Source organism: Povalibacter uvarum (assembly GCF_014202975.1).
Taxonomy (GTDB): Bacteria; Pseudomonadota; Gammaproteobacteria; order Steroidobacterales; family Steroidobacteraceae; genus Steroidobacter; species Steroidobacter uvarum.
In genome coordinates this window covers 634,385-692,055 of record NZ_JACHHZ010000001.1, presented here as the reverse complement: position 1 = coordinate 692,055, position 57,671 = coordinate 634,385, and the positions used below count along the sequence as shown (strand labels likewise).

At 61.3% G+C, this 57,671-nt stretch carries 42 protein-coding genes and 1 pseudogene (1 of these 43 cut by a window edge); 14 read left to right on the top strand and 29 right to left on the bottom strand.

What is annotated here, in order from left to right; genetic code table 11:
- The 6 genes from HNQ60_RS02890 to HNQ60_RS02865 form a co-directional block, all read right to left on the bottom strand.
- A protein-coding gene (locus HNQ60_RS02890) for a putative porin (protein ID WP_246433428.1) crosses the window boundary here: on the bottom strand, positions 1 to 390 show its 5' end (the start). The gene continues 1,008 nt to the left of window position 1, outside the view; 390 of the gene's 1,398 nt are visible here — the first part of the coding sequence; the start codon lies at positions 388 to 390; its stop codon lies beyond the left edge, outside the window.
- Positions 391 to 737: 347 nt separating this feature from the next.
- The gene (phoR, locus tag HNQ60_RS02885; protein WP_184329502.1) at positions 738 to 2,090 is read right to left on the bottom strand and encodes a phosphate regulon sensor histidine kinase PhoR; all 1,353 of its coding nucleotides are present in this window, start codon (positions 2,088 to 2,090) and stop codon (positions 738 to 740) included.
- 3 nt (positions 2,091 to 2,093) lie between these two features.
- Entirely contained in the window at positions 2,094 to 2,789 is a 696-nt protein-coding gene (gene phoB, locus HNQ60_RS02880; protein WP_184329501.1) for a phosphate regulon transcriptional regulator PhoB, read from the bottom strand.
- 108 nt (positions 2,790 to 2,897) lie between these two features.
- Complete coding sequence (gene tsaB, locus HNQ60_RS02875; RefSeq protein ID WP_184329500.1) at positions 2,898 to 3,566, bottom strand: tRNA (adenosine(37)-N6)-threonylcarbamoyltransferase complex dimerization subunit type 1 TsaB; 669 nt, start codon at positions 3,564 to 3,566, stop codon at positions 2,898 to 2,900.
- On the bottom strand, positions 3,563 to 5,536 hold the full coding sequence (locus HNQ60_RS02870) for an ATP-dependent DNA helicase (protein WP_184329499.1): 1,974 nt from the start codon (positions 5,534 to 5,536) through the stop codon (positions 3,563 to 3,565). Before HNQ60_RS02870 ends, tsaB begins: the two co-directional genes overlap by 4 nt.
- A gap of 2 nt (positions 5,537 to 5,538) precedes the next feature.
- Entirely contained in the window at positions 5,539 to 6,108 is a 570-nt protein-coding gene (locus tag HNQ60_RS02865; RefSeq protein ID WP_184329498.1) for a DUF11 domain-containing protein, read from the bottom strand.
- Between the two features lie 156 nt (positions 6,109 to 6,264).
- Here HNQ60_RS02865 and HNQ60_RS02860 point away from each other — a divergent pair, with 156 nt between their 5' ends.
- On the top strand, positions 6,265 to 8,034 hold the full coding sequence (locus tag HNQ60_RS02860; protein WP_281382673.1) for a phosphoenolpyruvate carboxykinase (GTP): 1,770 nt from the start codon (positions 6,265 to 6,267) through the stop codon (positions 8,032 to 8,034).
- A gap of 86 nt (positions 8,035 to 8,120) precedes the next feature.
- Here the strand turns inward: HNQ60_RS02860 and HNQ60_RS02855 are convergent, their stop codons facing one another.
- The gene (locus tag HNQ60_RS02855; RefSeq protein WP_184329496.1) at positions 8,121 to 9,035 is read right to left on the bottom strand and encodes an adenylate/guanylate cyclase domain-containing protein; all 915 of its coding nucleotides are present in this window, start codon (positions 9,033 to 9,035) and stop codon (positions 8,121 to 8,123) included.
- Between the two features lie 209 nt (positions 9,036 to 9,244).
- On the opposite strand from HNQ60_RS02855, the gene HNQ60_RS02850 reads away from it, so the two are divergent.
- Positions 9,245 to 10,669, top strand: coding sequence for a M20/M25/M40 family metallo-hydrolase (locus tag HNQ60_RS02850; RefSeq protein ID WP_184329495.1), 1,425 nt, complete (start codon positions 9,245 to 9,247; stop codon positions 10,667 to 10,669).
- 7 nt (positions 10,670 to 10,676) lie between these two features.
- Here the strand turns inward: HNQ60_RS02850 and dusA are convergent, their stop codons facing one another.
- Complete coding sequence (gene dusA / locus HNQ60_RS02845) at positions 10,677 to 11,708, bottom strand: tRNA dihydrouridine(20/20a) synthase DusA (protein WP_184329494.1); 1,032 nt, start codon at positions 11,706 to 11,708, stop codon at positions 10,677 to 10,679.
- Positions 11,709 to 11,812: 104 nt separating this feature from the next.
- On the opposite strand from dusA, the gene HNQ60_RS02840 reads away from it, so the two are divergent.
- On the top strand, positions 11,813 to 13,003 hold the full coding sequence (locus HNQ60_RS02840) for a tyrosine-type recombinase/integrase (RefSeq protein ID WP_184329493.1): 1,191 nt from the start codon (positions 11,813 to 11,815) through the stop codon (positions 13,001 to 13,003).
- Here HNQ60_RS02840 and HNQ60_RS28240 read toward each other — a convergent pair.
- The 6 genes from HNQ60_RS28240 to HNQ60_RS02810 all read right to left on the bottom strand — a co-directional run bounded on the left by HNQ60_RS28240 (position 12,915) and on the right by HNQ60_RS02810 (position 19,668).
- Positions 12,915 to 13,145, bottom strand: a complete 231-nt coding sequence (locus tag HNQ60_RS28240; protein WP_221303981.1) for a pyocin activator PrtN family protein — start codon at positions 13,143 to 13,145, stop codon at positions 12,915 to 12,917. The two genes, HNQ60_RS02840 and HNQ60_RS28240, sit on opposite strands and share 89 nt — an antisense overlap.
- 219 nt (positions 13,146 to 13,364) lie before the next feature.
- A complete protein-coding gene (locus HNQ60_RS28235; RefSeq protein WP_184329491.1) occupies positions 13,365 to 13,625 on the bottom strand; it encodes a relaxase/mobilization nuclease domain-containing protein in 261 nt (86 codons plus the stop codon).
- 70 nt (positions 13,626 to 13,695) lie between these two features.
- Positions 13,696 to 16,161 carry a hypothetical protein gene (locus tag HNQ60_RS02825; RefSeq protein ID WP_184329490.1) on the bottom strand — a complete coding sequence of 822 codons (2,466 nt, stop codon included), beginning with the start codon at positions 16,159 to 16,161 and terminating at the stop codon, positions 13,696 to 13,698.
- A gap of 55 nt (positions 16,162 to 16,216) precedes the next feature.
- Positions 16,217 to 17,404 carry an IS481 family transposase gene (locus tag HNQ60_RS02820; protein WP_184329489.1) on the bottom strand — a complete coding sequence of 396 codons (1,188 nt, stop codon included), beginning with the start codon at positions 17,402 to 17,404 and terminating at the stop codon, positions 16,217 to 16,219.
- A gap of 763 nt (positions 17,405 to 18,167) precedes the next feature.
- Positions 18,168 to 19,136: a relaxase/mobilization nuclease domain-containing protein gene (locus tag HNQ60_RS02815; RefSeq protein WP_184329488.1), complete on the bottom strand. Its 969-nt coding sequence runs from the start codon at positions 19,134 to 19,136 to the stop codon at positions 18,168 to 18,170.
- Entirely contained in the window at positions 19,117 to 19,668 is a 552-nt protein-coding gene (locus HNQ60_RS02810; protein WP_184329487.1) for a hypothetical protein, read from the bottom strand. Before HNQ60_RS02810 ends, HNQ60_RS02815 begins: the two co-directional genes overlap by 20 nt.
- Before the next feature lie 249 nt (positions 19,669 to 19,917).
- Here HNQ60_RS02810 and HNQ60_RS02805 point away from each other — a divergent pair, with 249 nt between their 5' ends.
- Positions 19,918 to 20,262 carry a hypothetical protein gene (locus HNQ60_RS02805; RefSeq protein ID WP_184329486.1) on the top strand — a complete coding sequence of 115 codons (345 nt, stop codon included), beginning with the start codon at positions 19,918 to 19,920 and terminating at the stop codon, positions 20,260 to 20,262.
- Between the two features lie 182 nt (positions 20,263 to 20,444).
- Here HNQ60_RS02805 and HNQ60_RS02800 read toward each other — a convergent pair.
- From HNQ60_RS02800 to HNQ60_RS02785, 4 genes are all read right to left on the bottom strand, one after another.
- Positions 20,445 to 21,511 (bottom strand): IS3 family transposase gene (locus tag HNQ60_RS02800; protein WP_184329485.1). Its coding sequence is split into 2 segments (ribosomal slippage): positions 20,445 to 21,262 and positions 21,262 to 21,511, totalling 1,068 coding nucleotides; the frame shifts between segments, so codons are not numbered across the junction.
- 34 nt (positions 21,512 to 21,545) lie between these two features.
- Positions 21,546 to 22,079, bottom strand: a complete 534-nt coding sequence (locus HNQ60_RS27240) for a JAB domain-containing protein (RefSeq protein WP_246433359.1) — start codon at positions 22,077 to 22,079, stop codon at positions 21,546 to 21,548.
- Between the two features lie 981 nt (positions 22,080 to 23,060).
- Positions 23,061 to 24,152, bottom strand: coding sequence for a BamA/TamA family outer membrane protein (locus tag HNQ60_RS02790; protein WP_184329484.1), 1,092 nt, complete (start codon positions 24,150 to 24,152; stop codon positions 23,061 to 23,063).
- Between the two features lie 132 nt (positions 24,153 to 24,284).
- Positions 24,285 to 25,820: an arylsulfatase gene (locus tag HNQ60_RS02785; protein WP_407676429.1), complete on the bottom strand. Its 1,536-nt coding sequence runs from the start codon at positions 25,818 to 25,820 to the stop codon at positions 24,285 to 24,287.
- Between the two features lie 456 nt (positions 25,821 to 26,276).
- Here HNQ60_RS02785 and HNQ60_RS02780 point away from each other — a divergent pair, with 456 nt between their 5' ends.
- Positions 26,277 to 27,050: a bestrophin-like domain gene (locus HNQ60_RS02780; protein WP_184329482.1), complete on the top strand. Its 774-nt coding sequence runs from the start codon at positions 26,277 to 26,279 to the stop codon at positions 27,048 to 27,050.
- Between the two features lie 31 nt (positions 27,051 to 27,081).
- On the opposite strand, the gene HNQ60_RS02775 is transcribed toward HNQ60_RS02780, so the two are convergent.
- The 3 genes from HNQ60_RS02775 to HNQ60_RS02765 form a co-directional block, all read right to left on the bottom strand.
- Positions 27,082 to 31,278: an Ig-like domain-containing protein gene (locus HNQ60_RS02775; RefSeq protein ID WP_184329481.1), complete on the bottom strand. Its 4,197-nt coding sequence runs from the start codon at positions 31,276 to 31,278 to the stop codon at positions 27,082 to 27,084.
- A complete protein-coding gene (locus tag HNQ60_RS02770; RefSeq protein ID WP_184329480.1) occupies positions 31,275 to 32,324 on the bottom strand; it encodes an outer membrane beta-barrel protein in 1,050 nt (349 codons plus the stop codon). The genes HNQ60_RS02775 and HNQ60_RS02770 overlap by 4 nt, the downstream gene beginning before the upstream one ends.
- A 106-nt stretch (positions 32,325 to 32,430) precedes the next feature.
- Positions 32,431 to 33,534 (bottom strand): DUF481 domain-containing protein, encoded by a 1,104-nt coding sequence (locus HNQ60_RS02765; RefSeq protein ID WP_184329479.1) that lies wholly within the window; start codon positions 33,532 to 33,534, stop codon positions 32,431 to 32,433.
- Positions 33,535 to 33,717: 183 nt separating this feature from the next.
- On the opposite strand from HNQ60_RS02765, the gene HNQ60_RS02760 reads away from it, so the two are divergent.
- The 4 genes and pseudogenes from HNQ60_RS02760 to HNQ60_RS02745 all read left to right on the top strand — a co-directional run.
- Positions 33,718 to 35,790: a hypothetical protein gene (locus HNQ60_RS02760; RefSeq protein WP_184329478.1), complete on the top strand. Its 2,073-nt coding sequence runs from the start codon at positions 33,718 to 33,720 to the stop codon at positions 35,788 to 35,790.
- A gap of 66 nt (positions 35,791 to 35,856) precedes the next feature.
- Positions 35,857 to 36,282 (top strand): type II toxin-antitoxin system RelB/DinJ family antitoxin, encoded by a 426-nt coding sequence (locus HNQ60_RS02755; RefSeq protein WP_246433358.1) that lies wholly within the window; start codon positions 35,857 to 35,859, stop codon positions 36,280 to 36,282.
- Positions 36,283 to 36,449: 167 nt separating this feature from the next.
- A complete protein-coding gene (locus tag HNQ60_RS02750) occupies positions 36,450 to 37,103 on the top strand; it encodes a hypothetical protein (RefSeq protein WP_184329477.1) in 654 nt (217 codons plus the stop codon).
- A gap of 500 nt (positions 37,104 to 37,603) precedes the next feature.
- Positions 37,604 to 37,864, top strand: a pseudogene (locus HNQ60_RS02745) (polyphosphate kinase 2); the annotation flags it as partial.
- Positions 37,865 to 37,877: 13 nt separating this feature from the next.
- Here the strand turns inward: HNQ60_RS02745 and HNQ60_RS02740 are convergent.
- From HNQ60_RS02740 to HNQ60_RS02725, 4 genes are all read right to left on the bottom strand, one after another.
- Complete coding sequence (locus HNQ60_RS02740; protein WP_184329476.1) at positions 37,878 to 38,789, bottom strand: alpha/beta fold hydrolase; 912 nt, start codon at positions 38,787 to 38,789, stop codon at positions 37,878 to 37,880.
- Positions 38,790 to 38,873: 84 nt separating this feature from the next.
- Positions 38,874 to 39,824 carry a DUF5996 family protein gene (locus HNQ60_RS02735; RefSeq protein WP_184329475.1) on the bottom strand — a complete coding sequence of 317 codons (951 nt, stop codon included), beginning with the start codon at positions 39,822 to 39,824 and terminating at the stop codon, positions 38,874 to 38,876.
- A 98-nt stretch (positions 39,825 to 39,922) separates the two neighbouring features.
- Positions 39,923 to 42,277: an arylsulfatase gene (locus HNQ60_RS02730; RefSeq protein WP_184329474.1), complete on the bottom strand. Its 2,355-nt coding sequence runs from the start codon at positions 42,275 to 42,277 to the stop codon at positions 39,923 to 39,925.
- A 148-nt stretch (positions 42,278 to 42,425) separates the two neighbouring features.
- The gene (locus HNQ60_RS02725; protein ID WP_184329473.1) at positions 42,426 to 43,469 is read right to left on the bottom strand and encodes a lipase family protein; all 1,044 of its coding nucleotides are present in this window, start codon (positions 43,467 to 43,469) and stop codon (positions 42,426 to 42,428) included.
- Between the two features lie 350 nt (positions 43,470 to 43,819).
- Between HNQ60_RS02725 and HNQ60_RS02720 the strand changes: the two genes are divergently transcribed.
- The 4 genes from HNQ60_RS02720 (at position 43,820) to HNQ60_RS02705 (ending at position 47,188) form a co-directional block, all read left to right on the top strand.
- The gene (locus HNQ60_RS02720; protein ID WP_184329472.1) at positions 43,820 to 44,851 is read left to right on the top strand and encodes an aldose epimerase family protein; all 1,032 of its coding nucleotides are present in this window, start codon (positions 43,820 to 43,822) and stop codon (positions 44,849 to 44,851) included.
- Between the two features lie 278 nt (positions 44,852 to 45,129).
- Positions 45,130 to 45,762, top strand: coding sequence for an exopolysaccharide biosynthesis protein (locus HNQ60_RS02715; RefSeq protein ID WP_184329471.1), 633 nt, complete (start codon positions 45,130 to 45,132; stop codon positions 45,760 to 45,762).
- 133 nt (positions 45,763 to 45,895) lie between these two features.
- The gene (locus tag HNQ60_RS02710; protein WP_184329470.1) at positions 45,896 to 46,282 is read left to right on the top strand and encodes a GntR family transcriptional regulator; all 387 of its coding nucleotides are present in this window, start codon (positions 45,896 to 45,898) and stop codon (positions 46,280 to 46,282) included.
- A gap of 9 nt (positions 46,283 to 46,291) precedes the next feature.
- On the top strand, positions 46,292 to 47,188 hold the full coding sequence (locus HNQ60_RS02705; protein WP_184329469.1) for a hypothetical protein: 897 nt from the start codon (positions 46,292 to 46,294) through the stop codon (positions 47,186 to 47,188).
- A gap of 10 nt (positions 47,189 to 47,198) precedes the next feature.
- On the opposite strand, the gene HNQ60_RS02700 is transcribed toward HNQ60_RS02705, so the two are convergent.
- The 3 genes from HNQ60_RS02700 to HNQ60_RS02690 form a co-directional block, all read right to left on the bottom strand.
- Positions 47,199 to 49,439, bottom strand: a complete 2,241-nt coding sequence (locus tag HNQ60_RS02700; protein ID WP_184329468.1) for a TonB-dependent receptor — start codon at positions 49,437 to 49,439, stop codon at positions 47,199 to 47,201.
- A 107-nt stretch (positions 49,440 to 49,546) separates the two neighbouring features.
- On the bottom strand, positions 49,547 to 51,961 hold the full coding sequence (locus HNQ60_RS02695) for an HWE histidine kinase domain-containing protein (RefSeq protein ID WP_184329467.1): 2,415 nt from the start codon (positions 51,959 to 51,961) through the stop codon (positions 49,547 to 49,549).
- Positions 51,962 to 52,022: 61 nt separating this feature from the next.
- On the bottom strand, positions 52,023 to 52,415 hold the full coding sequence (locus tag HNQ60_RS02690) for a response regulator (protein ID WP_184329466.1): 393 nt from the start codon (positions 52,413 to 52,415) through the stop codon (positions 52,023 to 52,025).
- A gap of 490 nt (positions 52,416 to 52,905) precedes the next feature.
- Here HNQ60_RS02690 and HNQ60_RS27805 point away from each other — a divergent pair, with 490 nt between their 5' ends.
- Complete coding sequence (locus HNQ60_RS27805; RefSeq protein ID WP_221303978.1) at positions 52,906 to 53,721, top strand: response regulator; 816 nt, start codon at positions 52,906 to 52,908, stop codon at positions 53,719 to 53,721.
- A 93-nt stretch (positions 53,722 to 53,814) separates the two neighbouring features.
- Here the strand turns inward: HNQ60_RS27805 and HNQ60_RS02680 are convergent, their stop codons facing one another.
- Positions 53,815 to 57,375 (bottom strand): EAL domain-containing protein, encoded by a 3,561-nt coding sequence (locus HNQ60_RS02680; protein WP_184329465.1) that lies wholly within the window; start codon positions 57,373 to 57,375, stop codon positions 53,815 to 53,817.
- Between the last annotated feature and the right edge of the window lie 296 nt (positions 57,376 to 57,671).

Genomic DNA, 57,671 nt, shown 5'->3' with positions numbered 1-57,671 from the left:
GTGGCGCGACTGTTCCGTTTCATTCACACCCTGCAAGCCGCTCACGACACCCTGGCGGGTGGGATCTTCGATCCATTCATAGCGATAGCGCAGGTCGCCCTTCGCGGTGATGCGGCCGGCCCAGTCCGCGCCCTTCACCTTGCCTGCATCGGAAGCCAGCGTCGCGGCGTCCTTGCGCAGTCCCTTCGTTTCAGCTTTCAGATAGTCGTCCTGGGCCTTGAGATTCTCGTTCTCGGCCTTGAGCTCGGTGTTCTCCTGTTCGAGCTTGTCGACTCGCTGCATCAATCCCTGCAGCTGTTCACGAATCTGAGCCAGGTCGTCGGCGCTGGCCGCCATCGCACCTGCCGGACCGATCGACAGGACCGCCGCCACCGCAGACGCAATCAGCATGTTCTTCACTTGAGTGACTCCTCATGTCAGTAGATCGATGGAGTCGCGCAAGCTGTTCGGATCCGAACCGGATCATGCGCGCCGCATCGGGACGGGCGCTTTTATACGACCGGTTTGTTACAGGCAGATTGCAGATGGCGCGAGGTGGACGCTGTCGCCGATCAGCGGCGTTACAACTCTGTAAGAAATACCGCAAACAATTGTTACGGTCCGCGTGCACGAAGCGACAGATCGCTGCGGCTGCATGAAGAAATTCATGCGGCCGATTCGATCGTCAACTCACGGTCACAATCGGTCGCCCGGGCAGAGCGATGAGATGCGGAATGAATCCGCGTGCGGATGACAACTCAATCGACGGCGTGCAGGCGTGCGACTCCGGCTTCGACCCCTTCACGCGAGACCACCCGGTGCTGAGGGAAATGACAGGTGAAGGTACTGCCCTTCCCTGGCGTGCTTTCGATCGTCAGCGTGGCCTCATGCCGCTGCAGCGCGTGTTTGACGATCGCAAGACCGAGTCCGGAGCCGCCCATCTCGCGGGAACGACCGGAATCGACCCGGTAGAACCGTTCCGTCAGCCTCGGGATATGTTCGGCGGCGATACCGACGCCAGTGTCGCGGACGGAAATATGCCCGCCTTCGTCATCGGTCCACCATCGCAGCGTGACCTCGCCTTCCGACGGCGTGTACTTCACTGCGTTGGTGAGCAGGTTCGACACGATCGAATGGATCTCGGTCTCCGCGCCGAGCAACCACTCCTCGCTGTCGATCTGCGTATTCACGTTCCTGGGGCGCCGCTCGAGCGACATGGCTTCGCGCCGCAGAAGCGACAGCAGGCCCGCGATATCGATTGGACGCTCGATGTGCCGCCGTTCGCCCGACTCGAGCTTCGAGAGCTCCAGCAGATCGTTGATGATGCTGCTCATGCGCTCGGTCTGCCGTCGCATCTCCAGCACCGGCGCACCCCAGGCCGGATCGAGACTCGCATCGTCGGCGAGCGCATCGAGATAGCCGGAGATCACGGTCAGCGGCGAGCGCAGTTCGTGCGATGCGTTGGCGACGAAATCCTTCCGGATCGACTCCACGCGCATCTCGCGACTCACATCGCGCACCACGAGCAGTTGCCGTTCCGAGCCGCCGGTGCGAACCAGCGTGAATGACAAGTATCGCCCGCCGTCAGCAGGCTCATAGACGATGACGCCTTCAACCGGCCGGCCGTGCTTCAGGTATTCGACGAACGCCGGATGCCGGACGAGATTCTCGATGCGAATGCCGACATCGCGCTTGCGATGCAGGTGAAGCCAGCCCGCGGCCCGGCCATTGAACCAGAGAATTTCGTGCTCCGGACCGAGGAGGATCGCGCCTTCGGGCATCGCGGTCGTCAACCGGCGGAATTCGCGCAGCAGGCCGGTGACCTGGGCGCGATGGTAGTTCTTGCGTCTGTAGATGCGATCGATGATGGCGATGACTTCGCCCCACGGACCGTTGATGTCCGGCGGCGATTCGATACGACGGTGGGTCAGCCACCGCTCGATCCGCAGCAGGTTCCAGATCTGGATGACGAGATAGATGCCGAGAACGATCGCCAGGACGAGCGCGACACGGCGAAGGATGAGCCCGACGAGCAATGCGAGGCCGACGGCGATGCTGAGCCGGCCCGCCGCCTGCCAGCCGACGGACGACATGGAGGACGGCAGCTTCAAGCGCTACTCCGCGCGCGTAGAGAACCTGTACCCGGAGCCGCGGACGGTCTGGATGAAACGGTCGTAGCTGAAGGCTTCGAGTGCCTTGCGCAGTCGGCGAATGTGCACATCGACGGTTCGCTCTTCCACATAGACGTTGCCGCCCCAGACACGGTCCAGCAGCTGCGTGCGACTGTACACCCGCTCGGGATGGGTCATGAAAAACGAGAGCAGACGATACTCGGTCGGACCGAGCTGCACAGTACGGTCACCTACGGTCACCCGGTGGCTGGCCGCATCGAGCACGAGTCCCTCTGCTTCGATGACTTCCTCAGTGCTGCCATTCGATGAACGGCGCAAGACTGCGTTGATCCGGGCCAGCAGTTCGCGCGGCGAGAACGGCTTGGTCACATAGTCGTCGGCACCGCCATCGAGCCCCAGCACCTTGTCCTGCTCCTCGGCCCTTGCGGTCAGCATGATGACGGGGACTTCCTGTGTCTCCTTGTCACGCTTCAAGGCCCGGGTGAGCTCGAGGCCGCTCATTTCTGGCAGCATCCAGTCCACCAGAACGAGGTCAGGACGACGGTCGGCGATGCTCGCGCGGGCTGCGCTGACGTCCGCCGCTTCACGCACTTCGAAGCCGCTGCGACGCAATCCGAATGCAATCATTTCGCGGATCGGACGCTCGTCTTCAACGATCAGGATCTGTCGGGCTGCCATGAATTCAACAGGTTGAGTCGACCAGTGACGGCAACATTACAGCAACAGTCTGTGACAGTTCGATGAAAAGTCAGGCCCTCTCGCGGGAAATACCCGAACGCTGTCACATTATCTCTTGGCGACCGCGACCTGGTCGCGCAGATAAACGGGTTGGGCCTCCTGCGCCGGTCGTCCTTCCCCGTTCAGGAATGCCGCTTCGCCCAGCAGCGCGATCTCGGTCGCGCGCGGCAATGTGTGCGGATGCGTCGGGAATTCCCCGAACGAAGCCGCAAGCTCCGCGTAGGCGCCGAACCCCGTTCCGGCACAAGTGTTCGGTTGCGCTCCGGCTGCATTGACCGTCGACGCCGCACCGACGCGCTCCTCACTCGCGGGCTTCACCAGGCCCGTCGTCTCCTCGCACGAGAAGAGTCCCCAATACACTTCATTCATCCTGGCATCCATGCAGACGAGTATGCGATCGCCCGGTTTCGCGACCTGCTGCGCGACGGCAGCAAGATTGGAAATACCGACAGTCGGCAGGGATGCCCCGAAGGCCAGTCCTTGCACGACACCGATCGCGATGCGCACTCCGGTAAAGGCGCCCGGACCACGTCCGTAAGCAATTGCATCGAGATCGTGGAGCCGGGTTGCTCCCTCGCGCAGCAATTCCTCTGTGAGCGCGAGGATCAGATCCGCGTGACCGCGCGGTGTATCGACCGAGCGGCTGATCACCTGCCCGTCGATGCGCAACGCCACTGAGCAACGCTCCGTGGCCGTATCGATCGCGAGCAGTTTCATGAAGAGCCCTCTCGTACGAACTCCGGCACCAGTCCGATGGCGGCAAGGCGCGACCGCAGGAATTCGGTCACCACCTCGAGCTTCGACGTCAGCGGCATCGGCGGCAGACTGCGCAGGAAGATGCGCCCGTAGGGCTTCGACTTCAGTCGCTGGTCACACAACATGATGACGCCGAAATCGTCCGCATCGCGAATCAAACGGCCGACCCCCTGCTTCAAGGCGATCACCGCCTGCGGCACCTGCTCCTCGAAGAACGAATTGCCTCCGCGACGTTCGATCGCAGTCAGACGCGCCTTGAGCACTGGATCATCCGGCACCGCGAACGGGAGCTTGTCGATGACCACTACGGACAACGCCGCCCCTTTGACGTCGACACCTTCCCAGAAGCTGCTGGTGCCGAGCAATACTGCATTCCCGTAATCGCGAAAACGGTTCAGAAGAACCTCCCTCGGCGCATCGCCCTGGACCAGGACTGGATAAGGCGGCTTCGGACCTAGGCGCTGCAAGAGAGTCTCGGCCGCCTCTCGCAAAGCGCGATGACTGGTGAACAGCAGGAACGCCCTGCCTCCGCTCGCCTCGAGCACCGGAAGCGCGGCTTCAACAACCTGACGGGTATGTCGCGACGACGCTGGTGCGTCCAGGCCTGGCGGTAGATAGAGCAGCGACTGCTTCTCGAAATCGAAAGGACTGCCGAAACGCGCCGTCGTCGGCTCCTCTATGCCGATACGACGCGTGAAGTGTTCGAAGTCATCCCCAACAGCGAGCGTGGCCGACGTGCAGATCCATGCGTTCGAATGCCCGCGGATCAACTCACCCAACTGCTCGGCGACATCGACGGGCACATAGTGAAACGAGACTCCGTGTCGGGTGACCTGCGCCCAGCGCACACTGGCGGTTTCGGCTTCGTCGCCATGCTCGAGCAACAATCCGAGCCGCGTCTGCAGTTCGATCGCGCGCCTGCGAACTGATGCGAGGCCCGGCTGATCCGACGTTGCCAGCGCCTTGCCGAGGTCAGCGAGCGAGAACTGCAGGGATTCGAGCGACTCGACGATGGAGCCCGTCCATTTTGCCGACTCCACACGCTCCTGCGCCGAGCCGAGCGCATCTTCGAGATCGATGACGCGCCGATCCAGTGTCTGCGCAAACGTGTTCGCGACATCTGTCTGCGCGGCACTGGCGACGAGCTCCACCGCGAGATCCCGAGCGAGCGCCTGCAACTGCCGACCCGAAATCGCAAACCCCAGGAAGGCGGTCGCGACCTCGGGCAACTGATGCGCTTCATCGATCACGATGGCATCGGCGCCCGGCAGCAGATCGCCGAACCCCTCTTCCTTGAGCACGAGGTCGGCCATCAGCAGATGATGATTGACGACGACGACATCCGCGGCCTGCGCTTCACGCCGCGCCTTCATCACATGGCAGCGATCAAAGACGGGACATTCCGGGCCCAGGCAGTTGTCGCGAGTCGAGGTCACCCAGGGCCACACGGGCTCCGATTCGCTGAATCTCGCGAGTTCCGCGATATCTCCCTGGCGCGTGATGCGAGCCCACTCGCGCACGTGCGGCAGCGCCATCGCCACTTCCCGGCGAAGTCCTCTCGACACCGCCTGCTGTTCGGCGAGATCGAGGCGATGCAGACACAGATAATTCGCGCGCCCCTTGAGCAGCGCGACGCGCACGGGTCGGCCCATCGCATTTGCGACCGTCGGCAGATCACGGCGGAAGAGCTGATCCTGCAGCGTGCGCGTACCCGTGGACACGATCACGCGCTTGCCCGACAGCAACACGGGAACGAGGTACGCGAATGTCTTTCCCGTCCCGGTTCCGGCTTCGACGATCAGTCGCCCACTGACGTGCAGCGCCCTTGCGACTTCCTGCGCCATCGCGATCTGCTCGGGACGCGTCGTGAAGCCGGGAACCGTCCGGGCCAGCGGGCCTTCCGGACCGAAGATTTCATCCCAATCTTGCATCGCTAGCGGAAAACTGCGCGAAAACGCGCCAGGGCCACCGCGCCCGGCGCCAAAGGATTGCGAAGACGCCAACGGACATGCGTGTAGTCCTGCGGTGTCGCGGGGCGCGTCAGCGGCGTATGCACGGGCGTTGGCTGCTCGGTAACGGTCAGCTGACCTTCCTTACCGAACGTCGCGCCACCATCCGCGGACAAACTCACTTCCGCGCCCGGGCCGGCTGCGGAATCGGCGACATAAGTCGTGTTCTCCGGAATGCGCTGCACGACTTCCACGTCGCGCGCGGCGCCGTTCCCGGAGTTGCGGATCCGGACCGTATAGAAAATTTCCTGGCCCTGCTGCAGCGTCGCTGCAGGCACGAGCCGCGAGATCCGGCGGTCGTTCGGTGCGGGAATCTCCAGCCTGGTCTCGGCGACGAGCGTCGTCTCGATATCGTCCGCGCGAGCGCCGGCAATGGTCGCGAGCGCAAGGAGCATTCCCGCAGGCACATTCCTCCCATGCCACGCGTTGTTGTCTATCGCTGTCGAGCCGGACCTTCTGCTCAGCAGCACCTGCACCTTTGTGATTGCCCGCATGGCAGATTGGAGTGGACGCGACCCGGTCGACAGGAAAATCATGGACATAACTTGGATTGTAGTCGGCGGACGCGCCGCCCGGATCACATTCAATGACACCGGATCGGCGCCCGGTATAATCCCGCGCCTGTTTCTCACTGCAGCCGGCGGGTCCGCCTGACAGGCGACCGCTCGAGGTCCACGTCGAAAATGAGCATGAATGCGTCGTTGAATAGTTGGGTCGAGGAAATCGCGCGGCTGACCAAGCCTGATTCGGTTCACTGGTGCACCGGGTCGGATGCCGAGAACTCCCGTCTCATCGACGAGATGCTCACGACCGGCGATCTCATCAAGCTGAATCCCAAGACCCATCCGAACTGCTATCTCCATCGCTCCCATCCGTCCGACGTCGCACGTGTCGAGCACCTGACTTTCGTCTGCACGCGCAATCGCGAAGACGCGGGCCCGAACAACATCTGGATGGATCCGGCCGAGGCACATCGCAAGATCGACGCGCTCTTCGAAGGCTCGATGCGCGGTCGCACCATGTACGTGATCCCGTACTGCATGGGCCCGATCGAATCGCCCTACTCGCGCTGCGGCGTCGAGATCACCGACAGCCCCTACGTCGTCGTCAACATGCGCATCATGACACGCATGGGCGATGCGGCTCTCAAGCGCATCGAGCGCGAAGGCAAGTTCGTGAAGGGCCTGCACTCGATCGGCGATCTCGATCCCGAACGGCGTTTCATCATGCATTTCCCGGAAGAGCTCTTCATCAAGAGCGTCGGCTCCGGCTACGGCGGCAATGCGCTGCTCGGCAAGAAATGCCACGCGCTGCGGATCGCCAGCTGGCAGGCGCGCGATGAGGGCTGGCTCGCCGAGCACATGCTCATCATGGGAATTCAGAGCCCCGAAGGACAGACGCACTACATCGCCGGTGCTTTCCCGTCCGCGTGCGGCAAGACGAATCTCGCGATGCTGGTGCCGCCCGAATCGATGCCGGGCTGGAAGATCTGGACCGTGGGCGACGATATCTGCTGGATGCAGATCGGCAAGGACGGCCAGCTCCGTGCGATCAATCCGGAAGCCGGCTACTTCGGTGTCGTCCCGGGAACGAACCGCAAGACGAACAAGAATGCCTACGACATGATTCAACGCGACACGATCTTCACGAACGTCGCGCTGACCGCTGACAACCAGCCGTGGTGGGAAGGCATGGAGAGCGGTACGCCTGCTCTCGACTGGCAGGGCAAACCGTACAGCGGCAAGGGCGCCGCGGCGCATCCGAATTCGCGCTTCACCGTTTCGGCGAAGCAGAACCCGATCTACTCCTCGCTGGCCGAAGCGCCGGACGGCGTGCCGATCTCGGCAATCCTTTTCGGCGGCCGGCGCCGCGAAGTCGCGCCGCTCGTCTACGAAGCCCGCAACTGGACGCATGGTGTCCTGGTCGGCGCCGGCATGGCCTCTGAGACCACCGCGGCCGCCGTCGGCCAGATGGGTGTCGTGCGTCGCGATTCGATGGCGATGAAGCCCTTCTGCGGTTACAACTTCGGCGACTACTGGCAGCACTGGCTGTCGCTCGAGGGCAAGACGAGCAAGCTGCCCCGCATCTTCCACGTCAACTGGTTCCGCCAGGACAAGAACGGCAAGTTCATGTGGCCCGGCTTCGGCGAAAACCTGCGCGTTCTGCAGTGGATTGCGAACCGCTGCGAAGGCAAGGCCGGCGCAACCGAATCGCCGATCGGCTTCGTACCCGCACCGGAAGATCTGAACCTGGCGGGCGTCGATCTCGACAAGGACACGCTCAACACCCTGCTGTCCGTCGACGTCGGCGCGTGGCGCCAGGAAATCGACGCGATCAGCAAGTATCTCGATGAGTTCAAGGACAGGGTGCCGGCCAAGCTGCGGGATGAACAGCGGACGGTGGCGGGAAGATTGGGATGAGAAGCGGCGAGCTGTGAGCGATGAGCTACGAGCCAGAAAAGAGGCCGTTCTCTTCTGGCTCATAACTCATAGCTCGCAGCTCGCTGCTATTCCTCGCAGTTGTATCTCAGCGTCAGCGGCGAGCCCGCCTCGGGCACTCGCCCGAAGCCGATCATCCCCTCGCCCTTCAACTGCATGCTGTCGCGACGAACGAAGGCTTCTTCGTTCTCGCGCGTGGTCACGAAAGTCCCGTTGGTGCTCTGATCGACCAGCAGGAATTTGCCGCGGCTGAATTCGATCCGGGCGTGCAGACGTGAGATCAGGTTGCCCTTCACCACAACATCGTTCTCTTCCGCCCGACCGATCGTGATGTTGCTCCGGCTGTCGTCGACGACGATGTCCTGACCGAGGAACTTCAGGCGCAGGCGGCGGGGACGCTGCTTTTCGCGGGACGCGACGGCTGCGCCCAGGGCGATGGCCGGCAACATGCTGGTGGCATCTTCCTTCTGCCACAGCACTTCGAACAGTTCGTCTTCGCTGGTCTTGCCCTTGAGCGTCGCGACGTCGATCTGACGCACGGCTGACTGCCATTCCGGGGCGAGCCGCTCGACCATCGCGCTGGTGATCATGACCTGGCCAGCCTTCGCCTGGCTCGTCATGCGATTCGCGGTATGGACGGCCGCACCGAAGATATCGCGGTTCTCCAGCACCACCGGACCGAAGTGCCCGCCGATGCGAATCGCGATGGGTTGTCCTTCGACCTTGAGCTCGGAGTGAGTGCGGATGTCGTGCTGCATCCGGCTTGCGGCATTCAACGCGTCGTTCGCCGTGGGGAACGTCGCCATGATCTCGTCGCCGATGGTCTTGATCACCGTGCCATGGTTCTGCTCGGTCGCCGAACGCATGATCTCGACGCAGGTCAGCACCATGTCGCGGGCGCGAAGATCGCCCATGACTTCATAGATCCGGGTGCTGCCGACGACATCGGCGAACAGGATGGCGAGTTCGATGTCTTTTCCCATGACCTCTTGGTGCCCAAACCTAACCGGGTCCGCTCCCTTCGTTCGTATACCGGCAGGCACCATCTTGGATGGGCGCGCCCGGATAGTCCTGTGGGCTCTGCCAGGCGGCCCGGCATGCGGCCGGCCGCGCGGGCATTATATACACAACGCAACATAAGCTCGCCCGGTGCGAACGGGCAGATCACGAGTGGAGTTCCGGAATGCATCGCATGTATCGTCCCGCAGCGCTTTTCCCCGCTTTTTCTGCGGCCTTCCTGCTGGCCGCGGCCGCAGTCCCCGCCGCTGATTGGTCGGAGCAAGACCTCGCGACTGCGGCGACTCTGCGCGATCGCGCAGTCGCCGGGACCAATGCCTTCGATCATGTCAGCGGGCTGGTCACCGAAGTCGGCCCGCGCTTTGCCGGTTCGGCGGGCGATGCAGCTGCCGTCCGGTGGGCGCTCAATCGTCTCGGCACCCTGGGCTTTTCCAACGTCCGATCACAGGACGTTCTGGTCCCGCGCTGGGTTCGCGGCACTGCTGAAGTGTCGATCGTTGCGCCCTACCCTCAGCCGCTCGTTGCCGTCGCGATCGGTGGCAGCGTCGGCACACCCGAGGAAGGCATCGAGGCGCAGGTCGTGACGGTCGGCTCGCTCGAAGCCTTGTCCGCACTACCTGCCAACCAGGTGTCCGGGAAGATCGTCTTCATCGATCAACGCATGGAGCGAACGCGCGATGCCAGTGGCTACGGCGCGGTAGTCCCCAACCGGTCGCAAGGTGCAAGCGTGGCCGCGAATCTTGGCGCAACCGCCCTCGTGATCCGCTCCGTAGGCACATCGCCTGACCGCGTCGCCCACACCGGAGGGCTGTCTTATAGAACCGACGCGCCGCGCATTCCCGCCTTCGCCATTTCGAATCCGGATGCGGATCTGCTCGCGCGACAGGTGAAGTCAGGCAAACCCGTGCGCCTGCGCTTGCGGTCGACGGCACGCGAACTGCCGCCTGCATGGTCCGCGAACGTCATAGGCGAGATCCCCGGCAGTCAGTCGCCGAATGAAGTCGTGCTGCTGGGCGCTCACCTCGACTCGTGGGATGTGGGCCCAGGCGCCGTCGATGATGGCGCGGGTGTCGCCATCGTCATGGAAGCCGCGCGACTGATCGCGAAGCTCGACCGGAAGCCCGCGCGAACGATCCGGGTCGTGCTGTTCGCGAATGAAGAGTTCGGACTTTCCGGAGGCCGCGAGTATGCGCGACTGATGAGCGAGGAAATCCCGCGCCACGTGATCGCATTCGAAGCAGATCTGGGTCAGGGTCCGGTGTGGCGCCTGCAGTCACGGGTTGGCGTCGAACAGTTGCCGGCCGTAGCGCAAATGCTCCAGGTTCTCGAGCCACTGAAGATCGAAGGCGGCGACAACACTGCATCCGGTGGCGCGGATCTGCGTCCGCTGCGGGAAGCCGGCGTTCCTGTGCTCGACCTTTCGCTGGACGCGACGAATTACTTCGACATTCACCACACGACCAACGACACGCTGGCGAAGATCGATCCGAAAATTCTCGATCAATCCGTCGCGGCATATGCAGTCGCGGCATGGCTGGCGTCGACGAAGCAAGGCGACTTCGGTCGCGCCTCGCAACAGACCTCAGCCGGTTCTCACTAGCGGTGTTTTACGCGGCCTGCTCGACGATGCGCAACGCATCCATCAGCAGGCCCGCGGTTGCAGCCGGCTGACCGGACTTCTCCGAAAGGAAGCGACGCCACGCTCGTACGTTCGGGAGGCCGGCGTAAAGCCCCTGCACGTGCCGGACCATCGTTCGCAGCCGATGACCTTCGGCAAGCCTGGCTGCGCAATACTCAGCGTATCGCGCCACGACGTCCTCGCGCGCCGGCGGCGTCCACTGTGGATCGATAATCGACTCGTGCAATTGCGCCAGGATGTACGGATTGTGATATGCCTCGCGCCCAAGCATCGCGCCATCGAAATGTTGCAGGTGATCGCGCACTTCATCGACCGTGCGGATGCCGCCATTGACGATGAACGTGAACTGAGGGAAGTCGCCGCGCAACTGAGCCGCAACGTCATAGCGCAACGGCGGGATCTCTCGATTCTCCTTCGGGCTCAACCCATTCAGAACCGCCCGCCGCGCATGCACGACGAATATGTCGCAGCCGGATTGAGCGACACGCGAAACGAATCCGTGAAGAAACTCGTAGTCATCCGCGATCGGCGAAGGCTCGATTCCGATCCGGCACTTCACAGTGATCGGAATGTCGGTCACGCCCTTCATTGCGCTCACGCACTCCGCAACCAATGAGGGCTCGGCCATCAAGCACGCACCGAAGCGTCCGCTTTGCACGCGATCACTCGGACAGCCGCAATTCAGATTGATCTCGTCGTAGCCGAACTCAGCGCCGATTCGCGCCGCAGTCGCGAGCTCGGCGGGATCGCTGCCGCCAAGCTGCAGCGCGACGGGATGCTCCGCTGGGTCATACGCAAGCAACCGATCGGCTTTGCCCCGGACAATTGCCGCTGAGGTGATCATTTCGGTGTAGAGCAATGCCGATGGGCTCAGCAACCGCAGCAGGTAGCGGCAGTGCCGATCGGTGTAGTCCATCATCGGCGCAACGCTCACGCGCCGATCCAGCGGAACCGCAGCTTTCTCGCTTGAAATGCCTATTTTTATAGGGTTTTCCGTCATCGGTGTTCGTGCGGCATTTCTGCGGATTTTGGGGCGTTTATCGGTTGCGGAGGCGACAAAGAGGGGACAAGAATACCTTGTCCCCTCCAATTTCAGAGCATTGTATGGCCACTATCCGGCTGCGCCGAAAAAATGATGGAACATTGCGATACACCGCGGAGGTGCGGCTGCGCCGCGGCAAGGTTGTGATCCATACTGAAGGCAAGACCTTCATGCATCGCTCCGCAGCGGAGAAGTGGGCCAAAGCCCGAGAGGTCGCTCTGGAAAACCCTGGCGAGCTCGCGCGCCGCCAGCTCGGGGATCAGTCCCTGAAAAGTCTGATTCGCTGGTACATCGAGGACTTCCGGGAAATCAGCAAGTGGCAGCGCACCAAGCAAGCGCAGCTCGAGTTCCTCGAGCGTCATCCGATCGGCGCTGCCAACGTCATGACTATGACTTCGGCAACGCTCGTTGATCACGTGCGATTGCGTCGCGCGCGCGGCGCGGGTCCTGCAACAGTCTCAAACGATCTGACTTGGATCGGCGTGGTGTTGCGCGCAGCAAAGAGCGTCAAGCAAATCCCCATCAAAGCCGAAATCGTCGACGAGGCACGCACCGCTTGTCGAGAACTGCGACTCATCGCCAAGAGTCGACGACGCGAGCGTCGCCCGACGCAGGAAGAACTAACGAAGCTCAGTGAATACTTTGGTCGTCGCGATCGGCGGGCCGAGATACCGATGCTTGACATCATGTGGTTTGCGATCGAGTCCGCGCGGCGAGAATCTGAGATCTGCAGGCTCGAGGTGGCAGATAACGACGCTAAAGAAAGAACGGGCCTTGTGCGCGACGCCAAGCACCCGACTTCCAAGCTAGGCAATCATCGCCGATTCAAGTACACGGCCGAGGCCTGGGCGATCGTACAGCGTCAGCTGCCCAAGAACGGCTACGTGTTTCCTTACAACCCTCGAAGCGTTTGCGCCGCATTCACGAGGGCCTGCCAAATCCTGGGCATCATCGACCTGCATTTCCACGACCTTCGCCATGAAGCGACCAGTCGTTTGTTCGAACGCGGATACCAGATTCACGAGGTCGCGCTCTTCACGCTTCACGACTCATGGAACGAACTGAAGCGCTACGCGAATCTGCGCCCTGGCGAGGCGCGAGACATACCTGCACAACCGGGAAAGACCAACGGAAGGCGTACAACGCCATGCACCAAGGCGCGAGTCAGCTCGCCCTGCCCCGCTGACGATCGATCAACTCCGCCAGATCCACCGCGCTCACGAGCCAGGGCGATTTCTGACCTCCCAATCTGAAGACGCGGCACGGAAGCAGTTTCGCGGGAGCGCGTCTTCGAGCTTCTGGATAGCTCAGGCCGAAGTATTTAGGTGCCACCCGTTCCAGCGGTACATTCGCCTCGCCAAACTCAGCGAGCAACCCGAAGTAGGTACTGTTCACAGCCGTAACCTCCGGTTCAAGTCCATTGAGAGAGACGCATTCGTCATGCGGGCTCTGAGGGATAGCCACGGCGATGATCTCAAGGACTGAACCGAAATGCCGTTCGAGTTTCGGGCGGAAATGGCACGAAACCTCAAGCTCGGTATTGCGGGAAACCGAGGTTAGAGGCACACGCGCGTCCCTCGCCCGCCTCTTCTGCTGCCGACCCGATAGCAGACATCAACATCCAGCAAACAGCTGCGCCTCTACTCCATGCTCCCTCAGCTGTCGTACAAACTCACCGCGCCATCTCCGAAGCGTCGCCTTCGGGATATTCAATCGAGCACCTTCCTCACTCACCACCTTCACGACCACATGTACATGCAGATGCGGCTCGTCCGTGTGAAGCACCATCGCGTACCGATGCCTCAACCTAACCTCTGCACGCGCGAACCCTCGCACCGCCGATAGGAGCTTCTTCGGCGGCGTCCCCGCTGGCATGGAGAACACTACACTAGAGCGATGAACGAGCTTTGGCGGCTTCCTGCGCTGGATAGACGGGTACCGGCAGCTACATGTCACACTCTGGTCGCATTTCAATCACGATCGGATTGGACGGCCTTCCACAACCATTCGCATTGCATGCGCTTACAGTGATAAATGCGGAGTGATACGCACCCAGGGCGTTGCGGCCCCAGATTCCTGCAACGACTGATGTGCCAGGAACGTGGGCCGCAACTGTGGTGTGGTATGCGGAGTGCGTCCCCTTCATGTACACCATGTAGCTCGTCGCCCCCGGGACCGCTGTCCAGCTCAGCGGCCAGCGCGTCGAGGGAGATCCGTCTGGCGTATGTGAGCAGGTGAAAGGCCCGCGCGAAAGCCCGGGTGAAGTTTGCGGAGCGCCGTTCGGGATTGGCGCGGCCGGCGGAAGGGGCGATGGGCCTGAATAAAAGGTGTTCATCTCATTGAACTTCGCGATCACGTGACCTATTAGCGCCGATTCGCCATTGGCGGCGAGAAGCAGCGCGTTCTGAACGTCCATCAGATCCAGGCCGTTGCCATCGAAGTCGGTAAGTCGCTCCGTCGATTGCAATACGAACTCCAGGAAGCGGCGATTGGACATTCCAGACGCCACTTTGATTCGATAGAAAAGACTCCCTATCGCCTCTCCGCGTTTATGGTCAGACAAGTTCGGATCGGCGAAGCGCTGGAATGTGATTCGGGTGTCATTCAAAAACCGCGGATTGTCTGTGGGGTACGGCCCGTCGCCAACAACGTGCGGGTCGCCCACCCAACTCGGAAACTGAGTAGCCAACTGAAGAGCGACGCTAAATGTGTCCGCGAACCCCTCAACGACTGCGGCCGGGAATGTGCCCCGGCTGTACTGATTGCTGACTTCCGCGTTGTACATGTAGAAGACATGGTGCCCTAGCTCATGCCAAACGATATCCAGATTTCGAAGAGCGCCGCTTGTCGGTTGACTCATGATTGTTTGAGTCGTCGGATCGTAGTAAGCGTTCGCGTTGTCCTGCGGAGCCCCACTGGATCTTGGAAGTATGTCAACAACTCGGTCTTGGCCGCCTAGGCGGTCGCAGCAGTAGCTGGGATTGCTATCGTGTATCTCGCCCAGTATGCGGAAGGCGTCGCTCATCGCTCTGTTCGCCTCAGCCGCGTCATCGAGATGACAGAGCGTGTTGGGATTTCTAGGATCCCTGTAGCGGCACCTCACGAAGCTCCCATGTGGACGCTCCCAGATGATGTCCGCTCCGGGGCTCGTACATGTTTGGGGATTCTCAGTTGAGGAATTGTCCCGGCATATGCGGTATCCAAAGGGATCATCGAACTGCCGAGGATCAAACGCTTCGCTTTCCCCTGTGAGCGCATCGACATGCACCCTCCAATTGAAGTCTGCCGTTCTGATGTCGAACCGATAGCGGGGCGAAAAGCTGGGAGTAGAATCGATCCGTTGGTAGCTGAGTTCAGGGTCATTCAGGAGTTCATACTCGCCTGAAGAATCCTTGTGCTCAACAGGACGTTGGCGATCTATCGCAGCAAGCGCCGAGGACAATGCCTCCTGCTGGGAAATCCTGCGTCCCACCCTCACGAACTGATTGCGGATGAGGCGAGCGCTGACTTCTGCAATCGAGTTGTCAGCGTTGAGTCGCAGGAAACCTCGGTGCTCAAACGGTATTCCGTTTAGTACCTGCTCGAACTCGATCCGACTGCCGCCAGGGTATTGACGAACTGCAGCCAGCCGTATGTCAGCTTGCCCTTCGATACCAGCGAGCGGGGCCAGGTTCGCGAGTACGCGCTCAACCTCTGTTTCCTGAATTGCCTGCAGCTTTCCCAGCTTCCCACCACGAACGACAATCGTCCCCCCGTTTTCACTGGTTAAGATCGACTCGGGTGCGACTTGCGCAATCTGAAGTAACTGCGAATGACGCTTCTCCAGATTCCGCACTCGGTTACTTACGTGAGATCTGGCAATCGTCAGTGAACTCCCCGATGAAGGCTGATCCATTCCTCCGACCCGATATACAACTTGGTGGTCTGCGTCCTGCGGCAGGATGCGATACATATCGCCTTGGATCTCCAGAGTTCCTACTGCGAGGCCATCCGACGTCACGGTGAGCCAAGCCTGCGCGTCGGTGCCGCTTGAATCTGTGGCAGTGAAGGTGCGCGTCTGGCTCTTCGGGTCCCAGACACTCGATTGAACAGTGAGGTCTACACTCGCACCATTGACCTCCAATCGAAACATGCCAACTGAGGGTTGCTCCAATCGCACACCGAATTCGTTCAGGCCTGGGGGATTCAGCTGCAATACAGGAATTGTGACGACCGCCACGGGCTCGGCATAGCCTTCCAATTCAAACTCGCGATCGGAGGAAGCTCGCGTCGTGGCGGTGCTCGATGCTGCTGGGGAGACGAGAAGGCTGGCAGGTGCAATTGGCCGTTGAGGGGGCGCCAAAATTGGATCGAGCAGTGTGTCACTGCGAGCGGTGGTACACAGCAGGCTCAAAGCGGTCGCTGCGACCATTCCGTACGACCAAGATGCAAGTGCCCAGGTCTATTCCGGGAACATAGGTAACGGATTATTCCGGAGACATGGGTAACACCTGTGCCCGGAATGGATTCTGCGCGCATTCCACCCGACCTGCCTCCTGATCGAAGAAGCCCAGGTCGTAGTCCATGAAGGTCACCAGCCAGATCTTCTCGGCGACCTCCTTGATGCCGACGTTCTGGCCGGCAAAGACGTGGCTCAAGTTGATCTTGCGCCGCGCGATGCAGATGCGCCCGCAGGCGGTCACGGTGATCGTGCGATCGTGGAACGGATATTCCAGGTCGCTTAAGCCGGTGTAGGCACGCGCGGACGGCTGGTACAGCTCACCCGGATACTTCATCGCGATCGCCTGATGCGGTCGTTCGTGGTTGTAGTACTGGATGAAGTGATCGAACTTCGCTTGCTGCTGCAGGAAGTTCTTCGCCGCCGGCTTGGTGGCTTCCTTCTTCAAGGTCAGATGCATGCGTTCATGCCGGCCATTCTGCTGCGGATGCGCAGGCTGGATGCGCTCGATGCGGATGCCCAGTCGCAGCCACCACACCGACAGTCGACTCAGACCAAAGAAGGCGCTGGCGCTCGCGAAGGGCACACCGTTGTCCGTGCGGATTGCCTGCGGCAGGCCAAAGTCCCTGAAGGCGCGCTCGAACACGCTGAAGGCGTACATCTCCTTCGTGCTCTCCAGCGCATCACAGCACAGCAGGTAACGACTCGCGAAATCCGTGATGGTCAGCGGATAACAGTAGCGTCGATCGGCAAGCATGAACTCGCCTTTGTAATCAGCGCACCACAGATCATTGGGCGTGGTCGGTCGGGACAGTGATGTCCCTTGCGCTTTGTGACGCGGCCGCCGACTCGATGAGACCAAGCCATGCCGATCCAGCACTGCATGCACGGTGCTGATCGCTGGGAGATGAATGTCATCGTGCAACCGCCGCAGCTTCTCGCGGATCTTCGGCGCACCCCAGGTGGGATGCTCCTTGCGTAACTGCACGATCAGCGCTTCGGTCTGAAACGGCAGCTGCTTTGCGTGCCGATACGGCCGTCGCGAGCGATCGGTCAGCCCCTCGATCCCGCAGCTCTTGTAGCGCTCGAAGATCTTGTAGCCGGTCTTGCGCGAGATATCGAACTGACGGCACAGCACCGCCATCTTCTCGCCTTCCAGCAACCGGGCCACGAACCGCAGTCGTTCGTCCATCTTGCAACACTCCCGCCACGGCATTTGGGAGCCCTCCCAAATACCTGAAAGTGTTACCTATGTGCCCGGAATGAAGTGTTACCCCTCTGCCGGGAAGGGCACCACTTCATGGCTCAATCTCCGTTTGATAAAGTCGCAGTAGAATCAGACGACGGCGGTGTAAGCAATGTCAAGCTTGTCTGGACGATACTGGTTTACGGCTGTTTGGGTTGCCGCGATCTTCCTCGCGGCGACTTCTCATTCTGCTTGTGCTGGAAATAGCGAAAGTCCACGACCGCCTGAGCTCGAGTGTGATCAGCATCGTCAGGCACGTTTCGATGTGCTACGTAAGGCTGCGAGCTTCTCCATAGTCGCCCCGGCTGACGAACCACTCGCGAGGGAGGTGACTGCGCTGAGATGTCTCGCAAATGAGCCTGACGCGCAGGCCATCTTGCTTGATGTGATCGATACGGCAACGCCAGCTGGTCAGATGTACGCCTTGGCTGGTCTGGTTGCTCTCCGACATCCAGAAGCGAACGAACTGCTATCCCGGTACAAGGGAAATACGACCAAGATTCGCATCTTCGGCGGGGATATCATCAGTTACTCAAGCGTTGCGGATCTCGTTCAAGGAATCGAGCGAGGATACTACCTGCGCGAGATACTCCCAGAACATGCACCGCCACCTCCGGCCGGGGGAGTGGAGATAGTTAAGTGATGACGAGGCCGAACACGGCCGCCGCCATTCGCTAGCAACGGCCGCACGCGGGGCACACCAGCACCCAGAAGCTGAAATCACCAGCCGCTATCAACGCGTCCGCTCCTGCTCGCGGGTCAGCGCTCTTTCAGCTGGCTTGGTCGGCCACCCCCGCTCTGTTCGAGGCGGCTGCATGGTGGCAACAAATCGACGAACACTCTCCGCCAGGATTCGGTCGCCGTTGCGCTCGAGCAAGCCGGCTGCCGCGCACCACCCACTCTCCACGCTCCTCCGAGTCTCCAGAAGAGACTCTTCTCCAGGCGACTTCGGCATGTGTCGCGTCGCGTCTTGCACTTCTCGACTGAGCACCGTCGACACACGTCGCTGCATGGCCCGATACATTCCATCCTTCAGCGTTCGCCCACTCTCACCCCGGACTGCCCGTTCGGTGGCATTCGCTTCAACACCCTGTGCGCGCAAGTGTCGCGCAAACTCATTGCGCCACGATCGCAGCGTCTCCTTCCGAATATTCAACCGAACGCCTTCCTCACTCACCGCCTTCACAACCACATGCACATGCGGATGCGGCTCGTCCGTGTGAAGCACCATCGCGTACCGATGCTTAAGTCCAAACTCTTCACGCGCGAAGCTTCTCACCGCCGACAGCACCTTCTTGGGCGGCGTCCCTGCTGGCATAGAGAACACCAGGCGATGGACGAGCTTTGGCGGCTTCCTGCGCTGAATCGCAGACAGGTCCGCCCTCTTCCGATGCTCTTCTAGGTCCAGATCCCAACGGTTGAACAATTGCGCGCCCACACCCTTCAGACGAGCCGGCCCCTCGTCGGTCTCTATCTCAAGCTCGCCCTTGCGGTCGATGTAGTTGAAGTGAGCAATCACACCCTGTCGGCTGCAGCCGCCAGCACCGCCGGTCACCTTCACCATCACCTCAGGCGCGTAGCCGACGGTGCGCCGGATCTGCTCGATGTGGGCCGGCGTCAGATGCATCGTGCCTGGGCCGTGACGCCCGTGGCTCACGATGTTCAGAAGTGATGGACCCTGCTCAAGACGAAACGGTCTCATACCCGAGCTCCCAGGAGCGTGCGTTGGCTTTCAGCAAGCGTTTCGTGTTGGCGTGCATCCCCTCGCACCCCTTCATGATCCCGTAAAGGATTCCGTTGTCGATGCCCTGCACCTTGCCTTGCTGATGAGCAAGCCGGACGAGCTGATTCATGTTTCTGCCGAGCACCCCTAGTTGTGCGATCGAGTGCTTGAGGGCTTTCAGCTCCTCCTTGGGCAAAGGCGCAAGGGAGCGCAGGTGTGCACGGAGTAGGACTGAAACGTAAGTGGCAGTAGCCATCTGTCGCGCTGCGGCGCGTTCGATCAGAAGCAGCTGGTCATCGGGATGCAGCCGAACGGTGAGTCGCGCACCTCGCAGCCGCCGAGGCGCTCCCAACTGTGCGGCGGCTTCAGCCGGATTGACGCTGTGCAGTGCCATCCCGATGAGCCGCTTCAGCAGAACCGACTCACTCACCTGCTCTTGTTCAGCCAGCGCGCGGAAGCGCGCCTTGGTCAGCGGCGTGACTCGTGCACCGATGAGTTCTGTGCAAGCCATGGTGCAATTGTTAGCACACAGCCGCCGCGAAGTTATCCTGCAATTCGACACAAAAACGACCGAAACTCAAACACACATCATCCGTACAATGTGGTAGATAGACTGGAGCAGCACGTATCGACACTGCTGCGATTCGATGATTGTTCTGCTGCGAAGGAGTCTCGAACTCTCAAATCCGAAGCGGCGCCCGCCGGTGCTGACACACCAACGGACGCCTAACCACCGCCCTACCTAGCTAGAGGTACGACCATGGCTACGCGCGATTGTATCGAGGCCCGGTTCCCGGGCTTACGTAATTATCCCCAGCGGTCGCAATGCGACCCCCACTTCGCCCTCCACGTCTCCGCCCTGGCCGTCCGGGAGTCCGACCCCACACCCCAGTCCGGTGTCGAACTGCTCGGCCGCTTCAGTGACGCACGCGACTTCCTGCAGTGCGCCCTGACCTCCCTGACCGCACGTGACGATCGCTGTTTCTACAGCCCTGAAGTCACCTGCCTGCAACACGGCCTGGCATTGCTCCGGGAGGTCTACAACGACGTGGATCTGCGATTGCTTCACGAGCGCCGAGCAACCGCAGATAGCGACCCGAGCTGACCTGCGATCACCGGCCGTGACGTGAACCGCCACGGCCGGTTCGGGGCTCTCTTATAAGAGCCCGCGCTCGGCAAAGGACTCGACCACCGCATCACCTACGATGAGGTGATCGCGTAAGCTCCCCCGTCAAGGACACAACTCCAAAGTAGACTTTCCGGTCGTTGCTCGCCTCGGCATGAAGGTTAGGGGGGCGGCACTCGGCCGAGGCTGTCGTGCGGCCGCTCCTCGTTGTACTCGCGCAGCCAGTCCTCAGTGATGGCACGCACCTGGTCGATCGATTCGAACACATAAGCATCGAGCACTTCATCGCGATAGGTCTTGTTGAATCGCTCGATGAAGGCGTTCTGATCAGGCTTACCGGGCTGGATGAAGCGCAGCTCGATCTGTCGTTCCAGACACCACTCGGTGAAAGCAATCGATGTCAGCTCGCTGCCGTTGTCCAGCCGCAGTGCCAACGGTTTGCCGTACAACTCGATCAGCTGCTCCATCACGCGGATGACGCGCAGACTCGGGATCGAATGTGCGACTTCGATCCCCAGCACCTCGCGATTGCCCTCATCGATGACGTTGAAGGTGCGAAAGGCGCGGCCGCTGTAAAGCGTGTCCGCCATGAAGTCGAGCGCCCAGATCTCATTCAATCGCAGGGGTGCCAGCAACGGCTGGCGAAGACGCGTGGGTAGCCGTCGCTTCGTCCGCCGCGGCAGATTCAGCTTCAGCGCGCAGTACACCCGATGCAGTCGCTTGTGATTGATCACATGCCCATCCAGGCGCGAGCGATCGTAGAGCTTCCAAAAGCCCCAACGTGGCCGACGCGCTACCAGTTCATTGAGCACCTCGATCACCCCTCGATCGCGCTCCATGCACGATCGCGGCCTTCGGTACCACGCCGTCCGCGATAGCCTGGTCGCCTTGCAGGCCTGGCCGATCGACAACCCGTGTTCCTTCACGAGCACTTCGGCTACCTGCCGCTTCCCGGACGGCCCTACAGTTTTCGGCTCAGTACGTCCTTGATCGCTGTGTTCTCGAGCGCCAGATCTGCGTACATGCGTTTGAGCTTCGCGTTCTCGGCTTCGAGTTCTTTCATCCGCTTCAGCTCCGACACCGACACGCCGCCATACTTGCCGCGCCAGTTGAAGTAGGTCGCTCGACTGATCTTGTGCTTGCGCGTCAGTTCATCGATCGAAACGCCTGCTTCCCCTTCTCTCAAGATCGCGACGATCTGCGATTCCGTGAACCTCGATTTCCTCATGACACTCTCCCGGTTCGCCGGAAGAGTCTACTATTCAGCTGTGTCCGAGGCGGGGGAGCTTACGATCGAGCACCCGGATGTCCACCAAGGCCAGCGCCTGCTTCAAGCGACGCGTCAGCAGCTCGTCCGCCTGGCAGGGTTCGGCAGCTCCCGACGGATGGTTGTGCACCAGGATCACCGCCGCCGCGTTGTGCGCTAGCGCCTCCTTCACGACCTCGCGAGGATGGACGCTCGCCCCATCGATCGTGCCTCGGAACAGCTCCTGACAGCACAGCACCCGATTGCGGTTGTCGAGATACAGACAAGAGAAGACTTCGTGCTCCATGCCGCCAAACCGGACCGCGAGATACTCGCGCGTTGCCCTCGGGTTCGACAGCGCGCCAGACTGGAGCACGCGAGCCGACAGAATGCGCAGCGCTGCCGCAACCACCTCATCGTCGCTCACACTCGCCTGGCATTCACCAACGCCCGTCTTGAACACGGTGCTGTAACGCGCCTCGCCCACCGACATGGCACCGCTGTGCGAACGGACATTCAAACTGTGAACGCTGCGCTTGGAAGTATTCATGGCGGATCTCCTTCTCCAGGCGGGATTGCCTGTCGGAGGTCCCTCCTCACGGCGCAGCGGAGCGGTCAGGGCCGCGCGTAGCGCGCTTGCGAGCACGGCATAGCCGCGCGCAGGCCTTGACCGCGAGAACGACGTGACACGCTATCCAAGTACAGGCTAAGCCGCCTCCCGCTTACGCGGCCGGCTTCCAGGCGACTAGACGGAGCAACGGCCTCTGGACTCAGAATCGGTATCCCACTCTGGGAGTGGATCATTCGACGCGAGCAGTGCTACTCACCGCCATGATCGAAATCGAGCCGCTGCGACCAAACCATGCTGGCGCGCTACCTTGAAGTTGCTCCGCCAGATGTTGTCCGTCCACTCGAAACTCTCCCCGCCGTGCGCGCGAAATTGCAGAACCTCAGGCGTTGCATGCGAGTGAAGTAGTTCTTGAGACCCAAAAGAGGTCGATACTCGTTGATATCGGGCGAGTCTTCATTGTCCGTGCGGACGTTGATCACAACGCCCCATGCCCCCACGTCTTCGCGAATCTCCAAATGGTTCCGGCACCGAGATAGGTGATGTCGTATTCCCGGTCGTTATTGTCGACGTACCCGAGATACCCCGATGTCGACCCCACTTCTTGTCTTCCGTCATCGCATAGGACGGAAATACAGTGACCCGATACTCGTCGCTCTTAGCGTCGACCGCAGGAACTCTGCGCGCCCCAGCGCGCTCGTCACCATGATCAGGAGAAGGAACCTCAGGCCGCGCCTGTTCTTGTGATTTCTACGCCACCGTATGTTGTTGGCCGCATCGCGAAGAACCGGACGGGATACGGCAAGCAACATTCTTTGCCGCCGGACATTGCATCTCCCAGAGTGATGAGTAATCAGACCTCCTCTGGTCTATGGGCAGAACGCATTCCCGTAAGTAGGTAGTACACGATGCAGGAAAAATCTGCCTGCATGGGCGCTGACGTCGATGCGCGAGTTATCCGCATCAGAATCGATTGCCGAACCGAAGATAGAGTCCCTGATTGTCACCTTCACCCTTGGCGAACTCGGCGTTCACCACCATGTTCTCCTTTGGCTTGAGGATGTAGAAAGCGCCTACTCCGATCATTGGATACAGCTGATCGCCGCTACAGGATTTGCCATTGCCGTAAAGACAGGCGATGCCCCCGAAGGCCTTGACGCCCCATCGCGGCCGAAGCATGTACCGGTCCTCCGTTTCCAGCGTCAGCGAATTGCGTCCCAGATACTGACCGTGCGTGTACCCGCGCATCTCGATGGAGCTCTCGCGTGATGGCGGAGCGTCATCAGTCCAGCGCCCCTTGGCATGCAGGACCAGCACATTGTGAGTGCCAGTGCGAAGATACCAACGCCAATCTGCATTGATCGCATCGTAGTTGTCGTCGCTGCCCAGGCTTTCGCGATAAGCCAAATTGTGGATCTGCCAATACATACCACCAGAGGGATTGTTGACGTTGTCGCGCGTGTCGTACGCGAGAACGAGACCTGGACCCGCGGAGGTGAGTCCCGTCAGACCAGCCTCCTCGAGAGCCATCTCAGAAGTTGGGTCGTCGCCCTCGACGCCATAGTTCGAGTAGACGGCTTGCACGCCCAGATACCAATGCGCGGCCACTTCATGCTGATAGCGTACGAAGTACGCCCGCAGATTCTCGTCGCTGCGCACTTCCTGCCCGGTGCCGAGAAAATCCAGATAATCGTTGGTCACCTTGCCGCCGACGAGCCCGAATGCAAGCCGGTCGCGGTCGGAATGGAAGAACAGTTTTCCGCCTGCAGCCACCACAGTCGACGAAGTGTTGGAGGTCGTTGCCTTGACGCCAACAACCGATGGCGAAGAACGATCGTCAAACTTGATGATGTAGCCGGCCATGCCTCCGAACGAGGTGCCAAGCTTCGGAGTGCTGCTGACCAACGGAACCAGCAGCCACGGTGAGTGATGCTGTTGCTCGAGGGCGGCTTGCCCCTGAGTAGATGTATTGCTCGGTGGGGATTGCGCATCGGCGGCCATGCTGAAAACGATCATGGCCGGCAGGCAAAGGCGACACCCGCGGTCGATCGTCATGACTGGCCCCTCAAGACGGCATCAACGTGCGCGGCCGAATCACAGGAGCGATCGACGCTGGAATGCCCGTTCAGTAACCACGCGGGGTGCTCCTGCACCCCGCGTGAAGCCTCAGCCATTCCATTGATTCATTCACTTCTTGTTCGGCGACTTGTTGAAGCGCTCTTCAATCCCTTCATTGATCTTTTGTTGAACAGCATTGATACCGAACTCGGCCGGCAATTGGCTCGGCGGGTATTGGTTAAAGGTCTCCAGAAACGCTACCGCCCTCGTCTGGGCCTCGATAGTCAGATAGACATTCTTGGTCTGGAAGTCGTAGTACTGATCGGACACCACATCGGCGCGCTCATACGGATCCATGCGCAGGTTATAAAGCTTCGGCAGGCGCAGGCAGGTGAAAGGGTTAGCCCACACTTGCATACCGCCCGGCGCCCTCTGTTCGCAGAACACCGCCTTCCAGTTGCCAGCGCGCATGGCCACCAGTTCGGCATCATCATTGAAATAGAAGAACTCTTCGCGGGCACCCTTCTTCGTCTGGCCCGTCAGCAGGGGAAGCTGGTTGTAACCATCCAGGTGCACCTTGCCGGTCTTCGAACCGATCGACGTGCCCTTCAGCAACTTCTCCTTGATGTTAGGATCGCCCGCAGCTGCCACCAGCGTGGGAAACCAGTCCAGGCCCGAGAAGATCTCCCTTGAGACGACATCTGGCTTGATCTTGCCCGGCCAGCGCACCATCGCTGGCACGCGGAAAGCGCCCTCCCAGTTCGTGTCCTTCTCGCTGCGGAACGGCGTGGTCGCTGCATCTGGCCAGCTGAACTGGTTCGGACCGTTGTCGGTGGTGAACACGACAATCGTGTTGTTGGCGATCCCCATATCGTCAATTGCTTTGAGCAGCTTGCCCACGTTGTTGTCCATCTCGATCATGCCGTCGGCGTACTCATTGCCGGGCATGCCGGCCTGCCCGCGCATGGATTCGCGCACATGCGTGAACAAGTGCATGCGGGTGAAATTCATCCAGGTGAAGAAGGGCTTGCCCGCCTGCGCCTGCTTCTGCATGAAGCCAATCGCTGCCGCAGTGGTCTCGTCGTCGATCGTCTCCATGCGCTTGCTGTTCAGCGCCCCTGTATCTTCGATCTTGCCATCGGCAAACGAATGCAGGACGCCCCGCGGCGAGAACTTCTTGCGGAAGGGATCATTCGGATCCTTGGGCCAATAGGGACGCTCGGGTTCCTCCTCGGCATTCAGGTGGTACAGGTTGCCGAAGAACTCATCGAAGCCATGCGCCGTTGGCAGGTATTCATCGCGATCGCCCAGGTGATTCTTGCCGAATTGCCCGGTGGCATAACCCAGCGTCTTCAGGGCTTCGGCGATGGTGATGTCGCGAGCCTGCAGACCCACGGGTGCTCCAGGCAGGCCGACCTTGCTCAGGCCGGTGCGCTTAGGAGTCTGGCCAGTGATGAAAGTCGAACGCCCCGCAGTGCAGCTGTTCTCTGCGTAGTAGTCAGTGAACATCATGCCTTCTTTGGCAATGCGGTCGATGTTGGGGGTCTCGTAGCCTACGACGCCGTGGCTGTACGCGCTGAGATTGGTCTGTCCGACATCGTCACCGAAGATGATCAGAATGTTGGGCTTCCCCTGTGCGTGCGACGCCGGGGAGATACCTATCATGCACAGCGCCGCGAATACTGGCAGCCCGATGGACGCCACCCCTCGCAAAATTCTCTTCATGCTCTGGTCTCCTGTGTAACCCAAAAGACTGCACATCGCCCATTGTCTCAACGCCACGCAAGTCTGAACGCGCAAGCCGTGACGGTCAGTGCGTAGAAGGGGCAACACACCGCCTTCTCGATCACGTGTCGGGCTAAGAGCCGGCAGTGATCGTGCTGAACAATCCCTTGGCAGCAGGCTTGCCGTTGATCGCGGGCGCCAGCGGACTCGGTAATCCTCGTTGTTGCCCCAACTACGGACTGCGTAACGTTCGCGCGCCGCTGCACCATCAGGGTTTTCGCCTAGTAGGCAATCCGAAACGTTGGTGCTGGCTCCATCTCGGATGGCATACCGTCAAAACCGGTGGATTCGAATGCTCGACACGTTTCCCGTACTCCGCTGCCCGGTGCCTCAACAGTGAACCTGTGGTGGGCTCTGCCGGTCGCGCTCGCATTGTTTCTCGTCTCGTGCGGTTGCTCGCGGCTCGGATGGCTACTGGGTCGTCGGCGCTTGCAACGCTATGGCGAAGGCGCAAACGAGGGTCTTGGAGCAGTGGATGGCGCAATCTTCGGTCTCATGGGCCTGCTCATTGCTTTCACCTTTACAGGTGCTGCTTCGCGCTTCGATCACCGCCGCGACCTGATCCGCGAGGAAGTGAATGCCATTGGTACCGCATGGCTGCGCCTGGATCTTCTCGCGCCGCCGTCCCGAAGCGAAGTGCAGACGCTGATGCGTGCTTATGTCGATCAACGCATCGCTACCCACCGGGAAATGACGGATCTAGAAGCGACGAATCAGGCGTCGCACCGAGCGGCACAGATCCAGGCGCATATGTGGACGCGTCTACAGGAGGCAGTGCGCACCGAAACCTCACTGCCGCTGACGCAAGCGGTGCTGCCCGCGGTCAATGACATGTTCGATGCGGGCACAACTCGTGTGCTCGCCGCCGAACAGCATCCGCCGCCCGCCATCTATTTGACATTGATTGTCCTAGTGCTCGTGACAGCATTCCTCACCGGCTTCGGTCAGTCCAAGGCCACACGACAGAGCATGCTTCATCTATTCGGGTTCGCCGTCACGACAACCCTGGCGCTCTGCCTCATCCTGGATCTGGAGTATCCGCGGCTAGGGCTGATCCGCGTCGCAGGCGCGGACCAGGCGCTAATAGATCTGCGCGCAAGCATGGACTGATCTTACAGGCACGCCGAGGGCCCCTTGATCTTCATGGGAGCACGGTTACCGTCGCTGTATCCGTACTGCTGCGATGTTTGACGTCTGCTTGCGCCACACCCGGTCCGATGCCGGTGACGACACCGCTCTTGTTGCCGATGGTGAAGACGTCGTTGTTCGACGAGTCCCATACCGTCGCGGATTCCTCAGTCAGATCCTGCATGCAGCCGTCGGGGAAAACGCCGGTCACGCGCATCTGTGCGGTCTCGCCAACACGCAACGTCAGATCGCTGACGATGAATACCGAGTCCGGCTTGCCGTTGCAGGTGGCGCTGACGGTCAGATTTGTCCGGCCACTGGATGTGCCGAGTGTCGCTGTGATGGTTGTCGTTCCTGCAGCCAGCGCCGTGGCGCGTCCCTTGTTCAACTCGCCATTGCTGATGGCCGCCGTGGCGGCATTGCTGCTCGTCCAGCTGACGACGCGTGTCACGTCGAGTTGCGTCGTATCGGAAAGAATCGCTGTCGCCGTGTAGTAGACATTGGAGCCCACCGTGACCGTCTCGTTTGCGGGCGTTACGACGATGGAGTCGATGATCGGTGCCAGAACCTGTAGCGTCGCTTCGTCCTGCAGCGAACTTCGATAGGTCGCTCGGATCTGCGCGGTGCCCGCAGCGAGTCCTTGCGCGACACCGGCCGAGCCGACTCGATTGCTCACGCTCGCGATGCCTGCATCGGAGGTCGTCCAGGTCACCTCGTTCGTGACCTCACGACGGCTGCCATCGGACAGGATGGCGACTGCGGTGAACGACCGCTCGCCACCAACCAGCATTCGGGTCGAGTCGGGGCCGACTTCTAGTCTGACGACAGTGGCAGGCGTCACTGTCAGTATGGCGTTGCCGCCGATGCCATCGAGCGTCGCGCTGACCGTACTGATACCGGCACTCACGCCCCGCACAAGACCCTGCCTATCGCCGGCGACAATGCTGGCCACGGCTTCGTTGCTGCTCGACCAGAGTGCCCGATCGCTGATATCGAGTGCGCTCTCGTCGTCGTAGTTGCCGATCGCCGTGAACTCCTGAGTGAGCCCGCTCGCGATGCTGGTGGCTGCAGGGAGGACATCGATCGACAGCAGGACTGGCGCGACGACCTGCACGGGCGCGGACGCAGACAGCGATTCGCGATAAACGGCGCTGATCGCCGTTGCACCCACGGACACACCGGTAACAAGGCCCTTGTTCAGTGTGGCGTTGACGGCTGCGATGGTTGCGTCGGCCGATCGCCAGCTCACTTCACGAGTGACGTCCTCGGTAGTGTTGTCACTGAAGTGAACGATCGCACGCAGTGTGCCCTGCTGACCCATCGTCAGGCGGAGCTGCGGAGGCGCGATCTCGAGTGCTACCGGCTGCGCCCCTTGGACGATCAGCACGCCGCGCCCAACGAACTGCTGACCTTCATGGCTCAGCGTGGCGCTGATCGTCGTCGTCCCTTGCGCAAGGGTTTCGAAGAGACCGGGCGCGAGCGAAGCTTGCGCGATTGTGGCATTGCTGCTTCGCCACTGGACTTCGGCGCTGACGTCGATGTGCGAGTTATCCGAAAGCAGGGCGGTCGCCGTGAACTGTGCAGCGTTCCCGGCAGCAACGATCTGTTGCGCGGGCGTGACCTGGATTTCCGTGATCGTCACTGCCGTAACGCCGAGGTTTGCACTGGCCGTCAGCTCCTTACCGCCAGCGCGGTAACGCGCGCTTACCGTTGTAGTGCCTTCGGCGGTTGCGAGGACGAGACCGTCCTGTGACGTCGCAGTGGCGATGTCCGGATCAGCGATGCTCCAGCTGACCTCACTGGAAACATCCTCGCGCTGACCATTCAGATAGTAAGCCGTGGCGGTGAACTGCGTGGTCGCGCCGACCAACACGCTCGCCTGCGCCGGCGCCACTCGCAGCGCCACGAGCTCCACTGCCGGATCGACCACGCGCGTCGATGCCTCGGCACTATCCTGAACGGGTCCGGCGCTGACTCTGGTAGCCACAACGGTCGTACCGGCGGTCACGCCAGTCACGAGTCCCTGTGCGTCAACAGCCGCAATGCCGTCGTTGACGCTGACCCAGGGACTGCGATCCGTCACATCGACGTAATCACCGTTGCTCAGAAGCAGTAGTGACCGCAGCTGGCGCTGTCCGCCGACGACCAGCAACGGTTCAGCGGGGACGATCTCGAGCTCGCCTACTCCCCGGCTGCGATCAAGAACAATCAGTGCAGCGCGCGCCGAGTAGTTCGTACCACGATAACTGAGGTCGGCTGTCACCGGCGCTATGCCCGCTTGCCGGCCGATGAACTCGCCTGAGGTGGCCGTGCTGCAGGCCACGTTCAAGGCAAGCGACGACCAATTCACCATCTTCGTCACGTTCAGGGTCCGCCCGTTCGACAGCAGCAACTGCGCATCGAACTGCGCCGTGGCGCCGTCGTAGGTAGTTTGCGTCGGCGGAACGATGCGGAATTCGTCGACGGTAACGTCGGGTGCCGTGACCGTGAATGACGCGGCATCTGCGAGATCGACATCTTGGTACCGACCTTCAGCGCGGATTTCCGCGTTGCCCGGTGCGCGGGCGCGCGCCAATCCCAGCTCGCCGACAGTTGCGATCGCCGGATCGCTGCTGGTCCATGCGACGTTCGACGTCACATCGAGTTTGCGCCCGTCGCTCAGCAGCGCATGAGCCAGAAACTGCTGCGTGCCAAGAACCAGCGATTGCGCAGATGCCGGTGTGACTTGCAGCGCAGTTACCGTAACCGTGTCGATGACCTCAACGGCGGTCGCGCCTATGACCTCGACGCCATCGTTGCTCCAGCGGGCCTCTACTTGCGCTGAACCGGCGGCGATACCAGTCAACAAACCGCTGAGCCCGTCGATGACGGCGATGGCAGGATCAGAAACGGACCAGACGCAACTACCGGTTACATCGCGCACCGTGCCGTCCGAGAATGTCGCCAGGCATCGATATGCCATTTCGTTACCCACCAACACCGATGCATTCGTCGGCACGACCGACAGCGATTGCAGAACCGGCGGCGGCGTGACAACCACGAAGACGGCCTCGTCCGAGTAACTCACGCTTTGCAAAGACAGCGAGGCGGAGATCGTCGCTTCACCGGCCGCCAGCGCGGAAGCGACACCGTTGTGATCGATAGCTGCGACAGATGGAGACGAGCTGCCCCACAACACACGATCGGTAACATCGACGTTCAGTCCGCTTGCCATGATCGCCGTCGCGCGATAAGCCTGCTCCTGTCCCACGAGCTGTTCAGCCCATTGTGGGGAGACACGCAGCTCGCGCACCGACGGTGCAACCACAGAGAGATCAGCGGTTGCGAGATGCTGCTGTCCCAGGCGCGTCACGCGAGCCTGGATCACCGTATTTCCGACCGCATGTGCCGTCGCGATGCCCGCATCGATGTCGGCCACGGAAGTATTCGTGCTCTGCCATTGCGTTGCTTCAGTCACATCCAGTGTTTCGTTTTCGCTGGTGATGACGAACGCACGAAACGTGATGCGGGCACCTGGCACCGAAGTCGCAGATGCGGGCTCGAGGTAGAAGGAATCAATCGTCACGATCGGTGGACGAACATCGAGAGTGGCCTCGGCATCGTGCTCTGCCACGCCCGGAGCAAGCAGGCGCGCATCGATCTGTGTTTCACCTTCTGTGATGGCGACGGCGCGACCGCTGGCATCGATGGATGCGACCGCGGGATCGCTCGCTAACCACTGAACTCGCGCAGTGACGTCGACTTTCGAGCCGTTCGAGAGGACCGCGGTCGCCGTGTATTGCTGTGGCAAACCGGGCAGCAACTTTCGATGCTCCGGCGAAACGACGAGCTGATCGACTCTCAGATTGGTAACTGCCACCTCGGCATGAGCTTCCAGCGTCGGTAGGCTTGCGGTGACTGTCGTGGCACCCGTCGCGACACCGGTGACGAGGCCATCGGCCGCGACGGTCACGAGCGCGGCATTGTTGCTACGCCACACGACGCTGTCGGAAACATCACGCCGACTGCCGTCCGCTGCGACCAGCACGGCTTCGAGCTGGCGTTCGCTTCCCGTGAGCAACAGCGTACGTGCCGGTGCGACAACCAGCGTCTCGTTGCCGGTCGGGCAATCGCTGGAACAGTGGTCCGAAGGAAATCCGCTGTGCTTTCCGCTGCACGCGACCAGCAGCACGGCGAATAGCAGCTGGCAAACGAGCAGCGCGCGGTTCATGGCTTCTCCGAACGACACTGGCCGTTCTCGAACCGGACCGCCGGCGAGGTGACATTGACGCGGCGGCTAAGCGCGTCGCGGACACTGCCCGTGCCCGTGTCCACTTCCGATTCTCCAAACCCGCCGACAACGATGCGATTCGACTCGATACCGCGGGCCCGGAATCGCTCGGCTACCGCCAGCGCCCGTCGCTGCGAGAGAGCGAGGTTGTAGCCGCTCGGCCCGGAGCTGTCCGCAAATCCTGCGATTCGCACCGTTGTCTGTGGATGGCGCTGCATGCGATCCATCAAAGGAATCAGCGATTCCATGGCCAGGGGCTCGTCGGAGTTGAACGCGAAATAGATCTGGGTAGTCCACGCCGGCAACGGCGGTGCACACAGCGGCAGCTCGGGCGCCGCTGTTGGCGGCGGAGGTGGTGACGTAGCGGGAACGATCGCAGCAGGCTCAGGCGCGGGTTTCGTATGCTGACCGAAGAAGTAGCTCAGACCCAGCGACACGATCTCGGCGTTGCTCTCGCCCGTGTCCGCACCACCGACACCCGACAGGAATAGATACTGAATACGAGCTTGCCAGTTCGGCCGAAACTGCCAGGCGATGCCGGCGCCGGCAGCTGGTGCCCACTCATCTTCCTCGGCCTGGAACTCGGAGCTCCGGGTTTCGGCCTGCGAGTAGAAAGCGCCGCCGCGAACATAGGCCAGCCACGTATCATTGATCGGCAGGCTGACCTGCACATCCAGCCCGTAACCACGCATCTGCCCGGTCACGTCGAGCGTCGATGTCAGCCGGGGATAGGTAGCGTGCGCCTCACCAAGGTCGCGATAAGAGAGTTCGAGCGCCAGATACGGGTTGAACCGGTATCCGCCGAAGATCGCGGCAGTCACATCCGTGTCGTCGCACGAGAGCGCGTTCGCCTCGCATGCGTTGTCGTAGTAGAGCGCACCCGCTTCCCCACCGAAGTACGCCGCAGATGGGTACTGTGTGACTGCTTCGGGTTCCCGCGCAGCCGCATTCGAAGCAAGCCCGCATACGCACAGCGATGCGAGCAATGGGAATCCAAGCCGCTCGCGCCAATTCCTGCAAAGTGGAGTGCGAGCGCAATCAGCGGCCAACTCTCGGTTCATGATTCCCTGCCTGCAGTTGCCGGATGCTGGTCTAGAAGTCGTACTGCAACCCCAGGATGAGCTGGTAGTCATCCTGCTCCGGAATGCTGCCATCTGCATTGACCTGCGGCTCTTCTATGCGGTCCCAAACGAGCGAGAGGTTGAGATCCAGGGCGTCGGTCAGATCGATGTCGACCGTAGAGATCATGTGATGGTTGTAGCGTCCCGCCGCCTCGCTGGTCAGCTGGAATCGATAGTCATAGATGAAGTCGATGCGACTGGTCAGGTCGGTGCTGAAGTTGGTGCCGGCGCTCAGGGCCCAGGTGTTCTCTGTCCGTGCTTCTCCCGCCGGGACCGCATCGAAGCGCGTCGTCTGGTAGGCCGGGCCTGCGAAGATGCTCCAGTCGGTCTTCGACGTATCGATGAGCTGGTAGCCAAGACCGGTGCCCGCGGTCAGGCGTTCATCAATATTCTGAAAGGGATCGCGGTAGTACTCCACAAAGATGGGCCGAAGGAACAGCTTCTCTGAGAAGAACCAGTCCCATACGGCATTGGCACGATGATTGTTCGCGGACTTGACGTCGTTGGTGCTGCTGAAGTTGCCGAGATAGTCGAGGACAATACGGTTCTCCACCGTGCGTCGCTGAATCTTTACATTGGCACTGGCTTCAATCTCTTCCGTATTGCCTGAACGAACATTACCGCCGACAGCGATCGCACCAGCCCAGTAGTTGCGCTCCTTCGGCGAACCGGCAGTGATGCTGAGCAACTCCGCGCGTTCGAACTGCCCCGGTGTATCGCCGAGAATGCGCACCGACTTCTCCTCAAGGAGGAGTTTGCCTGTTGCCGTGTCGCCGTTACGGCGCCTCACGTTCAGCACCTGAGCCGAACGAATCTGCTTGATGTCGTCAAGATCCAGAGACAGTTCGTCGAGTTTCTCGCTCTCGAAGTCGAGCGATTGTTCGTACATCACCTTGATCGTGCCTTTCAGCCACTCGCCCGACGTCAATTGCACCCAATCGAACTCGTCCGGCATCGGAGGCGCCGGTTCCCACTCGGCTGCGAGGCCGGCCGCGCTGAAAAGGAGCAATAGCGTGGCCGTGACTGCGATTGCCGTAGCGCTCAAGCCCCGAGAGGTGCGGACTGGACAGAACATGAGTGAGTCTCGCCGTGGAAGCTGCATACGCGATCGTGAATGTCAGCCATGGCGTGTGACCATGCGAGATGTCCGAAACACGAGGCTCGCCAATCAAAGACCCCATGACTGAGTTGCCCCTCCTACGTACTGCCGAATCCTCGCACGGGGCCGGACAATGGCGCGGTGAATCAGCCGACACCTATGAGTTCGAATGTGTTGCCAAAGGCACGGTCCGCTCCCGCCACCGGCGAATCGGCGGTGACACTGCAGCTCGAAGTGGAACAGCACCTCGGAAGCTATGCGTCGACTCGCGATGGCCAGCGCTTCGTCCGCGGTGTGCTGGCGTTGAGTAGCGCAAGCTCGCAGGACGAACGAGTGGACGCGCTGCATGACCTCGTCGATTGGTCCCGACAAGACCGTCCCCTTCCGAGCGATCTGACCGCAGATGAGGCGCAGGCCTCGTTTCAACGCTTTTCGTTGCTCGTCGAAGTATTCGAACGACTGCCGCTGGCGGCAGCGGTACTGGACAGAACCGTTGCAGAGCTCCTGTTGGAATCGAGCGTGACCCACATGATCGCGTCGGCCGGGTTGCCGACTGGCCGGGGTTTCATGGCAGAAGGGGCCGATCGGTTGATGGCGAAGCTGGTGCCCGTGCCTCGCGAGGATCACGACCTGGGTCACATCTGTCTGCGTACATTCCGGCATCCGGTCGAGGTCCGGCGCATCGGCCTGATGCCATCGACGCTGTTCGCCCGCCTGATTGCACTCGTCACGCCTGGGGATCGGCCAGACCTCCTCGGCGGCCTCTGGACGGATTTTTCCGACGGACTGCGATTGCTGGGCACTCGGGTCCGGGCTGCCGGACTGCACGAGAAGATTCGTGAGCGCAGTTCACCTTGCCGAGTAGAGGACTCACCCTTCTTCCAGCTCTCCCACCGCATGGACGCACTCGCTGTCGTGTGGAGTCGCAGCGAGGTCGACGCCGAGCAGAGCGCGCGTTGTCAGGAACTCATCGAGCGCTGTCGCAAGGAGCTTGACGAAGTCTCGCGACGCATCGAGGGGAGCGGCGTCAGCGTCGACATCGTGTACGGCGTCGAGCTGATCGAGCGGTGCATGATGCGCATCGAACAGATGATCGGCATTGCCGACGCCGGGGACGCCGAGGAATTCGCACGGCGCCTGCATACGTTCTTCGCGCAACTGATCATTGCCTCCTATCGGGATCGAAGCGTCCGTCAGCTGTTGAGCGATACGGCTGGACTCCTAGGACGTAAAATCGTGGAGCGCAACGGCCGCAGCGGTGAACACTATGTGGCGCGCAATGCCGCGGAGTATCGGCATATCTGGGTCGCTGCAGCCGGTGGCGGCATCGTTGCAGGCCTGATGGGCGCAATGAAGTTCCCGGTGATCGAGGCCCATCATGCTCCGTTCATGGAGGGGCTGCTCCTCACCGCGATATACATCGGCGGATTCCTCGTCATGCAGGCGTTCGGTCTCATCCTGGCGACCAAGCAACCTGCGATGTTCGGCGCCACGATTGCCGACATCGTCCGCAACCAGAAAGACAGCGTCGTCGAACTTGTGGTCCTGGCCAGACGCATCCTGCACTCGCAACTCGCTGCCACGATCAGCAATCTGATCCTGGTCTCTCTGACCGCGTTTGCCGTCGCGGCCATCTGGTACGCACAACACGGCGAGCCCTACCTGACACGCGAAGAGGCCTTACACACATACCGGACCCTCGACCCGTTGGGCAGCGGAACGATCTTCTACGCCGCTCTGACAGGTGTTCTGCTCTGGCTCGCGAGCGTGGCTGGCGGCTTTCTGGACAATTGGTCTGTTTACCACCGCATACCGCAGGGCATTGCAGATCACTCCTTGGGCCGGATCATCGGAAGAGAACGCATGGTTCGCTTTGCGGGCGCATGGTCACGACGGGTGGCTGATATCGGCACCAATGTCACGCTGGGCGTGCTACTCGGCATGACTCCAATCGTTGGTGAGTTCCTCGGCGTGCCCCTGGACGTACGTCACGTAACCCTGAGCACCGGTAAGTTCATGCTCGGCGCCGCGTCACTCGGAAGCGGGTGGTACCAAGACGGCCTGATCTGGTCTGCGACGGCCGGCGTGGCAATCATGTTCGTGCTCAACCTTGGCGTCGGTTTCGTGCTGGCACTCTATGTGGCCCTGCGTGCTTACGGCCTTCCCAGGCGGCAGCTGCTCACTGTGCTGAGCCACTTCGTGAAGCGGCCGAAGGGACTGCCCCGATCCTGAAAGCGAGCGCTCCTACTGGCGGCGAGCGTGTGCGCGGCGGCCCTGCAGCACAATCGAGCGCATCCGTTGGAAGCGAAGGCCTACCCCTTTTTCTATGCCGATCAAAGCACTAGATGCGGCGCGCGCGCTCTTCATAAAACAACTAAATGTAGCTACACTGTAGCCATGAAAAACGAAGTCATTCGCGCCCGTATCGACTCTGATCTGAAGGCAGAGGCCTCCCGCGTGCTGGCGGCGTGCGGCCTCGAGCCGAGCGACGCCATCCGTCTCTTCCTCCAGCAAGTGGTGGCGCACCAGGGACTCCCCTTTGAGGTTCGCGCAGCGAATCGCGAGCCTTCGCTGCCGCAGCTGCAAGCACTCAAGCGCAAGTCGCAGGACCGTGACCATCGAATCGCCGAAGCAGTCGATGTGTCGAAAGGCGAGATGCTGCTCTTGAAACCTGCTCGACTTCGAGGCGCCAAGGTGCGATGGCCCAAGGCTAGTCTTGTGTGACCAACTCAGCTCACGCGCTTCACGAAGCCGAGCTGACTGCGCAGGAAATCGAACGCATTCTGCGCATCTGCGGGCCCCACGCTCTCCTAGTCGGTGGCCAGGCACTTGCCACCTGGGCCGTCTACTACGACATCCAACCTGTAGGTGCACTGTCACGCATCGTCACGATGGACGCTGACTTCATCGGCACCCGAGACATCGCCAAGCAATTGCAGCGGCAGCTCGGTCATCCCTGGAAAGTACGCGAGGGAACCCTTGACGACGCGGGCGGCCAAGTGGCCAAGGTCTACGCGACCGTGCCGGAGGAAGGAATCAAGCAGGTCGACTTTCTGTCTGGAATCGTCGGCCTGAATACACGAGTTGTTCGCGCGAGAGCCTCGCAACTGATGCTGGCGGATGGGATTGTCGTCCACGTACTGCATCCACTCGATGTTCTGGAGAGTCGCCTGCGCAATCTCGCAGCGCTCCCGTCGAAGCAGAATGCGATCGGCGCTGAGCAGGCAAGACTGGCTGTAAAGATCTGCCGCGCGTTCATCGAAAGCCACATGAGCGACGGCGGTGATCCAAGGATTGTGCGCCAGGCGGTAAAGCGCATCGAGAAGCTCGCGCTCGACACGGAGTTGTCACGCGTCGCCTTCACCTACGACATCGACGTGCTGGCCTCCATCCCCGTAGAAAAGATCTCCTATTCTCGCTTCCACGCAGAGCAGTGGCCGCGCGTCCTTCAGCGACTTGAATCCAAGCGCACGAAGTTCCTGGCTCTACAGGCCCGACAAAGCGCCCTTCGAAAGCGTCCGGGCAAAAAGCAAAAACCCAAGTAGCCTCGGCTTGGCAGCGAGTTCTTTTTCTTCTCAGAGGTGACATAGAGGAGACAAGGAAGTTGTCGAGCCTCTAAGCGACTGATCTGACAGGCCACTTTTCCACTGTCGGTACAGTCCATCATCGGCGCGACGCTGATGCGCCGGTCCAGCGGGATCGCGCTTTTCCCGCTCGAAACGCCTATTTTTTTAGGATTTTCCGTCATTGGCGTTCGTGCGGGACGTCTGCGGGTTTTGGCGCGTTTATCGGTTGAGGAGGTGCCGTATAGGTGACAAGAATAGCTTGTCACCTCCAGGAAGGGCACCTCTTCTCCATGGCCACCATCAGGGTATGGAAAGACCTTGCTGCACACGGAAGCGAAGACCTTTGCTCACCGCGCCGCCGCCGAGCGTCGGGGCAAAGCACGGGAGGTCGCGCTGGAAAACCCTGCCGAACTCGTACGCACACAGCTGGGTGAGCAAACCCTGAAAAGCCTGATCCGCTGGTACATGGATGACTTCCGCAATCGCGTCGCCGATGTGAGGACTACACGAAGGCGAAGGAAGTCATGCTCCAGCGCTCGCACATTCCTGAAGCGCGCTGGTAGGTTGTGCAGGCCCTCGACAAGAAGCGCGCTCGACTGAACTGCATCGACCATCTGCTCAAGCAGTTCCCATACACCGAAGTAGAAAAGGTTCCCATCATTCTGCCGGAGCGCGAACGTCTCGAAGACTACTCGCGACAGGCTGTTCCCGCTGACATGCTGGTCCCGGAAGTCTACTAGTCAAGCCAGACTTCTATGGCGCAGGGCTGTTCGGGTGCTTTGAAAGAAACGTCAGCACCGCCGCATCGAAGTCGTTGGGATTCTCCGCCGGAACGGTATGGGAAGCGTCGATCCGCACGCGCTCGCGGTTCGCAAGACATCGCTCGAGTTCATCGACGACGGCTCCAAAGAATGGCGGACTGCGCGTGCCCTGCATGATCAGCGTTGGTATCGTGATCCGTTTCGCCATCTCGCAAGTGAACACGGGTCGCGGCCGAGCTGATGTCGCATCGGCAGCATGGGCGAAGGAGTTGTCCAGCATCATCTGCCTCATGGCTTCGGAGCGGCGATCGTAGGTACCCGTACCCCCAACCGCATCGGCGAACATCCGACCCGCGTTGCGCATATCACCTGTGCGAAACGCCTCGCGAGAAGGCGCGAGTCGCGCGTTGAAATCCGCTGCGATCGTTCGTCCGCTGGTGGAGCTCAGCAGCAGGCCGCTTGCCGGGGGCTCATTGACGACGAGCGTCACCACCATTTCCGGATGGTTCGATGCAAAGATCAGAGCGGCGTGGGCGCCGGCCGAATGTGCAACTACGTGCACACGCCGGAATCCAAGCACCTTTATGAGCGCGGCGAGGTCGCCTGCGTGCAGATCGGCGGCACCATCAGGTGTTCCATCAATGGAAACCGCGTTCGGATAGTGATTGCGGCGACTGTAGGCGACCGTGTGGTATCTGCCAGAGAACACCGGCAGATGCGCGTCCCAAAGACGATAGTCCTGAAGACCGCCGTGAACGAATACGATGACTTCGCCGCTGCCGGCTTCGACATAGGCGAGTTCGGCATCACCGATCTGAGCGCGTTTGACTTCACACATGGCAGGCGCCGCCGAGCCTGCGCCGATGAGTACAACGAGCAATGCAATGCCACCGCGGATTCTCATGTTGTGATGCTCAACTCTGCCAACAATGAGGTTCGCAAGCGCAAGCATGATCACGGATTGTTGCAGCCTGGCGGGCGCCGGCAATCATCCTTGACGGATACCCACCCGACGCGGCTGCCGCGGAACGCCCACGCTGCATTCGAGCACCGCGCGATCCCAGTTGCCGAGATCAGCCGCAATTCGATATGTGCTCTCCAGGAACTCCATCAGCGTGGCTTCCGGATCGGACGAGCGTCGTACCGCCTCGTAAGGCAACAGGAATTCTCCCAGCTTCTCGTCGAAGTACGCGGCGCTCGGCGACGGCCGCGCGGTTTCGAACCCATCGGGCTTGGGATAGGCGTAAGAGTAGAACGCCGCGGAATCGACGCCATTCCCACCGGGCCAGAAACCCGCCGATGAGACTTCATGACTGTAGGCCTCGCGCGTGACCGAGTCAGGTAAGGCGGGGACGCCACCCGGATGAAGAGGTGCGGTGCGGCCAGAGAAACGGGTCACCGCCAGATCGAAACTTCCCCAGAAGAGATGCACGGGGCTGACCTTGCCGAGAAAGCTCGTGCGGAAGCGCTTGAACACGCGATCGACCGCGACCAGCGCCTGGAAATAGCGAGTCACTGCGGCTGCATCGTACGGCCGCTCCACGTGATCCTCGGTGAACCGGATCGGATGAGGCACTTCATTCGGTTGGCCGAAGTCTTCAGGGGTGGCGCCGAGCGATTGCAGCAACTCGACGAATCGCGCGTGGAAGGTCGCCACTGACATGGGTTTCAGAGAGAACTGCGCGCTGCGCCCGTCCGCGCTGGCACCAGTGACCAGATGCTCGAGAAGGTCGAACGAAATCTCCACGCCACCCGATCCATCCGGCACGAGCGACGTAGTCAAGCCGCGTGCGCTCACGTAGAAAGTTGCGTGCCACGAATAGTTCACCCATGGTGTGCGCGCGAGCCGATATTTCCCGATGAGCTGCGCGTACAGGTGGAGCGCGGAGCACGTGTCCCGCCAGGGCTCGAAGGGGATGTCCGGCCATTGAGTATTCATACGTCACCCGCTAACGAAAGCGACGGGCGCCGGGAATCGTTCCACGTCTGCTGAAGCGCAGCCCCCAGGCAGCTACGCCACGCTGGTTGCGGGATCAGTCACTGCAAGTACTTGATCTCCACGCGGTCGATCCTGCCGTTGAAGCGGAACGGCCGCCGATCGAAGTACGCCTCCGAGACCGGCGAATAACTATCCATTCCGATGTCGAACGCGTCGTTCGCAGTGAATGCCAAGGCCGCTGTGCGCGGCACCGTGCCCTTCGCTACTTCCTTACCGTCCACTCGGATGACAACGTCCGCGGCGCCGCGTGGTGCAGCAATACGCGTCTCTACTTCGACCTTTACTCTGCCGGTCGGTAATGCGCTCGCAGTCTGCAATCGTGTGCGCTCGATCTCGAAGAGATTGTATTCGTAGCCCAGCGTGCCCTTGTCCACCCACAATGAGAGGCCGCCGGAGAACGCGCCGAGTGCGTACAGCACACCAGCTGAATCCGGGGCGAGATCGACATCCACGGTCACGAGACTACTGCGCGCGCCAACCTTCGGACCCGCGAATTCCGGCACGCCGGTTACGTCTTGCGTGTAGTGGAACGCGGTTGCCGGATTCTGCGGCGCTGACTGCGGGCTCCAGACGACCGACCAGAGGCCACCGCCGATGGGATACGCGAGATTGTTCTTCGCCTCCTGATCGAACAGCTGCTTCAACTCGGCGAGCTTCTGCGGATACTTCGCCGCCAGGTCCGTGGATTGAGAAAAGTCATCGTTCAAATTGTAGAGCACCCACTTGTCCTTCTCCGGGCTCCACGTCGCGATCGAGGGCGGCAGTCCCGGAACCCACGGCGTCCTCGGACCCCATGCAGCCGCATACCAGCCGTCAGGTGAATAAATGCCGCGGTCCGCCATGCATTCGAAGTACTGCGCCTTCTTCTGTCCCGCTGCTCTTGCATTCGCAAAGGTGTACTTCATGCTCACGCCATCCATCGGCTGCTGGGACACACCATCGACGGTAGCCGGTGCCTGGATGCCGATCACATCGTAGATCGTGGGCACCACATCATTGACATGATGAAACTGCGAACGCGGCGTCTTGTCCTGCTGGATCTTGCCCGGCCACGAAATTGCGAGCGGCGTGCGCGTTCCGCCGAAATGACCCGCGGTGAGCTTGGTCCCCTGAAACGGCGTCGATCCGGCCCAGGCCCAGCCCGCGTGATACATGTTGTCGGTCTTGGGGCTGCCGAGCACGTCCATTCCGCCCAAGCGATCGAGTGCGCGCAGATGATCGTTGATCTCGGTCGCGATGCCGTTTTGCGCGAGCAGCTCGCTGATCGTGCCGTTCTGGCCCTCGGCGCTCGAGCCGTTGTCGCCCCACACATAGAGGACGAGCGTCTTCTCGCGAATGCCCAGGCGCTCGAGCTCATCGATCAATCGGCCTGCTTGCGTATCCGCGTGTTCGGTGTACCCCGCGAATACTTCCATGAGGCGGCGCTGGAACGGCTTCTCGCTCTCCGGAATATCCGCCCATGCGGCAAGAGAGGCCGGACGCGGCGTCAACCTGGTATTGGCTGGAACCCAGCCCAGTGCCTTTTGCCGCGCGAACACTTCCTTCCGCATTTCGTCCCAGCCCTTGTCGAACTTGCCTTTGTACTTGTCCGCCCATTCCTTGAAGATGTGATGCGGCCCATGTGATGCGCCGCTCGCCCAGTACATGAAGAAGGGCTGATCCGGAGCGATCGCATTCTGCCGACGCAACCACGTCACGGCGTCATCGGCCATATCCTCGGTGAAGTGATAGCCCTGCTTTTCAGGCGTTTCGACGCGGGTCGTATTGCGCACCAGCGCCGGTTCCCACTGCGACGATTCACCGGCAAGGAAGCCATAGAAATAGTCGAAGCCAACCAGTCGACCGGCGGGCCATCGATCGTACGGGCCTTGCGCAGTGGTCTGTTCAGCAGGCGTGTTGTGCCACTTGCCGAAGGCGGCGGTGTTGTAACCGTAATAGCCGAGGACCTTGGCTACCGACGCCGTCGTCGCCGGCCAATGACCCGTATAGCCATCCCAGTTGTTGGCGAGTTCAGCTATCTGGCCAAAGCCGACGCGATGATGGTTTCGGCCTGTCAACAGCGCAGCACGCGAGGGCGAGCACATCGCTGCGTTGTGAAAGCTGTTGTAGACGATACCGCTGTTCGCGATGCGCGAGAGCGTCGGCGTGTGGATCGGCCCGCCGAAGGTATCCGGCAATGCAGGGCCGACATCATCGAGCATGATGATGAGCACGTTCGGTGCTCCCGCGGGCAGGTGTGTCACCGGCTTCGTCGGCTTGTAGACGGACTGAGCGATCGTCGGTCCGGCGGTGCTTTGCGAAGGTGCCGGAGGAAACGGCAGATTCTGAGTGAATCCTCTCAGTGGAGACACGAAGACGAGCAGTATGGCGATTACGCCGAGTCGGTTTAGCATCGCTGGACCTCGAGGTGGCAATTCCTTGCCCCGCCGTGTTTTTGATTGATTGCCTCGGTCCGGATCAATACTAGGTTGGCGCTACGTTCGGGATACGTAGTTCGGGAAGGATGGACGGCTGGATCGAGCCTCCGCCGGGCTCGGAATCCTATTCGCAGGTTCCCTTGAACGGCTCCTGCGCCAGCCGACGCGCCATCCACTCGGGAACCATGCCCGCGTCGAACGTGCCGTGGCTCTTGTCGGCCTGAAACACGACTTCGATCTTCGATCCCATCGCGCAGGCTCGGGTGATCGCGGCGCGAGTCCATTCGGTTTCGATGAACTCGTCCTTGCCGACGTAGATGACGAGAAGAGGGGCTTGTGTCCGCTGCTGGGGCAACGCTATCCGGGAGAGCAACTCACGCATCCTGGCTGCAGCTTCGACAGATGCCGGCTTGACCTCTTCGAGTGTCACCTTCTGGAGGGCCTCTGCCCTTTCCTGCCCGCGAGAGCAAGACGTCAGGGCCTGCCAGTTCGTTGCCGCCGATCCGCGTCGATGCTGATCCAGGTCGAGATCCGGATGAGCACGACTCTGAGCGGTGAGAATCGCGATGTACGCTCCCATCTGCAGCGGGTTCATCGAACCATCGAACGCCATCTGGGCCATTCCCGAAACATCCGCCGCCGGCACGACGGACACCGCACCGAGCAACTGGAGATCAGGCGCATAAGTCGCCGCTTGTTCCGCCACTGCCCACGCCGCACCGCCTCCCTGCGAACCTCCGTAGACCAGCCATCGCTCGGAGATGCTGCCGGGTCGCAGATGACGCAGGGCTCGCACCGAATCAATCACGTTCCACGCCTCGGCCTTCGCATCCAGATAGAGATGAACTCCGGGAGCACCTAGTCCTTCGTAGTCGGCAGCCGCAACCGCGAAGCCCGCTTTCAGGAAACCAGCAATCTGGGGTGCGGCACCAAGCAAGTTCGGATACAGCGATGGTCCACACTCGTAGTCGATGCCCGTTGTTCCATGGGCGAACGCCAGCACTGGCCAGCCCGTGGGCGGTGGCTCACCCGCCGGAATGAACACCATGCCGGACACGTCGATCGATGCACCATTGCGGCTGGATGTCGACCGATACAGAACGCGGATCGCAGTCGCTCCCAACGAGCGAATGGACTCATCGATCTCGGGAATGACCTTCGACTCCACCACGGTTCCTGGTGCGGTCGCAGGTGCCCCATCACTGACGCGGCAAACTAGAAAACCAAGCACGACGCCTGTCAGTACGAACAATGCACTTGACGCGGTTGCCCGGTGAGTCGTGCGACATCTGGTCATCGGTGACACTTCCAGAAAGCCCGGATTTCGCCGGATTTTGGACACACCCGGCGCGGACCGACTACGCCTCAGTTGACCCGCCACAGGTACGGTTTTCCCGGTGGACCGCGCGCCGATCAATTGAGAATCGGTGCGCGGTCAAGCTTCGCGTGGCTGGCGCGACTGCCGGTCCCCTACCCTCGCCGCACAAAAGCTGCCTGCCGGGCGTGGGAAGAGTTTCAGTGCCAGTTGTCAGAGACACATTCGGATACCTGCAGGACGGCCGTCGCGTGGATCGTGTCGCGCTGTCTCATCCACGAAGTGGGTTCACCATCGAGGTCCTGGAATACGGCGCCAGACTCAGGACGATTCTCGTCCCGCGCCGCCAGGGATTGACGAACACCGTGCTCAGCTATGCGTCACTCCGTGAGTACGAGCTCGATACGGCACAGCTGGGTTCGGTGATCGGACGCTGCGCGAATCGCACAGTAGCGGACGCTCATCCGACGTTCCGTCTCAGCTGCAACGACGGACAGAATCACCTGCACGGCGGGGTCATCGGTTTCGGCCGATCGTTGTGGCAGGTCGTGGCCTGCGTCGATGGCGATATGCCCGGTGTGCGGCTCCAGTTGCATTCGCCTGACGGTGACGAAGGCTGTCTCGGCAATGTCTCGGTGCAGATGGAACTGCAACTGAACTCGCCGCTGTCCTTCAGAACGATCGTCACCGCGACAACCGATCGGCCGACGCCGCTCAACTTCACGCTGCATCCGTACTTCAATCTGAGCGGTGATGCCGGCACCACCATCGAGGATCATGAGCTGCGACTCGCGGCGGCGACTTACCTGCCGCTCAACCCGGCGCAGATACCGACGGGCGAGATCCGCGCCGTCGACGACACGCCCTTTGATTTCCGCAAGCTCACGCCCGTCGGAGCCCGGATTCACGATCCGGACAGTCAGTTGACGCTGGCCGGCGGGTACGATCACTACTTGCCGATGCTGCCCCGCTCGCCGATTGCGGCGGAGCTGCTCAGCCGAAGTACCGGCATTCGTTTGAACATCAGCACCAACCAGAGAGGTATTCAGTTCTACACCGGGAATAGCCTCGGAGTTGCGACGCCTCCGCGGTTCCGTGCACGCGCCGGGCTCTGCCTCGAACCCCACGCCTTTCCCAATGCGATCAACGAGCCCGCCTTCCCTGACATCGTGGTGCAGCCGGGGCAGACGTATCGTCACGACACCACTTACGCATTCGCGCTGACCAGCGACTAAGTCCAGCGACCGCCGACGGACGTGCCCGCCATAGGGGCAACGATTATGCGGCGGTCGGGAAATTGCTCTGCGACACATCCAATCTGCACCGTCACGGTGGCCAGATCGCGACCGCGCGCACGGTGCCCAGTGCCACAGGCAACTAGAATGCCCGCTGTGTCGCAACTACCGGGCCGCGTCCCGCCTCGAGCAAGCACCGCGTGGTGAAACGAACTGAACCAAGCAGCCTCAGACCTCTCTACGCAGTGTCATCTGATTGAGAGATCGTTGGCTGCATCATGACCTGGCGAAAAGAACGAGTACGTCACAAACCGCTTTCGGAAACTCTCAGCGAGATGGCGGCGGACTCGACCGAGCCCCGGATCTCCCTGCGACACTTCATGGATCGTGCGGGCGATCGCGCCTTCGGTGCACTCCTGTTCATCCTTGCGTTCCCGAACATCGTGCCTACACCTCCGGGCACTTCGGCGGTCCTCGGGCTTCCGATGCTCCTCCTGGCCGGGCAGCTGGCGTGGGGCCGCCGCACACCCTGGCTTCCGCGCTTCATCGCCGAGCGCTCGCTCGATCGCGGCATCTTTGCGCACGCGGTAGAGCGGATTGCTCCTGCGCTGCGCCGGTTCGAGCGATTCCTGAAACCGCGGGCCGCGTGGCTCGTGAGCCCTCTCCCGGAACGCATGATCGGCCTCGTCACGTTCGTTCTGGCGCTCGTGATCTTCCTGCCGATCCCGCTGGGAAACATCGTTCCCGCGATTGCGATCTGCATCATCTCGCTGGGCCTGCTGGAGCACGATGGAATAGCAGCAGCAGTGGGCGCGACACTCGGCATCGCCGCGCTCTTCCTGCTGTGGGGCGCGATCCTGGTTTCGATTCGCGTGATCGTCAGAGTGATCGAATCGATCGGCCTGGTCTGAGCCTGCGCGCGGGGACTCGTGCCGCGTATTCCAGGAATCCTCGACTCGTTTCCCTTCACAACGCTCTCACGTTGCAACTTTCACGGGCCAGTTGTACCATGGGGTCAAGTGGTACACAGGAGCGGCCGCGCCGATGGAAATCACCATCGACATCGATGACCCGGTGCCCCAGTTCGAGCAGCTCATCGAGCAGATAAAGGCCGCGGTCACCGCCGGCGCCCTGAAGCCCGGCGATGCCTTGCCCTCGATTCGCCAGCTCGCCAACGACCTCGAGCTGAACAGCAAGACCGTCGCGAAGGCGTACAAGCTGCTGGAGCGCGATTCGATCATCGAAGCCAAGGGTTACCGCGGCACGTACGTCCATCCCAGGGCGAAGGCGAACGCCAAGTTCAATCTGCAGGAATGGACGCAGCGCAAACTCAGCGAAACGATCGCGGAATTGCGTGAGTCAGGCGTGACCGATTCGGAGATTCGCAACGCATTCGCCGGCGTCATCAGCCGGCCACCGCCGGCAAAATGAGGTGCCGTCATGATCGAAGCGTATGCATTCCTTGCGATGTTCCTGGTGCAGATACTGGCGATGTCCGCCCTGCTTCCGGTCTGGTTCATCAGATTCGTTCGCAGGCAGGCCACGCGCTATCCCGTCGAACGTTTCGCCCAGATGTACCCGGGCGTCGACCTCGATGCGGGTCGGGAGCGCTTTCTGATCCAGTATCGCGCGGTGAACATCGGCATCGTGGTGATCGGGTTCTCGCTGCTAGTCTGGTTCTTCAGTTACCTGCAGAGGCCGGACTGGAGCGATGGCCCCGTTGAAGGGCTGGTGGCCGCGTACTTTGGCGTACAGGCGTTGCCGATCTGCGTCCTGGCTGTGCTCGGATTCAGATTCAAGAGACAGGTGCTGAAGCACTCGGAACCAGAAGCAAGGCGCAAGGCCACTCTGCAGCGACGCGGCCTGTTCGATTTTGTCTCACCGTTCCTCGTCTTCCTTGCCGTGCTGAGTTACTTCCTCTTCGTCGCTTTCACGCTCTACATCGGGCAGCAACCATTCCCGGGATTCGCCGGTGCCCTGATCAACATCGGCATCGTGACGCTGGTGTACGCCCTGGAAGCAGCGTGCGTCTACATGATCCTCTACGGCAAGAAGATCAACCCGATCGAAACGCATGCGGACAGCGTGCGCATGATGGGGTTGTCGGTGAAGGCATGCGTCTACGCATGCATCGCCTGCGTTGCATTTCTGTCGCTCAACTTCACGCTGGTACTGTTGGATCTGCAGAGGTGGGAGCCCTTCGCGCTGAGCGCCTTCCTCGTGCTCTGCGCGCTGCTCAGCCTCATGGGCATGACTGCGCCACCGCGGCATCCGGGAGCGGATGACCTGGGTTCCAATGGGCGCCTGACACCCAGGACGCCGGATCTACCCGCGTAAATGAAAGCGCCTACTGCGCAAACTTCTTCGTCACCCGCACTCCGAACTCACTGCGATCGTTGCTCAGCACCACACCTACGAAGCCATGGAAGGCATCGTTCAACCGGCCGACGTCGTACACCTCGTTGAGTATGTTCACGCCGTACACCCCAACGCTCCAGTCGCCGGCGCGATTCAGATACGTGAGATTGAATCCGGCCAGGCCGCGGGCATCGAGCAGCTCGGATGGCGTATTCACGGACTGACCGTATGAGGAGTCGCGATAGGAATAGTCGACTTGCGCCTTCACGCTCGAGTCGGTGCCCACTGCCCATTCGTAGCCGAGCGCGGCCGAGCCGGTCCACTCCGGGCTGAGCGCAGGTGCGTCACCGACGCGCGCTCCGACTTCCGCGGAGAGCTCATCGATCTCCGTGATCTCGGCGTCGAGATAGCCCACGGATGCGTTGAAGGTGAAGCCGCCAACCTCCAGCATCGATTCCACTTCAACGCCCCGACCGCGCGAGTTATTGCTGAGGACGGTAGTGCTGTAACCCGCTACGTTGGGTGCGGAGAACGGCAAGCCGATACCTTCGTACTCTGCCCAGAATCCGGTCACGAACAGCGTCCATGTATCGGTGACGGGTCCCTTGAAGCCGATCTCATAGCTGGTCGCCGTCGTCTTATCCGTCAGTGTGAAGGCCTGCGGCCCGCCGAAGGGTCGAGGGGCGAAACTGCCCGGCTGGTAGCCGAGTTGCACGAGCGCGTAGAGAGTGAAGCCGCTGTCGAGCTGCCAGGAAATGTTGGCATCCGCTGTGACCGCATCGAAGTCGCCGGTGCGTTCGACTGTTACCCCGGCGAAGCTGGGAAACAGCGCCGTCGCACGCTTCTCGTCGTTGGAATAACGCGCCCCGATGCCGGCCGTCAGCGAATCATTGATGTGGTAGCTGAGGTTGCCGAAGACCGCATAGCTGTCCGTCTCCTGCGTGATATGGAAAAAATCTCCTGGGCCGCCCACGTTGAAAGGCAGAAAGTAGAACGGGCCCGAATCGTTGCTCCCGTCTTCGTTGAAATAGTAAAGACCGCTGACGAAGTCGAACCGATCGAACTGCCCGTTGAGCTGCAGCTCGACGGAGACTTGTTCCGCTTTGCCGGTTTCGGGGAAGGCGGACAGCGTGAGCGCGGAATCATCGTCGTTCAACCCCGCGGTGTATTCCGTGCTGCGATAGCTCGCGATCAGCTTGGTCGAGAGCGCCTCGCTCAATTTCAGCTCCGCGGTTGCGGAGACGCCGAAGAGATCCGCGGACGTATCTTCGAGCCCGGGCACGACGGTCCCAAGGTCATCCCGAGCGACCTGGTCCGCGGGCGTCAGCGGTGGCGTACCGAAGAACTCGACACCCGCGGGCAGCGAGCTCGTTCCGCCGTTGAGCGAGAGGAGCTGTTCAGGAGTGAGGATCTCCGCTTCGTAAGGAGATTGGCCGCTGTCGTTCTGGACCGCGTCTGCCGCCACCAGCAGTGAGAACCGATCGCTCGGCGTCCAGAGCATCGCCAGCCGGCCATTGATCTCGAACTCCTCGCCGACTTCCGCACTGGGATTGCTGAGATTTACAGCGGTACCGACGCCGTCGCGCCGCCTCAGATCGCCAGCGAGTGAGGCGGCAAAAGCGTCGCCGAATCGCGAGTCAGCGTAGAAGCCCGCTTCCACGCTCTGGCGCGAACCGGCGCGCAAATCGACACTGACTCCCTCGTCGGTACCCGGCCTGCGCGTCACGATGTTGACTGCTCCGCCGAGTGTGTTGCGTCCGTAGAGTGTGCCCTGCGGACCGCGCAACACTTCGACGCGCTCGATGTTCGGCAACGAGAGATTGGATCCCAGCTGACGACCGAGATAGACGCCGTCGACATAGACGCCCACGCTGGGATCGGTCGTGATGAGGTGATCCTGCAATCCGATACCCCGGATGAAGATCGCCGCCTGCGCCGTGCTGCCGACACCGAAGCGGGTGATATTGAGATTGGGGACGTACTTGCCGACGTCGGCCAGGTTCTCGATGTTGAGACTGGACAGCGCGTCCGTGCCGAGCGCCGTGACCGAGGCCGGCGTATCCACCAGACTCTCTTCGCGCTTGCGTGCCGTGACGATCACCTCGTCCAGCGGCCCTTCCCGGGCTGCGGCTTGCTGTGCAGCGATCGTCGATTCCGGCGACAGGGTAAACCAGAGCGTTGCGGCGGCGAGTACTCCGCCCTTTGCGCGATCGGACGCTTCGATGAACATGACGATCCCTGTGATCGGTGATGGGCAGGCGATTCTTGCCCATCCGGCGAATCACCGACATTGCGGATCACCACGGCTGCTGCCTGAACAGCGTCTCTATTGTCTCCTCAACACTGCCGTCGATTGCAGGACACCTCTTCCGCCCGGATCAGATCCGCAATGACTCCGATGATGTGACGCAACTGCACCGGCTTCTCGAGGCGCTCGATATCGGCGAACTCTTCCGGAATCGCCTTCAGGTCGTAGCCGGTCAGGAACATGAACGGGGTGTGCTGCTCCTTCAGCGTCGTGGCCAGCCCGAACGAAGGTCCGGGTCCGAGATTGATGTCGAGCACGGCGGCATCGGCGCCACACTCATTCAACTCGATGAGTACCGCGGCCTCCGTTGCACACGGGCCCATCACTTCCGCACCCGCCCCTTTCAGCGCCCGCGCCACGTCCGCTGCAAGGTAGTAGTCATCCTCCACCACCAGGACACGTCTGCCGCTGAGATCGGGTTCACCTGTCATGTCGAGCGCACCGCCGAAGACCGTCGCGCGTTGAGGAGCACCGGTCTCCAGAACGCTCCCGCCGGCCTTGAGCGGGAACTCCAGATGACAGGTCGCGCCCTCTGGTCTGATGTCGAGCTGGCCACGCCCGCCGAGCTCATACGGAATGCGTCCTTCGATCAGTTCCGTGCCGAACCCTCGCCGGCGAGGTGCGTTCAATGTCGACTGACCGAGCAAGCGTCCTTCTTCCGTCCAATCGAAGCTGAGCCAGGTGCCGCCGCGTTTATCGAAGGTCGACCATCGCACAGTGATCTTGCCGCTGCGAACCGACAATGCGCCGTACTTGAGCGCATTGGTTGACAGCTCGTGCACGGCGAGCGTCAGAATCTCCGCCGCTTTGGGTGAGAGCGAAATCTCCGGACCCTCCAGGGCGAACTGCCCCTCGCACTGTGCCTGCACATTGACCTCATCGTGGACGAGGGCCGTGATTCCGACGCCGGCATTGGCGGCACGAGTGAGCAATGCCTGCACTCTGGCGAGCGCGAGCAAGCGACCAGCCATCAGGGTCGCATAGTCCTGCACGCTCTCTGCTCGCTCGCCGGTTCGCGAAGTAATCGAGCGAATGATCGCCATGATGTTGCGCACCCGGTGCTGCAGTTCCGCCAGCAGCACGCCCTGATGCTCGACGGCAAGCTTGGCGTCCGTCACGTCTTCCGCGATGCCGCCAATCCGCTGTACCCGTCTGCTCTCGTCGAACAGCGGGAAGTTGGTATTTCTGACCCAGCGGAAAGCCCGGTCGGACGGACGCTGAATCCGGAACTCGTGCACCGCCGCCTCTCCCCGGCGCGCCTGCTCGAGATGCTCCAGGGCCACGTCTCGATCGTCTGGCACGATGACGGCTGCCCACCGCTTCACGTCGCCCAGTAGAATTTCGGGTTCGACGCCGTAGATTCCCGTGATCGCCTGACTGGCATACTCCATGGAGAGGGTATCGGCATCGCGGATCCACAAAGCTCCGGAGGACGCCTCGGCGAATTGCCTGAATCGCTCCTCGGTCGCACGCAGCGCGGCCTCCGCACGCGCCTGTTCGACAGCAGCCCATGTGCGCTCCGCGACATCCTTGACTAGTCCGACTTCCGCTGAAGTCCAGTAGCGCGGTTGATCGTGTACCAGCACGAGGCCGGCGGTGAAGTTCCCCCTCTTGATCAACGGCATCGAAATCCACGCACGAACCCTCGCTGCTGAATAGAGCCGCAATGCGTCCTCAGTGACGCCGGGCGCCACCCGGATGTCCGCCATGACCGCGGCTTCTCCTCGTGCAAGAGCGGAGAAGAAATTCTCTCCGTACGCCTTCTGGGGATACTCGCCGACCATGCTCGGCAGATCGGGCCGCGAGAAATAGTCGCGTTCGACTACGTGCACATAGCCGTCCGCGTCACGCCTGACAGCGAAGTAGAAAGCGCGGCTGACGTCGAGGTGCTCTCCGAGCAGGCGGGCAGCAGCTTGCTGAATGGTCATTGGATCGGTCCGGAACCGGATCGTGTCGCTGAGCTTGAGCAGGAAAACCTGGCGCTCCTCACTGTGGCGCAATGCTTCCTCCGCGGATCGGCGCCCCTTGATGTCGTCGAACAGCACGGCCAGACGGTGTTGTTCAGGCCGCCCGATGCGGAATGCGTAGACGCTGTACCAGCGCCCCAGCGCGTCAGCCTGGTGTTCGAAACGCTCGGGGAGCCCAGTTCTGACGATGCGGCCATACGTCTCGAACCAGAACTCCTCGTGCCCTGGTGCAAGGACGCGAATGCGCTTGCCGATGGCGTCGGCGAGACCGGTCTGGCCTTCGAATGCGGGATTGGCATCGCGGAACACATAGTCGATCGGTCGACCTGCTGCATCGAAGATGACCTCGATGACGCAGAAGCCCGTGTCGATGGCCTGGAAAAGCTGGCGATACGTCTGTTCACTCTCGGACGCCGGCGCTGCATTCGTCGGTGCGGCGCCAGTGATCCCGGAAGCTGCGTGAGCCTTCTCTGACATGGGGTCCTTTCAGCACAAGCCGGCAGCATGAGCCCTTGACCGGCGCGTCACAATCGCGGTTTCAGTCGGGCCAACCCGCCGCCGTGAGTTCACGCAGCACCCTAACCAGTTGCCGCATGTCGACCGGCTTATCGCATCGAGGGTGATCGGCATAGGGTGTCGGTATGGACCCCGCCGAATAGCCCGTGACGAATACGAAGGGAACATGTCGGGCGTTCAGCACATCCGCGATCCCGAACGCGCGCTCTCCATGAAGATTGATATCCAGCACCGCGGCGGCAAGGTTCTCGCCTTCTTCGTCGATCAGAGCCAGCGCACCCTCGACGGTCCCAACCGGACCGATCACCTCCGCACCGTATTCTTGAAGAGTGGACGCGAGGTCGCTGGCGACCAGATAGTCGTCTTCCACGACCAGCAAGCATCGGCCGACGAGCTCAGCATCAACGGGGGCCATCGATTTCTCCATCACCTTTGGCGACTGCAACTTCGCCGACGAGGAACACTGCCGGGCCGACCGACGGATGACTTGGTACGCAGAGTGGTTGGAATGTGAGCGGCCGCGTAGAAGGTGCAGCGCGCATCCATGGCAACGCTCATTCATCAGATGGTCCTACTGACGAAGCTCCCGCTGCTCCTCGAAAGTTCCGGCACAAGTGACCGCGGAGCAAATGAGTTGCTGAAGGGGCGCCGCGTCGATCCTGCTCAGCGCCGAGATGGCGCTAGTTCGGCCTGCCGAACGGCGAACAATTGCTGCTTATCCCGTTTCTTCGCGACATGCATGTGCGCAAGCGCAGCACCGGACAACGCTGACGCTCCCGGCGTACTCGCATTGCCTACGTGCGACCGTTGCAGCGCTGTTTGCGCACACTGATGCCGCGCCATCGTCAGATTGACGCCGTGTACGAATTGACGTACTGATCGCCTACGCCAGCACGGAGATGCCAGTGAATCCGACTGCCCCCGACTCGAACCGCCTGCACGGCAAGAAAGTCCTTCTGGTCGCGGATGACGATCAACTCTATCGGGCCCTGGCGGACGGATTGACTGACGCCGGCGCTGTGATCTTCGGCGGCGCCTCGAGCATGTCGAGCGGAACCGGATTGCTACCGCTGATGCATCTCGACGTCGCAATCGTCGATGCATCCCGCCCGCGCAATTCGCTGAGCATTCTTCGCCAATTGCAGGAACACGGCACTCCCTGCGTGATCATCGCAGCGCAACCGCTCGCTCCTCTGCGTCCTGCAAACGTGTGCTACCTCTCTAAGCCGTTCACCGAGCAGCAACTGCTTTCGAGCATCAGCACCGTTCTGCGCCGGCGAGGCTGCATCGACGCCGTCCCGGAGGCTGCATCCCAGAACGCCGAGCCGCTGGCCGCGACGCAGCAGGCACTCGATTCGCTGAAGGATCGATCCGTGCTGCTGATCGAGGACGAGTACCTCGTCGCCATGGACATGTCGAACTCGCTCGAACGAGCCGGCGCCACAGTCATCGGCCCGGTCGGCTCCGTCGAAGAGGCTCTGAGACTCGTGGAAGAAGTACCCGATATCGACATCGCGATCGTGGATATTCGCCTGCAGGATGCAGACGCCTTCCCCGTCGCCGAAGCGCTCGAGGATCGGAACATTCCCTTCATATTCGCAACCGGCTACGACAGGAATGTCGTACCGCAGCGATTCACACACGTTCCCTGGTGCCCCAAGCCCCTGGATTTGCAGATACTCGCGACGGCGCTGGCGTCGGAAGATCGCGGCGTCAGTTGACCTGACGCCGGATGATCTCGACCACTGTCTCCATCCTTACTGCGGCTGAGCGTTTCGCAAAGTGTGGGAGGACAAGCGGGTATGTACGTCCCTCTACGCCGAATGCACCAACCGCAGCTGCGGCCCCGTCCGCATGACGCGGCTCAGCGCCTCCACTGATTCCGGGATGGCGATATAGATGCCTTGCGCGTACTCGACGCCGATGTCTGCGAGACAAGCGAGCACTTCGGCTGATTCGACGCGCTCGGCGATCGTCTTGATGCCCATCGCGTGACCGATCTGCGTGATGGCTTCGACCATGCAGCGGTCGACGCGGTCCGTGGTGACGTTCTGGATGAACTGGCCATCGATCTTGAGATAATCGACCGGCAGGTTCTTGAGGTACATGAACGACGACAAGCCGCTGCCGAAGTCATCGAGTGAGAACTGGCAGCCGCGGGCGCGGAATTCCTTCATGAAGTGCACGACGTTCGGGAGATTCGAGATCGCCGCGGTCTCCGTGATCTCGAAGCACACCGCACCGGGGCTCAGGTCGTAACCCTGCAGCTCGCTGATCAGGAACTCGAGAAAGCGGTCGTCGTTGAGTGACGTGCCCGAAAGATTGATCGAAATCGTGTACGCGTGCCGGTGATCACCATCGGTCCGGTAGTGCGCGAGCGTGCCGAGCGCCTGGCTCACGACCCAGCGATCGATGATCGACATGACGTTGTAGCGCTCAGCCGCCGGAATGAATTCCGCCGGCATGATCAGCTCGCCGTTCTCCCCTCGCATCCGCACGAGCAACTCGTAGTGGCCGCGGGGATCCCGGTTCGCGCCGATCGGAACGATGGGCTGGTAATAGAGCTCGAGCCGGTTCTCTTCGACGGCCCGCGTGAGCTTGGAAACCCACTGCATTTCCCGATGCCGCTCAGGCGCTGCACCCGACTGATACGTATGCACGCGATTGCGGCCGGAGTCCTTCGCCGCGTAGCAGGCAACGTCGGCCGCGCTCATCACGCTTGCGATGCTTTCGCTGTCGCTGTTCATCTCGACGATGCCAATGCTGGCACCGACGTGCATTGCGCCGTCGTGCCATTCGAAACGGTACTCGCGAATTGCCTGGCGCAGCGCATCTGCGATCTGTTCCGCGCGGTCAGCCGTGCAATCCTGCAGTAGGATGCCGAACTCGTCGCCACCGAGACGTGCGATGGTGTCGCCCGCCCGCACCCGCGTTTGCAGGATGCCGGTGATCTGTTTCAGTAATCGATCGCCGGCCTGGTGGCCGCAGGTGTCGTTGACCAGCTTGAACTGATCGAGATCGACATAGAGCAATACGTGCGTCGTGTGCGTGTCCGCGCGCGCGGTCAACAGGGCTTCGTTGAGGCGGTTCTCGAACTCGCGACGGTTGATGAGCCCTGTCAGCGCATCGTGACTTGCCTGGTATGCAAGAGCTCGGCGCAGTCGACGCTCCTTGCTGACATCGTGGAACACCATCACGGCGCCGAGGATCTGGCCCATGCGATCACGAATCGGTGCCGCCGAATCCTGGATGGCAATTTCCTGTCCGCGTCGATTGACGAGCACAGTCTGATCGGTCACGGCAATGACGCGCCCTTCTCGCAATGCGCGGGATGCCGGCGCTTCCAGTTTCTCGCGCGTTGCCTCGTGAAGAATATCGACGACCTCACCCAGCGCCTTGCCGCAGACTTCGCGTGACTGCCACCCAGTGAGATCTTCCGCGACCGGATTGAGGTATTCGATGCGGCCTTCCGCGTCCGTCGTGATCACGGCGTCGCCGATCGATTGCAGTGTGACCTGCGCTTTTTCCTTTTCCTGGAACATCGCCGTCTCAGCGCGCTTGCGTTCGCTGATGTCGAAGATCGTTCCTTCGTAGCCGGTCAGATGCCCCTGCTCGTCTCGCACCGCGCGTGCACTCTCGATCACCGTCAGCGTCGTTCCGTCGACACGACGGAGCTGGAACTCCGCGTTGCGGACTTCGCCATCGCGCTCGAGCGCTGCAAGGATGATCGCGCGTTCGACGGGGTTGTAGTAGATCGTCTCGGTCGGCAGTGACAGCAGCTCCGTCGGCGACGTGAGACCGACCATCTGCGCAAGCGCCGGATTAACTGACACGAAGCGGCCTTCGACCGTGGAGCTGTACACGCCTTCCATCACGTTGTCGAAGAGCCGGCGATACCGGCCTTCGCTGGCGCGCAAGGCACTCTCGGCCATGCGGCGCTCGATTGCGATTCCGGCCAGCTGCGTCATGCGCGACATGAGCTCGAAGTCGCGTCGCATCGGGCTTGCCGGCGAACGGAAATACAGTGCGAGCGAGCCGAGCGTGCGGCCGTCCGATGCGAAGATCAGCGTCGACCAGCAGGCACGCATTCCAGCCGCAAGCGCTGCCTCGCGACGGTTTTCCCACAATGCGTCGCGAGCGATGTCGGCAACGATGACCTGGCGCTGCAAATAGACGGCAGCGGCGCATGATCCATTCCGGGCCGCAACTTCTATCCCTTCCATTGCCTTCGCGTAGTCAGGGGGCAGGCGCGGTCCGGCGCAAAGCCATAGATGCGTGCGTGCTTCGTCGAGCAGCCGGATCGCGCAGGTGCAATCGGGAGCGACGCGCTCGACGACATCCGTGATCGCCTCGAGCGTAATACGCAGATCGACGTTGGCAGCGAGACGCTCGAATACGCGACGCTCGCCGGCGACCAGCATTTCGTTGCGTTTGCGTTCGGTGATATCGGTGATGCTGCCGCGGACGAGCCGGCGACTCGAGGACGGCAGTCGAACCCAGCGAACCTCGCAGGGAATGTCGTTGCCGAAGGCATCGCGGAAAATCCACTCGAGCACAGGTGCTTCGCCGGCCACGGTGCGTTCGAAGTTGGCGCGATAGGCGTTCGACGATTCCGACCCGTCTGGCTGCTGCTGCGGACTCAGGGCGTCCGGCGCGGTGCTCAACAGCGCTTCGCGATCCATCTTGAAGAAGCGCACAGCGTTCTCGTTCACGTCGATGAGCCGGTTCAGATCGGGATCGACGACGACGATGATCTCGGGTGCATGCTCGACGAGCGTGCGATATCTCGCTTCGCTGTCCCGCAACGCTGCGTCCGCGCTCTTGCGATCGGTCGTATCGCGCAGGCAGACGACGAAGACCCAGTTGCGGTTCAGACGGATCTTGCTGACGGCGAGCTCGGCGGAGAAGTAGCTGCCATTCTCGCGCAGGCCGAGCGTCTCATGCTGAGCAAGGTCGACCTGCGTATCGTCGAGCCGTGCAGCGAGTGCTTCGAGCTGCCTCGAAAGCGGTTCTTCGCCCGCGAGCTGCGGTAGCAAGAAGCTCAGTGGACGACCGATGGCATCGGGTTCGCTTTGCCCGAATACACGCTGCCCCGTCGCATTGATCGACGCAATGTGACCGGCCTCGTCGACCGTGATGATCGCGTCCTTCACATGATCGAGAATCGCCTGGAGCTGGCTGGCTGTACTCTCGCGCAGCTCGCGGGTGAGCGCAGTCGCTTCATCGGACATCAGCTGCATCGAACGGACGATGCCGCGACGCTCTTCGTCCGCTTTCGTGTAGGTGCCTTCGATGATCGCAAGCAGCGTGGCGAGTTCGATCTCGCCAGTGGCGCGCGTGGCTTCCCGGATCTGCTTGTCCAGCAGTCGATGCATCTGCAAGTCTTCCCAAATTCCCCAATCGACGCTGCGACTCTGCGCGCGCCCGGCGACGTACGCTGCCGCCTCATTGTGACGGGCGTCCAATTCTTGAGTGATCGTAGGGGAACGCCTCGGGTAGGGAGTGTGAAACAGCTCCCGGTTTTATGTGAAGGGACGGCAGAAATTCCCGTCGATCCGAGGGGTTATCGCGTGAACCTCAAACGAGGTACGCGTCGGGACAGCCGGCCGCGCGCTGAAAAGGCCGGAGCACGGCGGAGCGAGACCCGATCTCGCCCGCCCTGAAAAGACTG

What these genes read in the sequence shown, in the direction of transcription:
- HNQ60_RS02730 (WP_184329474.1), bottom strand. Translation starts at nt 42,277, where the DNA reads ATGCTAAACCGACTCGGCGTAATCGCCATACTGCTCGTCTTCGTGTCT.
- dusA (WP_184329494.1), bottom strand. Translation starts at nt 11,708, where the DNA reads ATGACGGAAAACCCTATAAAAATAGGCATTTCAAGCGAGAAAGCTGCG.
- HNQ60_RS02840 (WP_184329493.1), top strand. Translation starts at nt 11,813, where the DNA reads ATGGCCACTATCCGGCTGCGCCGAAAAAATGATGGAACATTGCGATAC.
- HNQ60_RS02820 (WP_184329489.1), bottom strand. Translation starts at nt 17,404, where the DNA reads ATGCCGTGGCGGGAGTGTTGCAAGATGGACGAACGACTGCGGTTCGTG.
- HNQ60_RS02740 (WP_184329476.1), bottom strand. Translation starts at nt 38,789, where the DNA reads ATGAGAATCCGCGGTGGCATTGCATTGCTCGTTGTACTCATCGGCGCA.
- HNQ60_RS02790 (WP_184329484.1), bottom strand. Translation starts at nt 24,152, where the DNA reads ATGACGATCGACCGCGGGTGTCGCCTTTGCCTGCCGGCCATGATCGTT.
- HNQ60_RS02855 (WP_184329496.1), bottom strand. Translation starts at nt 9,035, where the DNA reads ATGGGAAAAGACATCGAACTCGCCATCCTGTTCGCCGATGTCGTCGGC.
- HNQ60_RS02765 (WP_184329479.1), bottom strand. Translation starts at nt 33,534, where the DNA reads ATGTTCTGTCCAGTCCGCACCTCTCGGGGCTTGAGCGCTACGGCAATC.
- HNQ60_RS02775 (WP_184329481.1), bottom strand. Translation starts at nt 31,278, where the DNA reads ATGAACCGCGCGCTGCTCGTTTGCCAGCTGCTATTCGCCGTGCTGCTG.
- HNQ60_RS02735 (WP_184329475.1), bottom strand. Translation starts at nt 39,824, where the DNA reads ATGAATACTCAATGGCCGGACATCCCCTTCGAGCCCTGGCGGGACACG.
- HNQ60_RS28235 (WP_184329491.1), bottom strand. Translation starts at nt 13,625, where the DNA reads ATGCCAGCGGGGACGCCGCCGAAGAAGCTCCTATCGGCGGTGCGAGGG.
- HNQ60_RS02805 (WP_184329486.1), top strand. Translation starts at nt 19,918, where the DNA reads ATGGCTACGCGCGATTGTATCGAGGCCCGGTTCCCGGGCTTACGTAAT.
- HNQ60_RS27240 (WP_246433359.1), bottom strand. Translation starts at nt 22,079, where the DNA reads ATGAATACTTCCAAGCGCAGCGTTCACAGTTTGAATGTCCGTTCGCAC.
- HNQ60_RS02700 (WP_184329468.1), bottom strand. Translation starts at nt 49,439, where the DNA reads ATGTTCATCGAAGCGTCCGATCGCGCAAAGGGCGGAGTACTCGCCGCC.
- HNQ60_RS02705 (WP_184329469.1), top strand. Translation starts at nt 46,292, where the DNA reads ATGATCGAAGCGTATGCATTCCTTGCGATGTTCCTGGTGCAGATACTG.
- phoB (WP_184329501.1), bottom strand. Translation starts at nt 2,789, where the DNA reads ATGGCAGCCCGACAGATCCTGATCGTTGAAGACGAGCGTCCGATCCGC.
- HNQ60_RS02850 (WP_184329495.1), top strand. Translation starts at nt 9,245, where the DNA reads ATGTATCGTCCCGCAGCGCTTTTCCCCGCTTTTTCTGCGGCCTTCCTG.
- HNQ60_RS02825 (WP_184329490.1), bottom strand. Translation starts at nt 16,161, where the DNA reads ATGGTCGCAGCGACCGCTTTGAGCCTGCTGTGTACCACCGCTCGCAGT.
- HNQ60_RS02785 (WP_407676429.1), bottom strand. Translation starts at nt 25,820, where the DNA reads ATGATAGGTATCTCCCCGGCGTCGCACGCACAGGGGAAGCCCAACATT.
- HNQ60_RS02870 (WP_184329499.1), bottom strand. Translation starts at nt 5,536, where the DNA reads ATGCAAGATTGGGATGAAATCTTCGGTCCGGAAGGCCCGCTGGCCCGG.
- HNQ60_RS02680 (WP_184329465.1), bottom strand. Translation starts at nt 57,375, where the DNA reads ATGCATCGACTGCTGGACAAGCAGATCCGGGAAGCCACGCGCGCCACT.
- HNQ60_RS02760 (WP_184329478.1), top strand. Translation starts at nt 33,718, where the DNA reads ATGAGTTCGAATGTGTTGCCAAAGGCACGGTCCGCTCCCGCCACCGGC.
- HNQ60_RS02715 (WP_184329471.1), top strand. Translation starts at nt 45,130, where the DNA reads ATGACCTGGCGAAAAGAACGAGTACGTCACAAACCGCTTTCGGAAACT.
- HNQ60_RS02865 (WP_184329498.1), bottom strand. Translation starts at nt 6,108, where the DNA reads ATGCGGGCAATCACAAAGGTGCAGGTGCTGCTGAGCAGAAGGTCCGGC.
- HNQ60_RS02695 (WP_184329467.1), bottom strand. Translation starts at nt 51,961, where the DNA reads ATGTCAGAGAAGGCTCACGCAGCTTCCGGGATCACTGGCGCCGCACCG.
- HNQ60_RS02750 (WP_184329477.1), top strand. Translation starts at nt 36,450, where the DNA reads ATGGACGCTGACTTCATCGGCACCCGAGACATCGCCAAGCAATTGCAG.
- HNQ60_RS02815 (WP_184329488.1), bottom strand. Translation starts at nt 19,136, where the DNA reads ATGAGACCGTTTCGTCTTGAGCAGGGTCCATCACTTCTGAACATCGTG.
- HNQ60_RS02810 (WP_184329487.1), bottom strand. Translation starts at nt 19,668, where the DNA reads ATGGCTTGCACAGAACTCATCGGTGCACGAGTCACGCCGCTGACCAAG.
- HNQ60_RS02690 (WP_184329466.1), bottom strand. Translation starts at nt 52,415, where the DNA reads ATGGCCCCCGTTGATGCTGAGCTCGTCGGCCGATGCTTGCTGGTCGTG.
- HNQ60_RS02710 (WP_184329470.1), top strand. Translation starts at nt 45,896, where the DNA reads ATGGAAATCACCATCGACATCGATGACCCGGTGCCCCAGTTCGAGCAG.
- tsaB (WP_184329500.1), bottom strand. Translation starts at nt 3,566, where the DNA reads ATGAAACTGCTCGCGATCGATACGGCCACGGAGCGTTGCTCAGTGGCG.